The organism is Thermoanaerobaculia bacterium (assembly GCA_018057705.1).
GTDB lineage: Bacteria > Acidobacteriota > Thermoanaerobaculia > Multivoradales > JAGPDF01 > JAGPDF01.
Window position 1 is genome coordinate 1 of record JAGPDF010000009.1, and the last position, 57,671, is coordinate 57,671.

Consider the following 57,671-nt stretch of genomic DNA (forward strand, 5'->3'; position numbering starts at 1 on the left):
TGCCGATCTTCGCCATGATGCCGAGTGCCAGCCGCCGGTGGAGATTCCACTGCTGCATCGCCGCCGCGACCGCCATGCCGCCGGCGAAGAGGAAGATGTAGGGGTCGAAATAGGGCGAGAGCGCGGCACCGAAGCCGGCCACACGGCCACCGCCGAAGACACCGAGCAGCGGGAAGAGGACGATCGGCAGGCAGGCGGTCCAGTAGATCGGAATCGCCTCGGTCAGCCACCAGACCGCCATCAGCGCCGCGACCGCCGCCGCCATCGCCGGCCGCGATCCGGCCCCCGCCTGATGGTGCAGCGGCGAGTCGAGGAGGGCGAGCAGGCCAGCGATGGCGAGGCCGATGGCGATCGGCAGCGGCTTGAAACGCGCGGGTGCTTCGTCCCCGGAGATCACGGCGCGCGCAGCCTATCGCGGCGCCGGCCGCCGGGTGGCGCCCTACATCGAGGCGTCCTGCACGATCCGCCAGCCGGCAGGCAGGCGATGGAAGACCAGCAATGTGAGGCCGGAGACGTCGGGTTTGTCGGGATAGGCGAGCGTCCAGCGGGCGACGACCGAGGCGGTGCTCTCACCGCCGGGGCGCAGTTCGAGGATTTCGAGCGAGAGCCTCCCCATCGCCGCGCGGTCGGGGTAGCGCTGGCGGTAGCGCTCGACGAGCGCCGCCCGCCCCTGCGTCATCCCCGACGGCGCGACGAACGTCGCGTCGTCGGCGTAGATGGAGGCGAACGCGGGAACATCGCCGCGCGACCAGTCCGCTGCCTGCGCGGCGAGGAGGCCCGCGATCTCGGCACGCAGATCGGTCGCGGACGACAGCTGCGAAGCGGCTGGCACGTCTGGCGGGACCGCGGCCAGAAGCTCTGCCGATGGAGCCAGGACGAGCATCGCGCCGACGGCAAGTGCTGGAAGCGACGAAAGCACGACGTTGGCTTCGATTGCGCGAGAGCGCCTCATCCTCGAACCCCCCTTTGCTGAAAGTTCCTGCTTCAAGAACCCATCGGCCAGCTTCGTAGGATGCGGTAAGCGAAGCGCACCGCATCGGTCGCGTGGCGGCGGAGGCCTTCGGAACGCGATCGATGCGTTTCGCTGCGCTCAACAGATCCTACGTTTTCCGGATCCCCGGCTAGAGGAAATGCAGCGTCTCGTCCACCCGTGGCGCCTTGCGGCGCGCGGCAGCGGCGCGCTTGGCGCGGAAGAAGTCGCTGAAGTCGTCGGCGTCGCCGCCGCCGCCACCGAACTCGCCGCCCTCGCCTTCCGGGCCGTCACCGCCCATTTGCGCCTCGAGCTCGTCCATATCGGCGCCCTCGGCGAGGCGCGCCATCATCTCTTCCATCTTCGGCCCAGCCTCGAGACCGGTCGCCTCCTGGAAGCGCGCGAGGAAGCGGGCCAGCTGCTTCGGATCCTGCTGCGCGTTGTCGTCCATCCCCTCCATCTCGGCGGCGAGCGAGTCCATGACGCCGGCCATACGCTCCTCGTCCAGCCCGGCGAGCGGATCGTCGGCATCCCCCTCGGCGTCGGAGCCTGGGCCCCCCGCGCCGCCCGACTTGGCCGCGGACAGCGCCGCGAAACGCGACGGCTTCCTTTCGAGATCCGCTTTCCCACACTGCGGACAGGCCGGCCGCAAGGCAGTATCGATCCGCGACGAGAAGAAGCTGAAGACGGTATGACAGTCAGGGCAGTAGAACTCGTAGATGGGCATACGCGACTGTTTTTAGCACAGCCGCAGGCAACCCGGCGGGGTGGGGGGAGTGACCAGATCGGCGCCTACACTGCCAGCATGGCGAATTCCGCAAACGTCGCAGGCCTGCGCAAACTGCTGCCGGGCGAGCTTTCAGTTGGGCGCGCCGCTAGGAAAGTGTCCCTTCTTGCGGCAGAGTGACGGTCTGTTCGGTGAGGGGGCTCCCATGCGTATCCGTCAGATTCTCGTCGCGACCCTGCTTCTCGGCGCGCCATCGGCCGTCCTTCCGGCTCTGGACGGAGATCTCGATCCGACCTTCTGGAGCGGTGGCGCGGTCCTCCTCGATGGCGCGGTCTACTTCGAGGTGACGGCGCTGCTCTCGGCGCCGGACGGCCGGTTGGTGGTCACGGGCAGCCACCGGGACACGTTCGACGGCGCCAGGGAGTGGTTCTGGCAGCGTGTCGACGACGACTCCGCCGACGCCGTCTGCTACTTTCCCTTCCCCGGCGCAACCACCGCGACGAACTCTGCCGCGACGTTCGATGGTGCCGGTCGGCTGCTCCTCGCCGGAGACGCGGTCTACAGCGGCAGCAGCCGGCTCGCCGCGGCTCGTTTCGCCTATCCGGCCTGCCTCCTCGACGACGCCTTCGACGGCGACGGCTACTGGACGCTCGACATCGCCGGCGGGCAGGAGCGGCTCCGGGCGGTCGCCACCTCCGATCTCGGCGAGGTGGCTTTCGGCGGAATCTACGATCCGACCGCCGGCTCGAGAGACCTGCTCGTCGTCCTGACGAGCTCCTCTGGCGCCCTCGATCCGACCTTCTCGGGTAACGGCTGGCTCACCTTCGATCCCTCCGCCGCCGGGCTCTTTGACGAGGTCGTGGGCATCGCCTTCGACAGCGCCGGCCGCGTCGTGGTCGGCGGAACGACACTCTTCGGCGATGCCGACGGCGGCGATGATTGGATGGTCACCCGCTTCACTCCAGAGGGCGACCCGGACGGGAGTTTCGACGTCGACGGGGTCGCGCGCGTAGCGTTCGATCTCGAAAGTCCGTCCGCTCAGCGCGACATTCTGCGCGCGATGGCGATCGATCCGAACGGTGGTGAGATCGTCCTCGCTGGTGCGGCTGAGTCCGACAGCGTCTATGACTCGGCGCTCGCGCGCCTGCTGCCGAGCGGCGCGCCCGACGTGAGCTTCTCGGGAGACGGCAAGCTCAACACCTCCTTAAGCGGCGCGCGCTCCGAGCTGAAGGCGGTGGCCGTCGACGGGCTCGGGCGGATCTACGCCTCCGGCTTTCGCACGCCGCCCACCCTCAACGCGGACTTCGTGGCGCTGCGTACCACGGCTGTGGGAGCCCTGGATGCGTCGTTCTCGACCGACGGCTGGACGACACTCGGTTTCGACGCCAGCCCACCGAACGTCCTCGACTACAGCACGGCGGCAGCGCTCGACGACGGCCGATGGGCGGTCGCCGGAGATGTCCAGGTCGGCACAGGCGCGGCCTACCGTCCAGGGCTCGCACGGTTCGAGGTCGCGCTCATCTTTGCCGATGGCGTGGAGAGTGGCAGTGCCGGCCAGTGGACCGCAGTTGTCGGCACGCCGTAGCTCGCAACCGCCGGGGCCGCATCTGCGGTTCGGCCGCGAGGCGCTCCTCAGCCCTTCTTCCGGTCCTTTGCGCGTCGGGTAGGTCAGCTGTCGGGCAACCCGCAAGGGTGGGGGGGAGAGTCCGCACCGGGCCCTACACTCTCGGCATGGCGAACTCTTCGAACGTGTCAGGTCTCCGCAAGCTTCTGCAGGGCGAGCTCGAGGGGGTGGTGCTCTACCGGGCGCTCGCCGGACTCGAGAGTCGGCCCGAGTTGAAAGAGGTCTACGGCCGGATGGCCGAGAGCGAGGAGCGGCATGCGGCGCGGTGGCGCAAGCAGCTCCTGGAGGCGGGGGACCGGCGGGGCGATCCGGGCATCGGTTGGCGCACACGGATGATGATCGCGCTGGCCAAGCGTTTCGGCGCCGACTTCATCCTGCCGACGATCGCCGAGCGCGAGAAGATCGACAGCGCCGGCTATGCCGCCGGTGCGCCGGGAATCGCCGCGGCACCGACGCTCGCCGGCGACGAACGCTCGCACGCCAGGCTCCTGGCGGTGATCGCGGCCAAGGGGGCCGGCGGCATGGAGGGCGGGGCCCTCGCGCAGCTCGAGGGGCGCCATCGGGCGGCGGGCGGCAACGCCCTGCGCGCCGCGGTGCTCGGCGCCAACGACGGGCTGGTGTCGAATCTCTCGCTGGTCATGGGTGTGGCCGGCGCCGAGCTCGCCGGCAGCTCGATCCTGGTCACCGGTCTCGCTGGGCTTCTCGCCGGCGCGGGCTCGATGGCGCTCGGCGAGTGGCTGTCGGTACAGAGCGCGCGCGAGCTCTTTCAGCATCAGATCGAGATCGAGAAGGCCGAGCTCGAGGCCGACCCGGAGGAGGAGCGCCGCGAGCTCGAGCTGATCTATCGCGCCAAGGGCCTCGACCCGCAGGCGGCGCAGCAGATCGCCGCCCAGTTGATCGCCGACCCGGCGCGGGCCGTCAACACGCTGGCGATGGAGGAGCTCGGCGTCGACCCCAAGGAGCTCGGCGGGTCGGCCTGGGTGGCGGCGATCACCTCGTTCATCCTCTTCGCCATCGGCGCCGTGATACCGGTCATCCCCTACGGCCTCCTCGAAGGGCAGGCCGCGCTGTGGACGAGTGTCGTGGCGAGCGCGTTCGGCCTGTTCGGCATCGGCGCCCTGATCACCCTGATGACCGGCCGGAGCGTCTGGTTCTCGGGGCTGCGGCAGCTCCTCTTCGGCCTCGTCGCCGCGGCGCTCACCTACGGCGTCGGCCACCTCATCGGGGTTTCGCTGGCGGGCTGAGGCGGGCCCGTTGCTGCTCCCGGACCGCCTCGAGCTGGCGGCGGCGTGCAGTCGCTCGGGCGACTGGCGGGATTTGCCGGACGATTCCGTGGAGATCGGTGAAGGCCGATCCACGAACCGGCTCCGGAGGCTCCGATGCGAAACCTGTCCCGCGCCTTGCTGCTCGCCGTCACCACCCTCGGACTCGCCGCCCCGGGGCTCGCCGTCGACCTCTTCGTCACCCGGTACGACGACCCCGTGCCCGGCGGATGCGACAACCTCGGGCCGCACGCGACCTGGGATTGCTCGCTGCGCGAGGCGGTGATCGCTTCGGTCGCGCTCGAAACCGACGACCGGATCTTCCTCTCGGCCGGCACTTACGAGCTCACCCGCGCCGGCGCGGACGAAGACGCCGGGCTGACCGGCGATCTCGACATCGAAGGCAACCTCGAGATTCTCGGCCCCGGCGCGCCGATGACCGTGATCGACGCCAACGGCCTCGACCGCATCTTTGACGTCGACGACGGTTCGCCTCCGGGAATCGATCAGGTGCTCATCTCCGGCGTCACGCTCACCGGCGGCGCCGCTCCGACTGCGGGAGGTCACGCCGTGTCCGTCGGCGGGGCCGACCTCACGATCGAACGGTGCGAGATCCACGGCAACGACGGGACCAACAATCACACGGTCCGCGCCTCGCTGTTCGCCTCGCTGACGGTTCGGGAGTCGACGATCCGTGACAATGCCGGAGGCGGAGTCTTGATCTCGCAGGCGTCGGGGGTCCTGATCAACACGACGATCTCGAACAACGTCAATACCGAGTTGACGGTCTCCGGAGACGCCACGGTGCTCTGCCAGCACTGCACCGTTCGCGACGACGAGGCGGGCGACGAGATCAACCTCGTGGCCGGTACCTCGATCCTGCAGCTCGCGAGCAGCGTCGTGATCGGCGACTGCGTCGTGGCGGCTGGCAACCAGATCGACTCGCTCGGCGGCAACCTCGAGTCCTCTGGCGCGACCTGCGACCTCGGCTCGGGCGACCTCGAGAACGTGGCCTCCCACGGCCTCGGCGCGCTCGGCTGGAACGGCGGACCGACGACCACCCACGTGCCCGGCGTGACGAGCCCGGCGCTCGGCCTCGCCACTTCGCTCTTCTGCGCGCCGAGCGATCAGCGCGGCGCCACGCGCGACGCCGAGAGCTGCGACGCCGGTTCGGTCGAGCGCTCGATCGTCCGGCCGCCGATCCCGCTCTTCGCCGACGGCTTTCTGCAGGCCGACAACGAAGCCTGGAGCGCGACGTTGCCGTAGGAGCTGGCGCGATTTCTACAATCCGGGAAACCGCCCGACCCGATATCCAGGTCCGTCCGGCCGAGGATGGGCGACTCATCGCCGGAGGAGCGGACTCTTCCTTCTCCGGCGACTTTCGCGCGGAGCGCCGCCTCGCGCGGCGGGTGCGGCGCGCCCCTCGCGGACTGTCGAATCGGTTCCCCGAGGCCGGATTGGAGATCGCCGGCGCCGGATCAGGAGTCTCCGGAGCGTTCCGAGCCACCTGTGCAGCGAATCCGCCGAGGCGCCAGGCAGAGTGCTGCCAGCAAGTTGCGAGGCGATTCTCGGCAGGTTCCAGGCGAGCGCTCCGGCACGCCACTCTTGGTAGCCTCACCCGATGCGTACTTTCGTGCTGTTGGCGCTTGCCCTCGCCGCTCCGGTCGCCACTGCCGCCGCCTCCGACACCGGTGGGCCGCTGTCGGCGGATCAGGCGGCCTACGACGTCCTGGCCTACGATCTCGACCTGGCGATCGACCCCGAGGCGGAGCGCCTAGACGGCATCGTGACCCTCGAAGCACGTACCGTGGGCGCGCTGCGTCGTCTGGAGCTGGACCTGGACGACGGCCTGCAGGTGAGGTCGGTCACACTGGGCCTCGACGAGAGTCCCCCGCAGTCGGCGGCCTTTCGCCACGGCGGCGGCAAGCTCTGGGTCGAGATGCCCGAGCCGGTCGCGGGCGACCGGAGGTTGCGGGTCGCCGTTCACTACGGCGGCCGGCCCCGCGTCGCGGCGAATGCGCCGTGGGAGGGCGGCTTCACCTGGAAACGGACCGCCACCGGCCAGCCCTGGTTCGGTGTGTCGTGCCAGACCGATGGCGCCGACGTGTGGTGGCCCTGCAAGGACCACCCCTCCGACGAGCCCGAGGACGGCGTTCGCCTCCATCTGCGCGTGCCGGAGGGTCTGACGGTGGTCGCCAGCGGGCGTCTGCTGGGCATCGACGATCACGACGACGGGACCCGCACGTGGCACTGGGCCACCACGGGTGCGATCAACCTCTACGACGTCACCGTCAACGCCGCGCCCTTCGTGGAGCTCACGGCACCCTTCACCAGCGTCGCCGGAACCGAGCTGCCCATCACCCGCTGGGCGCTCGCGGATACGCCCGAAGAGCGTCTGCTGCTCGCCCAGGTGATCGACTTCGTCACTTTCCTCGAAGGCGAGCTCGGGCCCTACCCCTTTCGCGCCGACAAGCTGCACCTGGTGGCCACGCCCTATCTGGCGATGGAGCACCAGACCGCCGTCGCCTACGCTCCCGCCGACCCGGCCCATCGGGAGAGCCGCCATGGCTATCACTGGATCGCCCTCCACGAGCTCGCCCATGAGTGGTGGGGCAACCTGGTCTCGGCGTCCGACTGGCGCGACTTCTGGCTGCACGAGGGCTTCGACGGCTTCATGGAGGTGCTCTACGCCGAGCGTCGCTTCGGGGAGGAGGCCGCGCGCCGGGTTCTCGAGCGCTTTCGGCCCGCGATCCGCAACCAGCGGCCGGTCGCCCCGAGAGCCGAGAGCTCGCTGCGCCAGGTCTATCGCGCTCTCGAGCCGACGCTGCCCGCCGCCGCGAGCCAGAACCCCAGGCCGACGGACATCGATGCCTACACGAAAGGGGCCTGGGTACTGCACAGCCTGCGTTGGCTGGTGGGGGACGAGGTCTTCTTCCCCCTGCTGCGCCGCTGGGCCTACCCGACGGCGGAGATGGAGACGATCACCGACGGCCGCCAGTGCCGGCTGGTCTCCACCGGGGATTTTCTGCGCCATGCCAGCGAGGCGGCTGGCCGCGATCTGGCCTGGTTCTTCGAGGTCTACCTCCGCCAGCCGGACCTGCCGCGGCTGCGCTCGAGCCGGCAGGGCGACGAGCTGACCTTGTGGTGGGAAACCGCGGGCGATCTCCCTTTCCCCATGCCGGTCGAGATCCTCGGCGCCGGGGGCGAGCTCCTGCGCCTCGGTATGGAGGAGGGTCGCGTCACGCTCCCCTGGCCCGCCGGCCGGGCCGCGCCGGTCGTCGATCCGCGCGGACGCGTGTTGCGTGCCGCGGACTGACAGCGTCGGGGCAGGCGGCGAAAGACAATCTCCTGTCCGATGAGCGGCGCGGAGCCTACTGCAGCGTGTTCTTGTAGACCTTGCCGTCCTTCATGATCACGCTGAAGTTCTTCGCCGGATCGCCGATCAGGTCGAGATTTGCGAGCGGGTCCCCGTCGACGAGCAGCAGGTCGGCGTAGGCGCCCTCCTCGACCACGCCGAGCTTGCCCGGGTAGGGGTTGCGCGGTCCGGAAAGCGCGAGCAACTGCGCGTTGTCGTGCGTGACGAGCTTGAGAACCTCCGCGGGCGTCATCCACTGCTTCAGCTTGAGGATGTCTGCAGCCTGCTTCGCGTTCTGTCGCGGATCGAAGAGAAAATCCGTGCCCCAGGCCAGCTTGACACCATACTTCCTCGCCCACTCGAAGGCGCTGTCGGTGCCCTCGATCACCTGGGCCTTCTTCCTGCGCGTCGACTCCGGAGCCGTTTGCGGAGCCGGCTCGAGCGCCTGCAGGCTGAGCCAGATGCCGTTCTCGGCCAGCAGCTTCATGGTCTCCTCGTCGAGCAGCTGGCCGTGCTCGATGCACTGGACGCCGGCTTCGACCGCGCGGCGAACGGCCTTCGCGGTGTACGCATGCACGGTGACGTAGGTATTCCAGTCAGCGGCGGCCTCGACGGCGGCCTTCATCTCGTCGAGCGTGTACTGCGTGACGTCGAGCGGATCGTAAGCCGAAGCCGCACCGCCGCCGGCCATCACCTTGATCTGGCTCGCCGCGGCGCGCAGGTTCTCACGCGTTGCGGTCAGCACTTCGTCGCGGCCGTCGGCGATGAAATTCGCACCGAGCAGCTCGCCCTTCGAGACGTCGCCGAAGAACCGCCGCGAACGCTCCTGAGGCAGGCGCGAGTCGCCGTGCCCGGAGGTCTGCGAAATCATCGCGCCGCTCGGATAGATGCGCGGGCCGGGCAGTTCGCCCTTGTCCATCTTCGGCAGCGCCCGGAGCATCGGGCCGCCCAGATCGCGTACGGCGGTGAAGCCGCGCATCAGCATGTCGCCTGCCTCCGCCGTGGCGCGTGCCTGCAGCACGTCAGCCGTCGTCGCGTCGCTCAGGAGGTCGGTCTGGCTGGTGGTGCTGAGGGCGATGTGCACGTGGTTGTCGATCAGGCCCGGCATCAGCGTGCGGCCGCCGCCTTGGATCCTGGTCACCGTCGTGCCCGCCGGGGCCGCGATCGGCTTGGCGGAGATGGACCGAATCCGGTTGCCGACGACCAGCACGTTCGACGGTGCCGACAGGCTGGCGGAGGTGCCGTCGAAGATCCTGACGTTCTCGATGGAAACGCCCGTCTCCTGCGCTGCGGTCGCGGAAAAGGCAGCGCCGAGCATCAGTGCAGCAGCGGAGGCAAGTCGAAGGCCCTGCGAGCGATTCGGCACGGAGGATCCCCCAGTTGGAAGGTGAGCTCGACGGCACCAGCAGCGAGAAGCTGAGCGGAATGCTCCCCTCCGGAGGCCCGGCGTCGTCGGCGAAAGTGTACCGCGGGTTCTGCGACCAGCGCAGCGGCCGGTCGTGGCGTCCGCTCGAGTGGTGTGAGAATCTTCGCTGTCCGAGTCACTTCAGAAGAGTCACCGTTTGGACTAATCTCCCAGAGATTGGAGCGCCGCGAGCCGGTACCAGGCGTCACGCGGCAAGGGCGCTCGGCTTTCATCAGCGTTTCACCCGGAGGAGAAACCTATGTCGCCGAACAGCTTCTACCCCACTTTCTTCGCAGTCGTCATCGCGGCGACCCTCGGGTTGGCGAGTCCGAGGCCGACCGAAGCCTGCACGCGAGCGCTCTACGTCGCCAAGGACGGCACGGTCATCGTCGGCCGCTCCATGGACTGGGGCGAGGACATGCACTCCAACATGTGGGTGCTGCCGCGCGGCATGAAGCGCGATGGAAGAGGCGGCAAGAACACGATCTCCTGGGAGTCGAAGTACGGCAGCCTGATCGTTTCGGCCTACGACATCGGCACCTCGGAAGGGATGAACGAGAAGGGGCTGGTGGTCAACGAGCTCGCCCTCGTCGAATCGAACTACGGCAAGCCAACGGAAGGCGCCAAGGTGATTTCGCTGAGCACCTGGCCGCAGTACGTCCTCGACAACTTCGCCACCGTGGCCGAGGCCGTCGCCGACCTGCGGCAAGAGAACTTCCGCGTCCAGACCGTGGTGCTCAGCACCGGCCGGCCGGCCAACATGCACCTGGTGATCTCGGACGCCTCCGGCGACTCGGCCGTGTTCGAGTACGTCGATGGCAAGCTCGTCATCCATCACGGCAAACAGTACCGGGTGGTGACCAACTCGCCCACCTACGACAAGCAGCTGGCGATCATGGAGTACTGGAAGGACGCCGGCGGCATTTCGAAGTCCCTGCCGGGAACCTCGCGCGCCGCCGACCGCTTCGTGCGCACGTCTTTCCTGCTGGACATTCTCCCGGGTGAGGTCTCTCCGACCTACATCAGCGGTACGCCACAGCAGAGCTTCCAGTTCCAGGCCCCGATGGCGGTGCTGTCGTTGATGCGCAGCGTCGGCACCCCGCTGGGTTTCGCCAATGAAGAGCAGCCCTGGGTCTCGTCGACCATCTGGCGGACCGTGAGTGACAGCACCCACCGCGTGGTGATCTTCGACTCGGCCCTGACGCCGGCGACGTTCTGGGTGAGGCTCGAGGATCTGAACCTCACGCCAGGCGCCCCGGTGAAGAAGCTGCAGCTCGCGGGTGGCAACACCTATAGCGGAAACGCCGCGAGCCAGTTCGTCGACGCCAAGCTGTTCACCTTTCAGGACCTGACCGATGTCCCGCCGGCGAAGTGAGGTGACCGACCCTAGTCGCCCCAGGCCCCCGCGCTGCCGCGCTCGAAGCCGTCGGTGAAGATCGACGCGTTCGCGGTCCGCACCCGAGCGAAGTCGAAGTCGAGGGAGTCCGTCGCTGCCTGAGGGCGAGCCGTTGGCGTCGATCGTTCCGGCAGCGGCCCGCCGCCCGTCACTCTGGAACGGCACCCGGTCCAGGATGGGGGCCTCTCTCCGCGCGCCTTCTACAATCCGGGCCTCGCCGCAGGCAACTCTTTCTCGAACGCGTCAGCAGGCATCGCATGCAGACAGTGGTCGCACATGGCATCAGGGTTGCTCTGCTCCCCTTCTTCGTGCGGCTCGTCGGTCCCTTCTCGCCGAAGCCCCCAGGAGACGAGCCATGCGAAGTCGAGCCTCTATCGGGCGGCACCCCGTGCATCCCGCGCTCGTTCCTGTGCCGATAGGCGCCTTCTTCGTCGCTCTCGTGGCGGACATCGCCTACCTCGCCACGTCGCGCCCGTTCTGGCCCAGGATGGCAGGAGTGGCGCTGGCGATCGGAGTTGCCGGGGCGCTGATCGCCGCTCTCCCCGGCCTCGTCGACTTCTCGGGTCTGGCGCAGGGCTCGCGCGTGCGTGCCATTGCGATTGCGCACACGCTGCTGAACGTCGCCGTCGTCGGCCTGCAGTCCCTGAGTCTCTATCTGCGAAGTCGTTCCGAAGCGTCGACCTTCGAACCGGGCACAGCGGCTCTCGCCCTCTCCGGTCTCGCCTTGGCGCTTCTGGGTGCCTCTGGATGGCTCGGCGGCAAGATGGTGTTCCAGCTCGGTGCCGGCGTAACCGCTCCGCCGGAGTCGACGCGGTAGGGCTCGTGAAGGGGGTCGGCGCCTCGATGCGCTCTCGCGCTGCGCTAGCATCAGGGACTTGCGAGGGGAGATTCCATGCGACTTCGGCCGGCGCTCGTTCTGTTCTGCTTCATGACCTCCGCACTTCTGGCAGTCGCTGAGGCGCAGGCCGACGAAGCGGCGCGCCTTCGCGCGCTGCTCGAACGCGAGTGGACGGTGCGGCTCGCGGAGAGCCCGCTGCTCGCCACCTATGTCGGTGTGCACACGAGCGACGACCAGTTGGGACGCACGACGGAGGAGGATCTCGCCCGGCGTGAGCGCGAGACGCGGGCTTTCCTCGACGCGCTGGCGAAAGTCGACCGCGCGGCGCTCCCTCCGGCCGATCAGGTGAGCTACGACCTCTTCGGCACGGAGCTCCGGGATCGCCTCGACTCGCGCCGGTTCGGTGAAGAGCAGCTCATGCTGAACGCCGACTCGGGCTTCCACACCGAGCTCGCACAGCTCCCGGACATGGTACCGCTCGCGACCGTGCGCGACTACGAGAACTACCTCGCGCGTCTGCGCCAGTTTCCGCGCGTCTTCGACGAGGGGGTAGCCCTCATGCGCCGCGGTCTCGCGCGCGGCATGACGCCGCCGCGGGTGGCGATCGCCGGGGTCGATGCCACGGCGGCCGCGCACGCCGTCGCGACCCCGGAAGAGAGCGTGCTCTACGCGCCGTTCGCCGACTTCCCGGCGACCTTCGCGGCGGGCGAGCGCGAGCGCCTGCGCGCGGCGGGCCGCAGCGCCGTCGAAGAGGCGGTGCTGCCCTCGTACCGGCGCTTCCGCGACTTCCTGCGCGACGAGTATCTGCCGCAGAGCCGGACGACCCTCGCCGCCGCCGACCTGCCCGACGGCCGCGAGTACTACCGCTATCTCATCCGCCACTTCACGACCCTCGACATGACGCCGGAGGCGATCCACGAGCTGGGTCTCGCGCAGGTGGCGCGCATCCGCGGCGAGATGAACGGGGTGATGAAGAAGACCGGCTTCACCGGCGACTTCGCCTCTTTCCTGCAGTTCCTGCGCAGCGATCCGCGTTTCTACGCGCAGAGCCCGGAAGAGCTCCTCAAGGAGGCGTCGTACATCGCCAAGCAGATGGACGGCAAGCTCCCGGGCCTCTTCCACCGCCTGCCGCGCCAGCCCTACGGCGTCGCGCCGGTGCCGGCGGCGATGGCGCCGAAGTACACCAGTGGCCGCTACGTCTCGGCGCCGGTCGGCGGGACTCAGCCGGGCTGGTACTGGGTCAACACCTACGCCCTCGACAAGCGGCCGCTCTACAACCTCGAGGCGCTGACCTTCCACGAAGCGGTCCCGGGGCATCATCTCCAGGGCGCGCTCTCGCAGGAGCTCGAGGGACTGCCGCAGTTCCGGCGTTTCCTCTACGTCGATGCCTTCGGCGAAGGCTGGGGCCTCTACAGCGAATGGCTGGGAATCGAGGCCGGCTTCTACACCGATCCGTACCGTGACTTCGGCCGGCTCGGCTACGAGGCCTGGCGGGCGTCGCGACTGGTGGTGGACACGGGGCTCCACGCCTTCGGCTGGAGCCGCGAACGCGCCATCGAGTACCTCGCCGCCAACACCACGCTGCCGTTGCACGAAGTCACCACCGAGATCGACCGCTACATTTCGTGGCCGGGACAGGCGCTGTGCTACTACCTCGGCTTCATGAAGATCCGCGAGCTGCGCGCGCGCGCCGAAGGGGCGCTCGGCGCGGCGTTCGACGTGCGCGACTTCCACGACGCGGTGCTCGCCAACGGCGCGCTCTCGCTGCCGGCGCTCGAACGGCAGATCGACGACTTCATCGCGGCGCGGCGCGAACCGGCGGGGTCGCCGGCCGCGCCGGCCGCGCCGGCCGGTACCGGCTCGCGCTGACTCCGATGCCGTTGCGGGTGCATTACGAGCTCGCCCTTTCCACGGCAGGGCCGGGGATCGAAGCGAGGGCGCGCGAGATGGCGGCGGGGATCGCCCGTGAACAGACGGTCGAGATTCCGGAAGGCGTCGCGGCGGCGGCGGTCGAAGCGCGGACGATCGGGGTCGTCGTTGCGGTCGAGGCGGCCGGGCCGCGGCGGGCGCGCGTGGCGATCGACTACCCCTGGCGGGAGCTGGTCTCGGACCTGCCGCAGCTCCTCAATCTGCTCTACGGCAACATCTCGTTGCAGCGCGGCATCCGGATCGCTGGCGTCGACTGGCCGGCGGAGCTCCTGCGGCAGTTTCCGGGACCGGCTTTCGGAGTCGCCGGGCTGCGCGCGCTCACCGGCGTTGCCGGGCGGCCGCTCCTCGCCGGGGCGCTGAAACCGGTCGGGCTCGGCGTGCGCGAGCTGGCGCGTCTGGCGGGCGACTGTGCCCGCGGCGGGCTCGACCTCGTCAAGGACGATCATTCGCTCGCCGACCAGCCGAGCGCGCCGTTCCGCGAGCGCGTGCTGACCGTGGCCGAGCACGTCGCCCGCGCCAACCGGCAGAGCGGCCGGAGCTGCCTCTACGTACCGAATCTCACCGGCCCGGTCGATCGACTCGCCGAGCGGCTCGACGACCTGCGCGACGCCGGCGTGCGCGCCGCGATGGTCGCGCCGATGCTCCTCGGTCTCGACGCGGTGCGGGCGCTCGCCGCGGCCGCAGGGGGGGCGGGTGTGGCGCTGGTCGGCCATCCGGCACTCGCTGGGAGCCTCTGCGCTCCGCGCCAGGGATTCGCCCCGGAGATCCTGTTCGGCGACCTCTTCCGGATCGCCGGCTGTGACGCCGTCATCTATCCGAATACCGGCGGACGGTTTCCGTTCACGCTACGGGACTGTCGGGCGATCCAGAGGCAGCTGCTGGCGCCGCTCGGCGGCTTGCGACCGGCGTTGGCCATGGTGGCCGGCGGAATCGACGCCGCGAGGCTGGCGCGCTGGCTGCCCGAGTACGCCACCGATACGATCTTCCTCGTGGGTGGGAGTCTTCTCGGCCGGCCGGACGTCGCCGCGGCGGCCGCGGAGCTGGCCGAGCTCGTGGCGGGGAGAGCGAGCTCCGGGGGAGGAAGAGGATGACGGCTTCGAAGGTTCTCCCAGCGCGCGACTTCCGCTGGCCGGTGGCGCTCAAGCCTTACAAGGACGGCGGCGACCTCTACCGCGACGTCACCCGGCAAACCCTGCTCGGCGAAGGCGAGGGCGAAGAGGCGCTCTCTTTCGTGACGCGCTACTTCGAGGTCGCGGCGGGCGGCTACTCGACCCTCGAGCAGCACCGGCATCCGCACGCCGTGGTCGTCCTCTGCGGCCGGGGGACCGTGCAGCTGGGTGCCAGCCGCTTCGCCATCGAGCCTTCCGACTGCGTCTATGTGGCCCCCGGCGAGGTGCACCAGTTCCGCGCCGACCGGGGCGAGAGGCTCGGCTTCCTCTGCGTCGTCGACCGCGATCGCGACCGGCCGGTGCCGGTTCCGCCGCGGTAGTGCGCTCCGGGCGGAGCGCAAGGTCCGCCCGTCCGGGCGGGGGCGAGGCGGGCGCCGGTTGGATAGGCTCCCGCTCCATGAAGCGCTCCCGGGTCGTTCTTCTCTGGCTGGCTGCCATCGTGATCACCGTCGGCTCCGCTGCCTGGCAGCGCCGTACCGGGCCGAGCTACCCGGCGCGCGGCACGGCCATGCTCGGCGGCGAGGCGATCCCCTATCGTCTCCTGCGCACGCAGGTCACCGGCGAGGCCCTGCCGGTCCGGATCCGCGCCTCGGCCGGCGTCACCGGCGAGGTCGCCTGGCACCGCTACCCTTCGGACGAGCCGCTGCGCCGGATCGCCCTCGCCCGGCAGGGCGAAGAGCTCGTCGCGGCCCTCCCGGCCCAACCGCCGGCGGGCAAGCTCGAGTACTTCGTCCACCTGACCAACGGCGAGGCGAGCGTCGAGCTGCCGCTCGCCAAGGCTGCCCCCAGGCAAGGGGCCGTGGCGCGCTTCAAGGGGGCGGTGCCGGCGCACGTTCTCGTGCCGCACATCGCGACGATGTTCTTCGGCATGCTGTTCGCGAACGCCGCCGCGCTCTCGGCGCTCGCGCGGCGCGACCAGGCCCGGCGCCAGGCCTGGGTGGCGTTCCTGCTGCTCCTGGTCGGCGGACTCCTCCTCGGGCCGGCGGTGCAGAAGTACGCCTTCGGCGCCTGGTGGACCGGCTGGCCGTTCGGCCACGACCTGACCGACAACAAGACGGCGATCGCCGTTATCGCCTGGGGCCTGGCGCTCGTCGCTTCCCGCGGCCTCCCGGGCGGACGCCTCGGACGGTTGGCGATCGTCTTCGCCGCCCTGGTGACGCTCGCCGTCTTCCTGGTGCCGCACAGCATGTTCGGATCCGAGCTCAAGGTGCAGTGAGCCGGGCGCGCGGGCGTTTCCGCGACTACTGGAAAACGGTCGGGCGCGAGGCCAGGGGGCGGGGGGAGCTCCTGCTCTCTCCGGTTCTCGACGGGCCGCTCTGGCCCCGTCCGGTGCAGGTCTATCTGCCGCCGGGCTATGGCGACGGGCGCGAGCGCTTCCCGGTGATCTATCTCCAGGACGGTCAGAACCTCTTCGATCCGGCGACCGCCTTCGCCGCCACCTGGCGGGCGGAGCGCGCGCTCGACCGGCTCGCCGGCCGGGGACGTCCGGTCATTGCCGTCGGAGTTCCCAACTCCGGGCTGCGGCGCATCCACGAGTACGCCCCCTTTCTCGACCGGCGCTACGGTGGCGGCGGGGGAGGGGACTACCTCGAGTGGCTGGCCGGCACCGTCCAGCCGCTGATCGAGAAGCAGTTCCGCGTCGCGCGCGGCCGCGAAACGACCGCCATCGCCGGCGCCTCGATGGGCGGGCTGATCAGTCTCTACGCCTTCGGCCGCCTGCCCGAGCGCTTCGGCCTCGTCGGCGGCATGAGCCCCTCCCTCTTCTTCGGTGACGAAGCGCTCACGCGCTGGCTCGGCGAGCGGCCGCTCGCCGGCGGCCGGGTCTACCTCGACATCGGGACGCTCGAGGGGCGGCGCAACCGCCGCCGCCGGACGCCACCGAAGTCGCCCTCCGGCGCGATGCGGCGCCTGCGCAGGCTCCGCCTGGCCTTCGAGAAGGCCGGCTACCGTCGCGGGGAGGATCTCGAGTGGATCGAGGAGCCCGGCGGGCGCCACGACGAAGCCGCCTGGGCGCGTCGCCTGCCGGGGATGCTCGACTTTCTGTTCCCGGCCTAGCGGACGAGCAGGCGCTCGAGCTCCGCGATCGCGCGCGGGTCGTCCGACTGCCCCAGCCAGAAGATCGCCTGGCGTTTCACCTCGCGGTCGCCGCTTTCGCGCAGTAGTGCGAGGAGCTGCGGCGTCGCATCGGCGACCTGCGAGAGGGCGAAGACCGACTGCTCGCGCACTTCGTCCGAGGGGTCGCGGGCGATCGCCTCGCGGATCCAGCGCGCGGCGCGCGGATCGCCGGTCTGCGCCAGCCAGAACTGGGCCTGGGCGCGCACCTCGTCATCGTCCGACTCGCGGCCGAGGTGGACGAGAGCGAGCGGCGCCGCCGGGTCGGCGTGGAACCCCAGGCCGGCGAGGGCGCCTTCGCTCAGGCTTTCGCCGCGCTCCGTATCCCGTCGCGTTTCGGCGAGGCGAGCGAAGAAGGCGACGCTCGCTGCCGGAACGACGCCATCGAGCCAGACGATGCGCTGGGTGCCCGCCTGCACCGGACAGCCCTCGGATGCGAACCGGAGCCGCTGGACGCTGCCGTTGCGCACGGCGGCGTAGAGCTCGACCCGGGCGACGGCGATCGGCGGTGCGTCGTCGCGCGAACCCCAGCTCGCATCGTCGTCCTCCAGAGTCATCCCCCAGCCGCCTCGGCCCTCTCGACCGTGACCGAAGCCGCAGATCGTCTGCTCGCCCCGGGCCGGCACCGTCCAGGCGAGCCAGACCGTTTCCGGGCCCTTGGCGAGCTTCCGAACCTCGGCTTCCGGGTCGGTCGCCGGCCGGTGTTGGACCTCGCCGCCGACGAGCTTCGCCGAGGCCGCTCCGCAGAGGAATGACGAGAGCGCGACGGCCGTCATCGCCTGCCTGGCGCGCCGGGCGTTCACGGCTTCTCCGTCAGCAGGCGCTCGATCTCGTCCATCGCCGCGGCGTCGTCCATCATCGAGAGGTGCTGGATGATCTGCTTCTTGAGCTCGGGATCGGTCTCCTGGCGCAGCAGGCCGATCATCGCCTTGGCATCGCCGGCCATCATCAGGCCGACGATGATCTTGCCGCGCAGCTCGCGGTCCTGGCTCGTTCCGTAGAGCGCCACCAACTCGGCGTCGGCGCCGATCGCGCCGAGGAGCTCGAAGGCCTTGCCGCGCAGCTCGCGGTCGGTCTCGCTGCGGGCCGCCTCCAGGAGCTGCTTCTTGTCGCCGGCGATCATCATCCCCTCGAGGATCTTGCCCTTCACCTCGCGCGAGCTCTCGCTCTTGTAGAGGTCGGCAAGGGCCGCGGTCGAGTCGAGGGCGCCGAGGAGCTGGATCGCCTTGCCGCGCAGCTCCGGATCGCGCTCGGTGCGTGCGACCTCGAGGATCGCCTTCTCGTCGTCGGCGATCATGAACGCCTCGAGTACCGCGCCCCGGGTCTCCTTCGATGCGGACGTGCGATAGATCTCGGAGAGTGCCCGGAGGTCTTCGGGGTCGCCGGCAATGCCCAGGGAGCGCACCGCCTCGACCTGGAGCTCGGCGGGCTTGCCGCTTTTCGCCGTCTCGACCAGGAGGGTCCGGGCGCGCGGCTCGTCGCTCTGCGAGAGGACGAAGAGGGCGCGCTGCTTGACCTGCAGCGAGCGGTCGCCGGCCAGGATCTTCTCGAGAATCGGCAAGGCGCGCGCCGAGTCCATCTGCATGAGCCCGTCGAGGGCATAGAGCTGCAGATCCTCCTCCGGAGAGCTCCCGGACCTTCCGGAGCCGGCGACGACCGGTCCCGTTCCCTGCGGCCCGGTGGTCCGTGGGCCGGCGAGGACCGGTCCGGAGCCGCGCGGCGCGCTGCCGGTGAGGGAAATCTCGAGAGCGTCGGCGTCGTCGAGCCAGACGCTCTTCGGGTGGGTGGTGCGCAGGTTTTTCAGGGTCGCGAGCGCCTCGGCCTTGCGGCCCAGCTTCTCTTCGGCATAGGCCTTCCAGTAGAGCGCGGCGTCGGCGTCGGCGCCTTTGGCGTCGGCGACCGCGGCGAAGCGCTGTGCGGCCTCCTCCCAGCGCGCCTGGTCCAGGGCGCTCTGGGCATCGCGGTAGGCGGGGCTCCGGCCCTCGCCGTCGGCGGCGAAGAGGGCGGCGGGGGAGAACCGGGCGGAGGCCGGCGCCGGCGGAGCGAAGAACGCGGCGGCGACCGCGAGGGCGGCGATTCCTGCCAAGGGTGAACGAGGCATCGGGTATCTCATGGACAAGCTCCTCATGAAACGGTTCGGGTGTCGGTCCTGCTTCCAGCACGAGGGGCGCCGGCGTCGCGCTGCAGACGCTCGCCGGTCACCCGGAGTTTGAACAGCAGATCGGTGTGCTCGATGCGCCGCTGCGCGGCGGCCAGGTCTTCGGGAGCGGCCGCCGCGCTGTTGGCGAGCTCGAGGAGCAGCGGCTCGAGCTCGTCGAGCAGGGCGACGATGCGGCGCTGGCCGGAACGCTGCGCGGCGCTGCGGTAAAGCCGATTGGAGGAGACCAGCGCTCCCGCCCAGGCACTCTCTTCCGCGAGCGCCGTGGCGTCGGTCGGCGCGGCGTTGGTGACCCGGGTCAGCAGGCGCTCGGAGCCCGCGAGGTGACTCTCGACCGAGGCGAGGAGCAGGCGCTCGCGCGCCTCCGTCGAGAGCCCCGAGGGCGCTGGCACGAGGCTCTCGAGGTCCGGGCGAGGAGCGTCCCATCGGCCGGCGAAGTAGCCGAGCGCGAGCGCGGCCACCACCACGAGAGAGGCGGCCGCGAGCGTCCACCGCGGACCCCAGCCGGCCTCTCCGGTGGCCGGCGCCAGGAGAGCTCTCCACCAGGGGCGCGGCGCGACGAGACGCGGCCGGAGCTCCCGCCAGACCCGCGCACCGAGATCGGCAGGCGGCTCGGGCGGTGCGGTCGTGGCGGTGGCGAGGTCGCGCGCCAGCTCGGCATAGCGGCGGCGCAAGTCGGCGCTCTCCGCGAGCGCCTTCTCGACCGACCGCGGGTCGGCGGACTCACCGTAGTAGTGCAGGATCAACTCGTCCTCGCCGACTTCTGCCGCGGCTTCGGACGGCATGTCAGGCCGGTTCTTCATGGAGCGCCTCCTGATTTCCCGGGGCGACGGAGGGTGCCAAGGGAGCGAGCGCGGCGCGGAGCTTGCGCACCGCCCGGAAGATCGACTGTTTGGTGGCGTTGTCGCGTTTGCCGAGGGTCGAGCTGATCTCGGCGATCGAGCGCCCTTCGTAGTGGCGCAGGACGAAGGCCGCGCGCTCCGCCGGGGAGAGCTCGGCCAGGGCGTTCTCGGTGCGCCGGCGGATCTCGGCGTCGAGCGCCTGGCGCTCGGGTCCGGCGTCGCCGGTCGGAAACTCCACCAGGGCCTGCGCACCCTCGTCCGGAAGATCGACCCGGGCCGCCCGCTCGCGGCGGGTGCGCCGGGTCTGGTCGATGGCGGCGTTCACCGCGATGCGGTGCAGCCAGGTGCCGAAGCCGGCGCGCTGGTCGAAGCGGGCGAGGAAGCGGAAGGCGCGCAGAAAGGTCTCCTGCACGGCGTCCTCGGCCGCCGCAGCGTTGCCGGTGACGCGATAGGCCAGACCGTAGACCGCCCGGCTATGGGCCGCGACCAGACCCTCGAAGGCGTCGGTGTCGCCGGCGAGCACGCGGCGGACGAGGTCGGTATCCCGGGGGTCCATTCTGGGAGATTAGACGGTGAAGGGGCTCTCCGGTTAGGCTGTTCTTTCGCCTCCGCGGGCCGACGCGAAGGACCGGGCCCGGACCTACCCGTTTTTCCCAGAGATTTGAATTGATCCTGCCCCAAGGGGTGGTACTGTGTATGAGCTAGATCATAGACATTACCGACTGGAGCACTTCTCTGGACTCGGAAGCGTGGGGGAAGATGTCATCCAACCTTGCAGGAACTGTCCCTCCGGAGCCGTTCGTCGGTGTCGTCGGCCTCGAAGAGCTCCGTATTCCGGTCTCGCCTCACCCCAGCGCAAGCAGCAACAAGGGAGCCGTCTGATGAGCGTTCCCCCTCCCCGTTCCGATCGCCGAACCCGTGGCACCCTGGCCCTCCTGCTCGGCGCGACCCTCTGGGCGGCGCTCGGCGGCGCCGTGCCGCTCGCCGCGCAGCCGGTCCTGGAGATCTTCTCGATCACGCACGCGCCGGCTTCGGTTGTGGCCGGTTCGGCCACCAACGTCGTCTACACCCTCGACCTGCGCAACACCGCTGCCGGGGCCAGCGACGACGAGACCGCGGCCGTCCTCGACCTTCCCCTGGGTACCTCCTTTCTCTATCAGTCCGAAGCCCTTCCCGGGACGACCTGCTCGGTCGTCGCAGGACCGATCCTGCGCTGTCAGCTGGGCGCCCTGGGCAACGGCGAGAGTCGTAACGGCACTCTGACCCTGCGGGTCGCAGCGAGTGTCGCTGCCGGGACGCTCGGCGCCAACTTCAGCTTCTACGGCACCGTCGACACCACGCCCGATCCCGAAACGGAAGACGTCACGGTCACGACCTCCGCCGACCTCGATGTCACGGTCACGATGACGGCGCCGGTGCCGAACAAGGTCGTTCCCGGAAACTCGGTGACCTACGCGATCGCGCTCACCAACAACGGCCCGTCGGACGCGGCTGCGGTGTCGCTCGCGTTCCCGGCCCCCGCCGGTTTCAACACCCCGGTCTACGGCGGCGACTGTGCTGCGACCCCCTGCAACCTGGGAACGATCGCTGCCCTCGCGAGCCGCAACGTCACGGTCACCTTCCCGGTTCCGGACGACTATCACCTGGTCACGATCACGTCTCCGGTCGTCTACACCGCCACGGCGAGCTCCACGACGACCGACCCCGTTCCGGGCAACGACTCCGACTCGGCATCGACGGCCGTCGAGCCGCAGGTCGATCTCTCCGTCGTGCTCTCCAGCACCGCCACCAGCGTGACTCCGGGAATGCCCGCCACCTACTCGATCGAGGTGACGAAGGCCGGGCCGTCGCGCCTCGAGAGCGTGCACATCGACGACAACCAGACGCTGCGCCTCCTGGGCGCCTACTTCACACCCTCCGAGGGCATCTTCAGCGCCACCTCGCTCTCGCCCAACTGGACCGGGCTCGATTTCACCGATAGCTCCACCGTGACGCTCACCTTCAGCGGCTGGGTGAGCCCCGCCCAGCCGGGGGCGACGCTGCTCGCCACGATCGACGTTGCGCCGCCGGCCGGCGTCGTCGACACGAGTGGGGCGAACGATTCCGACTCCGAGTCGGACGCGATCGCGCGCCTGTCCGATCTTTCGATCGTGAAGACCAACAACCTGAGCGGGTTGATCCCCGGACAGGCGGTGCCCTATACGATCACGGTGGCGAACCGCGGTCCGAGCGACATCGCGGCGGCGACGGTGACCGACAACTTCGACGCGGTCCGCGTCTCCACAGTGGGCTGGACCTGCTCCGTGGCGCGTGCGCTCACCGACCTGGGTCAGCTCGCGGACGGCAGCGGCGGTGTCAACGGCCTCGATGGCGCCTCGGCCGTGGCCGTGTCGGGCGACGGCAAGCACGTCTATGCGACGGCTTCGGCCGACAACTCCGTCTCCCTGTTCCAGCGCGACGCGACCACCGGCCTGCTGACCTTCGGCACCTCCTACACCGACGGCGGGACGGCGAGCGCGATCCAGGGCGCCTCGGCGATCGCCATCTCTCCCGGCGGCGGGCAGGTCTACGTCGCCGGTTTCGGCGAGAACGCCATCGAGGTCTTCACGCGCACCCCGGCGAGCGGCCTGCTCGTCTCGCTGGACATCGAGCGCTCGAGCGATCCGAATCTCTCCGCGATGACCGGGCCGCGCGGTATCGCCGTCGCTCCGGACGGCCGCCACGTCTATGTCGCGGCGGCGACCGGCAGCGCGGTCGTGGTCTTCACGCGCAATACGACGACCGGAGCTCTCGCCTGGCACTCGACCGTGACCAACTCCAGCCCCGGGGTGAGCGGCATGGGCGGCGCGCGCGCGGTGGCCGTTTCTCCCGACGGCCGCCACGTCGTCGTGGCCGGCGAAACCTCCGACGGCATCGCGGTTTTCGCGCGCAACCTCGCGACCGGAGCCCTCACCTTCGTGGAGGCGAAGCTCGATGGCGCCAACGAAGGGCTGAACGGCGCTTCGGCGCTCGCCTTCTCGCCCGCCGGAGATGCGCTCTACGTCGCCGGCTTCGAGGACGACGCGGTGGTGGTGTTCAGCCGCGACCTCACGGCGGGGCAGCTCGCGCCGCAGCTCTCCTGGTCCGAACGCGAGACCGACGGCGCGGGCCTGCCGCTGGCCGACGGCCTCGACGGGGCGCGCGGGGTGGAGGTCAGCCCCGACGGCTCGCTGGTCTTCGTGGCGGGTGCGAACGACGGCAAGATCGCGATCTTCAGCCGCAATACCGGCGGTGCGCAGGTCCACAAGCTCGACTTCCTCGACATCGCTGGGCTCACCTCGGCGGTCGACCTGGCGATCTCGCCGGCCGGAGAGCAGGTCTACGGAGTCGGAGACGTCGCCGACCTGCTGGGGATGTTCTCGGAGACGCGCGGCGCCTCCTGTCCGGTACCCGGAGGCTCGGTGCTCGCCTTCTCGCAGTCGGCGGTGATTCCGGCCCAGAGCTATGTCGCCTACACCGCCGCGGCGGTCCTCGAGAACGACGCCAGCGGCACGCTGGTCAACACGGCGACGGTCGCCGCGCCGGCCGGCGTCGACACCAACAACGCCAACAACAGCTCCACCGACAGCGATCCGGTCGGCAGCGAGGCCGACATCACCGTGACCAAGACGGCCAGTCCGTCCTCGGCCGTCCCCGGCGAGTCGGTGGTCTACACCGTCACGGTGAGCAACGCCGGCCCGGCCAACGTGAGCAACGCCTCGGTAACCGACCTCGCGCTCGCCAGTGCCGACTACTCGTCGGTGAGCTGGAGCTGCGTCGGCCAGGGCGGAGCGGTCTGCGGCTCGCCTGCCGGAGGCTCCGGCAACATCAATGCCGCCAACCTGAATCTGCCGGCCGGCGGCACGGTCACCTACACCATCAACGTGACCATCGCGACCAACGCCGTCGGGACCGCCTGCGCCCTGGCGACCGGCAACTGCGCCAAGAACAGCGCGACGGCGACGATCCCGGTGACCTTCATCGACCCGACGCCGGCCGACCAGACCGCTTCGGTCGAGGTTCCGATTTCGCCCAAGGCCGATCTCTCGATCTCGAAGACGGTACTGACGCCGCTCGGTGCGATCGCCGCAGGCGCGCCGCTCGATTTTCAGATCGTGGTCCGCAACTGCGGTCCGAGCAACGTCACCGGCGCCTTCGTGCAGGACATCCTGTCCATCGACTACACGGGAGCGACCTGGAGCTGCGTCGCTTCGAACGGCAGCTGTCCGGTGCCGGCGAACGGCTCGGGGAACCTGACCGCGGCGAACGCGACAGTCAGCCTGAACGGCGGCAACCCGGCGACCTGCGCCGGTGCGGGCCAGGCGACCTTCACCATCTCCGGCGCCGTGGTCGCCTCGCCCTCCACCGGCGTGCTTTCGAACGTCGCCAAAGTCATCGTGCCCAGCGGGGTTTTCGATCCGAGTCTGGGCAACAACACCTCCAGCGTCCAGGTGGTGCTCGAGGCCGAGACCGACATCGCGATCATCAAGACCGACGGCACCACGGCGGCGGTCCCGGGAGAAGCGATCACCTACAGCATCACGGTGTTCAACACCGGCCCGGATGACGCTCAGGCACTGGTCGTCGAGGACATCTTCCCGGCGGCGCTGCGCAACGTCTCCTGGACCTGCAACTCCGAGGCTCCGGCCCTGGGCACCCTGACCTACCTCGAGGATCAGCGGCAGAACAGCACGACCGAACTGGGCCTGCTCACCGGCCTCGACGGTACGCGCGACCTGGCCGTCGCACCCGGCGGGAGCTTCGTCTACGCCACCGGTGCCGTGGAGGGCGCGCTCACCACTTTCAGCCGCGACGCCGCGGACGGCGGTCTCGCTTACCTGGGGCGGCTGCTCGACAACGGCACCCAGGGCTTCCTCACCATCGATGGCCTCGGCGGCGCCCGCGGCCTGGTGGTCAGTCCGGACGGCTTGAACATCTACGTCGCGGGAGAGAGCGAAGACAAGATCGCCGTCTTCACCCGCAACCTCGCGACCGGGCAGCCGACCTTCATCGAGGCGGTGACCGAAGGCGACGTTCAGTCCTCGGGGACGGTCGACGGTCTCGACGGTGCGCAGGATGTGGCGCTTTCGCCGGATGGCCAGCACCTGTATGTCGTGAGCCCGGTCGACGACTCGGTGACGGTCCTGCAGCGCAATGCGTCGCTTTCGGGCACGCTCTCCTTTCGGGAAGTGGAGAAGGACGGCGCCGGCGGAGTCGACGGTATCGATGGCGCGAGCGGCGTTCGCGTCAGCCCGGATGGCAAGCACGTCTACGTGACCGGCCGCGACGACAACGGCATCGCGGTCTTCCGTCGTGAGACCGACAGCGGTTCGCTCGATTTCGGCAAGCTGACCTTCCTGCAGTCACTCCTCGACGGAGGCCTCGGCGGCACCTTCCTCGCAGGGGCCTCCGGTGTCGAGATTTCGCCCGATGGCGCTTTCGTCTACGTCGCGGCGGCGACGGACGACGCGGTCTCGGTCTTCGGCCGCAACACTACGGAGAGCTCGCCCGACTTCGGCAAGCTCACCTTCCTCTCCGAGCGTCACGAGGGCGAAGCGTCGGGTCTGGGCGGCGCCGCGACCGGTCTCGATGGGGCCCGGCAGACGCTGGTGAGCCCCGACGGACAGCATCTCTACGTGGCGAGCGCGGTGAGCGACGCAACCGTCGTCTTCCAGCGCAATCCCGCCACCGGCAGTCTCAAGTTCATCGGCGTGCACCGTGACGAGGCGATCTCCGCGTGCGTGCAGCCGACGACTTGCATCGTCCACAGCCTCGACGGTGCCGGCGCGCTGGCGGTCGATCCGTCCGGCGCCAACCTCTACGTGGCCGCGTCGGAGGACGACGCCCTGACCGTCTACCTGCGGGCCGGCGCGCCGCCATCCTTCGCCTTCACCGGCGGCCAGCCGGCGAGCAATCCGCCGGCGCCGGTGATCAACGGTGTCGGCGGGGTCAGCGGCCTCAAGGCGGTCACCGATGTCGGCGTGGCCGGGCCTCATCTCTACGCCGTCAGCTTCGGCGACGAAGTCGAACGCGGCTCGATCGTCGCCTTCTCGCGCGACGCCGCGAACGGCGAGCTCACGCTGGTCAACCGGCTGCAGGACGGCAGCGGCGGCGTGGACGGACTCGACGGCGCCGCGGCGCTGGCGGTCTACGACGACAACGTCTACGTCGTCAGCCAGGGCCTCAACGCGGGCGACAACACCTTGGGTGTTTACCAGCGCAACACGACGACCGGCGCGGTCTCCTTCCTCGAGCTGCACCGTCAGGGCCTGCTCGGGGTGAGCGGTCTGTTCGGAGCGAGCGACGTCGCGGTGAGCTCCGACGGCAGCCACGTCTATGTCGTCGGACGGACGCCCGGCTCGCTGGCGGTCTTCACCCGTGACGCCGGCAACGACGGGCGTCTCGTCTTCAAGGAGAGCAAGATCACCGGTGCCGGCGGTATCGTCGGCCTGCAGGGCGCCCAGGGGCTGGCGCTCTCGTCGGACGACCGGCACATCTATGTCGCCGCTTCGATCGACGACGCGGTCGCCGTCTTCTCGCGCAACACCAACGGCGGCGACGCCGCGAACTTCGGCCGCGTCACCCAGCTCCAGTTGCTCGCCGGCATTCCGGGCCTCGACCGGGCCATGCATGTCGCTGCCAGCGACGATCTCAGCGATACCAACGGCAGCCGCAACATCTACGTCACGGGACATACCGGCGACGCCCTGGTCGTCTTCGACCGCAACGTCGAGCTGGCGAGCGACGACTTCGGCAAGCTCACCCTGGTGCAGAGCTTCAAGGATGGGGTCGGAGGGGTCGAAGGTCTGAACGGCGCGCGCGCGGTCGCCGTGAGCCCGGACGGCAAGAACGTCTACGTCGCCGCCGAGGATGCCGACGCCGTCGCGGTCTTCGCGCGCGAGGCGACCGGTGGGACGCTGGTCTTCGTCGAGGCGGCGTTCGACGGCGAGAACGGCGTCGACGGCATCGACCAGGCTTACGGCATCGCGATCTCGACCAACAGTCTCGAGACCTACATCGCCGGCTTCGGCGACGACGCGATCGCGCTCTTCCGCCGCGCCTCCGGTTCGCGTTGCACCGGCGCCGGCGTCGGGAACCTCTTCGACTCCGGTGTCGAGATTGCCGCCGGCGGCCAGGTGGTCTACACGGTGCACGCGACGATCGATCCGGGAGCCACCGGAACACTCGTCAACGAGGCCTACGTCACCGTGCCTTCGGCGATCCAGGAACCGGGCCCGGAATCTTCCGGCCTGCACCCGCCCGGAGTCTGCACCGACAACACCGCCCTGCCGGTGATCATCGGCAACAACGGCTGCCGGGACATCGACCTCCTCGCTCCGAGCACCGATCTCGCGATCGCGAAGACCGACGGCGACGACGTGGCGGTGCCCGGGACGGAGATCACCTACACCATCACGGTGCGCAACCACGGTCCGAGCAACGTCGTGGGCGCCGCCGTGCAGGACGACCTGACGAACATCTTCCCGGATGGCGCTACCTGGACTTGCGTCGCGGCGCCCTCGGGCACCCTGACCTTCCTGGACGACTATGTCGAAGGCGAAACGCTGCCCGGACCGCAGACCGTCAGCGGACTCCTCGGAGCGAAATCGACGGCGGTGAGCCCGGACGGCGAGCATGTCTACGCCACCGGTCTCGGCGGCGACTCGCTCGCGGCGTTCCATCTCGACGGCGCTGCCGGCACGCTGGCCTTCGTGGAGTCGTACTTCGACGGCGTCGGAGGAATCGACGGCCTGAACGGCGCGACCGACGTTCTGGTCTCGCCGGACGGCAAGAATGTCTACGTCGCGGGTCAGGTGGACGACGCCGTCGTCGTCTTCACCCGGCAGGACAACCCGCTGCCGCCGGCGACCTTCGGCAAGCTCACCCTCCTCGAGATGCAGCAGTCCCCCGGCGTCGCCGGGCTGGACGAGCCGGTGGCCTTGGCGATGGATGCGGCCGGCGACACGCTCTACGTCGCCGCCGCCAACAGCAACGCGATCACTGTCTTCGATCGCAATCCGGCGACCGGCGCCCTGACCTTCGTCGAAACGCTGGTAGACGGCGTCGGCAGCGTCGAGGGCCTCGCCGGCGCCAGCTCGGTCGCGGTCAGCTTCGACGGCGAATGGGTCTACGCCACGGGTGAGAACGACGATGCCATCGTGGTCTTCGACCGCGACCCGGGTACGGGCGCGCTCGACTTCGCACAGACCAAGGTCGACGGCATCGGCGGGGTCGACGGTCTCTCCGTCGCGCGCAGCGTCGTGGTCTCGCCGGACGACCTGAACATCTACGTCGCGGGTTCGGGCGACAACGCGATCGCGGTCTTCACCCGCGACTTGACGCTCGGCGCTCTCGATCCCGCGGTCGGCACGCTGACTTTCAGGGAGGTCGTGCGCGACGGCGTCGGCGGAGTGGACGGACTCGCCGGCGTCTCCGCTCTCGCCGTGAGCGACGACAGCGGACTCGGTTTCCACGTCTATGCCGCAGGCTCGGGCGAGAACGCGCTCGGAGTCTTCCGCCGCGACGCTTCCAGTTCCGGGCGCCTGACCTTCGTCGACGCCGAGCGCGACGGTTTCGGCCCGGTGAACGGGCTCGCCGGCTCCTCGGATGTCGCCATTTCGCCCGACGGCGCGATCGTGATCGCGGCCGGTCCGGTGGACGATGCCCTGGCGCTCTTCCGCCGACCGACCGATTCCTCCTGCTCGAGCGGCTCGGACTTCGACGGTCCGGCGATCGTGCTCGACGACGTGGTCAACATCGCGGCCGACAGCCAGGTCCTCTACCGCGTGACCGGCCAGGTCGACTCCGAGCTCTGCCAGTCCTACCCCTGCACCGCGGTCGACCTGGTGAACACCGCCACGGTGAGTGCGCCGACCGATTCGAACGCCGCCGACAACTCGGACACCGACACCGACGACCTCTCGCCGCGGGCCGATCTCGAGATCACCAAGACCGACCACATCTCGGTGCTGCAGGGGCTCGCCGGCGCTTCCGCCCTGGCCGCCAGCCCGGATGGCACGGCGGTCTACGCCACGGGCCTCCTCGGGGACGGCGTCGCCGCCTTCACCCGCACGCCGGCGACCGGCGCCCTGACTTTCGTCGAATCCGAGCGCGACGGAGCGGGCGGCGTCGACGGCCTGAACGGCGCAGCGGCCGTGGTGGTCTCCGGAGACGGCGCCCAGGTCTACGTCGCGGGCTCGACCGACAACGCGCTCGTCGCGTTCTCTCGCGACGCCGCGACCAACAAGCTCACCCTGCTCGAGCTCGAGCGCAACGGCTTCGGTGGCGTCACCGGACTGCTCGGCCCCGATGGCCTGGCGCTGTCCTCCGACGGCAAGCACCTCTATGCTGCCGCCGCCGGCTCGAGCTCGGTGGCGATCTTCGGACGCGACGCCAACGCCGCGAGCGCGACCTTCGGCAAGCTCGACTTCCTGGGTGAGGTCCGCGACGGCGTAGATGGGGCCGACGGTCTCAACCTGGCACGTGGCCTGGCGCTCTCGCCCGACGGCGCCCATCTCTACGTCGTCGGCGAGGCCGACAACGCCGTGGCGATCTTCGCGCGCAACGACGCCTCCGGTGCCCTCTCCTTCGTCGAGTTCCACCGCGACGGCGTGGCCGGAGTTTCCGGTCTCGCCGGTGCTCGCGCCGTGGCGGTCTCGCCGGACGGCGGCCAGGTCTACGTCGCCGGCGGCACCGCCAACGCGGTGGCGCATTTCACTCGCCAGGCCGGCAACGCCAGCCCGGATTTCGGCAAGCTCACCTTCGTCTCGGCCTACGCCGACGGCATCGGCGGGGTCGACGGTCTGCAGGGGGCGGCCGCGGTTCTGGTCTCGCCCGATCCGTTCGGCTCCGATCCGGGAGGACAGCACGTCTACGTCGCCGGCAGCGGCGAGGATGCCGTCGCCGTCTTCTCCCGCGACGGGATCACCGGCGCCCTGACCTGGAGCAGCGCGGTCCGGCAGGGACAGTCCGGAGTCGAAGGCCTCGCCAAGCCTGTGGCTCTCCTCGCCAGTCCGGACGCTGCGCACCTCTATGCCGCCGGTTCCGAAGACGGCGCTGTCGTGACGTTCGAGCGCGACTGGGACGGCAGCAGCGGCACCGGAGCACTCGCCTTCGTCGAGGGCGACGCCGACGGCGATGGCACCGTCGCCCCGGGCGAGACCATCAGCTACGACATCGTGGTGACCAATCACGGTCCGAGCGGCGTCCGCGGCGCCCTGGTCACCGACGTCTTCCCGGGCGAGCTCGAAAACGTCGAATGGGAGTGCTTCAGCCTGGCGCTCGGCGCGGTCTGCCTCAACGGCTCGGACGGCGTCGGAGACCTGGTCAACAAGGAAGTCCGGCTGCCGGCCGGGAGCCAGCTCCTGATCACCGCCACCGGCACGATCAAGCCGGGGGTGACCGGCACGATCGTGAACACCGCGACCATCGCGGCGCCCAGCGGTTTCATCGAGCTCGCGCCGACGAACAACAGCGCGACCGACGGCGATACCGAGCTCGAGCGCCGGGCGGACCTCCGGATCGAGAAGATCGCCTGCAGCGATCCTCTCGACTGCGTCGCGACCGAGGTTTCCGAGCTCGTGCCGGGAACGACGATTCACTATCAGATCCGGGTGGACAACGACGGGCTCTCCGACGTCGAGGGCGCCACGGTGAGCGACGTGCTCTCCGAGCTGCTCTCCGACGCGGTCTGGAGCTGCGTCGCGGCGCCGGTGCCGGGGCTGCTTTCGCCCCTGCCGCCGGCCGCCGCAGTGCACGACGGCGACGACATCGACGACATCTCGCGTTCCTGTGCCCTGCTGCCACTGGCGCTGGTCGACGGCCTGGACGGCGCCCGCGCCCTGACGGTTTCGCCCGACGGGCTCAACATCTACGTCGCCTCCGCAACGGACAACGCCGTGGCGATCTTCCGCCGCGACCTGCGCAACGGCACGGTGCAGTTCACCGGCCTGGTTATCGACGGTGAAGCGGTGCGCGATGCCGGTTGCGTGGTGACCGGCGCGGTGGACGGACTGCTTTCCGCCTCGGATGTCGAAGTGAGTCCCGATGGGCTGCATGCCTACGTCACGGGCGAGCTCGACGACGCCGTGGCCGTGTTCGAGCGCCAGGCGGTCACCGGCAACCTGGCGTTCGTCCACTTCCTGCGCGACAGCGTCGGCGGAGTGAACGGCCTGGGCAACGTCCGTGGAGCGGCCCTGTCGCCCGATGGCAAGCACCTGTACACCGCGGCTGCGAGCGACAACGGCGTCGGCATCTTCGCGCGCGACGCCCTGACCGGTGAGCTGAGTTATCTCGGCATCCGGGTCGACGGCGCATCGCAGGCGCCGCTCACCCTCGATGGGCTCGGGGGCGCCTCGGCGGTGGCCGTGAGCCCGGATGGGGCGCATGTCTACGTCGCCGGCACGACCGACGACGGCGTGGCCGTCTTCACCCGCGACGCGGGCTCGGGTCTGCTGACCTTCGTCGAAGCGCAGAAGGACGGCTTCGGCGGCGTGGACGGCCTCGCCGGCGCCAGCGCCCTCGCCCTCTCGGAGGACGGCCTGCACCTCTATGCCACCGGCGCGGACGACAACGCCGTCGCGGTCTTCGGCCGCGACGCTGCGACCGGCGCCCTCACCTTCGTCGAGGCGATCGTCGACGGTTTCGGTGGAGCAGAAGGTCTCGCGGGGGCCTCCGGCGTTGCGGTCAGCCCAGGCGGCGAACATGTCTATGTCGCCGGTCCCGCCGACTCTGCCGTCGCGGTGCTGGCCCGCAATCGCGGCACTGGTGAGCTCTCCGCCCTGCCCAGGGCCGAGGACGGCGCCGGCGGCGTCGACGGTCTGGCCGGCGTTCGCGCCGTCGTCGTCTCTCCGGACGGGGATCAGGTCTACGGTGCCGGCGCCGGCGAGGATGCGTTGGCGCTGCTCCGGCGCGGCGACGGCTCCCGCTGCACGGCGAGCGGCTTCGGCTCGATCGTCGACACGGTCGACATCACAGCCGGCGGCTCGGTGGTCTACACGCTCTCGGCCGGGCTCTCTCCGGCAGCCACCGGAGAGCTCCTGAACACGGCGCGGATCACCGAACCCGGGAACGTGATCGATGCCCAGCAGGCCAACAACGTCGTCGTCCACGGCGCCACGCTGACGCCGGAGGTCGATCTGACGCTGACCAAGGACGACGGCCAGACCGAGGCGATCCCCGGGCTGCCGGTGACCTACACCATCGTCCTCGCGAACGCCGGCCCGAGCGACCTCGCGGACGGCGTGCTCGAGGACCTCTTCCCGGCGATCTTCGAAGAGCCGGCGTGGAGCTGCGTCGCGACCTCGGCGGTCGCTTTCCGCGAGGCGGAAGTAAACGGCACCGGCGGCGTGACCGGGATGGACGCGCCCCGGGGCGTCGTCATCGCCCCGGATCCGGACGGCGCTTTCGGACCGGCGACCGGCGGCGATTTCGTCTACATCGCTTCTCGTGCCAGCAACGCCCTGGACCTCTTCGCCCGCGATGCCGGCGATCAGGGCAAGCTCGCCTTCGTCGCGAGCTATGTCGACGGTGCCGGCGGCCTCGACGGGTTCGGCGGCGCGGGCGGTGTCGCGATCTCACCCGACGGCCTGCACCTCTATGCCACCGGCGCGACCGACGATGCCGTCGCCGTCTTCTCGCGCGACACCGCGACGGGCCTCCTCACGGCCGTCGAAGTGCAGCGCGAATCCGACGAGGCGGTAGACGGCCTCGACGGTGCTGCAGCGGTGGCGGTTTCGCCGGATGGCGGGCATGTCTACGTGGTCAGCCTCGATGACGACGCCTTGGTGGTCTTTGCGCGCGACGCCGAGACCGGCGGCCTGACCTGGCTCGCGCGCCTGAAGGACGGCTTCGGAGAGATCGATCTCGGCACCATCGACGGTCCCGTCGCGGTTTCGGTCACCCCCGATGGCGCCCATGTCCTGGTGGCCGGGTCGCTGTCGGACACCCTGGCGGTCTTCGCCCGCGACGCCGTGACCGGCGCCCTGACGTTGCAGCAGGTCATGCGGGACAACGTCGCCGGCGTGGACGGTCTCGACCTCGTCCAGGCGCTCTCGGTCTCGCCGGGCGGCCAGTTCGTCTATGCCGCGGGCCTCGCTGACGACGCCATCGCGATCTTCGACCGCGACAGCGAAACCGGAGAGCTCGCCTTCTCGAGTCAGGTGAAGAACGGCGTGGCCGGGCTCACCGGGCTCGACGGCGTGCGCGGGCTGGCGATGACGCCGGACGGGCTCTTCCTCTTCGCGACGAGCTACAACGACGACGCCGTCGCCATCTTCCGGCGCGACGGCTCGAGCGGCCTCCTCTTCCAGCTTCAGGTGGCGCGCGACGGTGTCGGCGGCTTCGCCGGCCTCGACGGCGCGCGCGCCATCGCCGTCTCTCCGGATGGCGCCAACCTCTACGCCCTGGGCGAACTGGGAGACGCCGTCGCGGTGCTCGAACGGGTCGGGCAGGCTAGCTGTGGCGCCGGCGGCGCGGCGGACATCGTGGATACGGTGGACATCGCGGTCGGCGGAGCGCTCACCTATACCGTCCTCGGCACCGTCGACTCGGCGGCGACCGGGCAGTTGATCAACACCGTAACGATCGCCATGCCGGCCGGGTCGACCAACGTCGGCGACGCGAGCGCCACCGACATCGACACGCTCACGCCGGTCGCCAATCTGGCGGTGACCAAGACCGACGGCGTCACCGAGGCCGTGCCGGGGACCGCCACGGTGTACCTGATCACAGTGACCAACAGCGGACCCTCCGACGCCCCGGCGACCGAGGTCACGGACACCCTTCCGGCCGAGATCCTGTCGGCGACCTGGGCCTGCGAGGGAAATCTGGGCGGCAGCTGCGCCGCCTCGGGGTCCGGCGGCCTGGCCGCCGAGCTCGCCTCGCTGCCCGCCGGCGCCGAGGTCGTCTTCGCCCTCGCCGCGCTCATCGACCCGTCCGCGACCGGTCTTCTGGTCAACACGGCGAGCCTCCAGCCGGGCGCCGGGGTCACCGACCCGCTGCCGGGAGACGACAGCTCGACCGACACCGATCTCCTGGTGCCGGCGGCCGACCTCTCCCTGGTGAAGACCGTCGACGACCCGCTGGTCGAGATCGGCGATCCGATGCAGTTCACCCTGGCGGTGACCAACAACGGGCCGAGCACCGCCACCGGGCTCACCGTGATCGACCTCCTGCCGGGCGGCATGGTGGTCACGGGTGCGAGCGGCGCGGGCTGGCTCTGCACCCCGGCGGCCTCGTCGGTTTCCTGCACGCTCGCAGCCCTCGCTCCGGGAGCGACCTCTTCGATCCTGCTCGACGCCAACGCGCCGGCGACCGCCGGCAACTACGTCAACGGCGCGAATGTCCAGGCAGCGACCGCCGACGCCAACGCCGCCAACAACACCGGCACGGTCACGTTCGCGATCGTTGTCCTCGAACCCCCGACGGTGGCCTTCGTCGACACTGACGCCGGCACCGGCGACGCAGTGCTCGACGAGATGGAGACCGCGCTGGTCGAGATCGCCGAGATCACCGTCGGCTTCAGCGAAGAGCTGTTCGATCCGGCCGGCGACAGCGACCCGAACGACCCGAGCAATCCGGCGAGTTACCAGCTCGTCGCGGCCGGCCAGGACGGTCTGTTCGCCACTTCCGTCTGCGGAGCGGTGACGGGCGACGACGAGACAGTGGTGATCGACAGCGCGGCGTATGACGGTGGAGTCTCGGAGGCGACGCTCGGCCTCCAGGGCGGTGCGCCGCTCGCGGACGGGCTCTTCCGGCTCTTCGTCTGCGGCGCGGTCGAGGATCTCGACGGCAATCCGCTCGACGGCAACGGCGACGGCGCCCCGGGTGACGACTTCATCCGCCACTTCCGGGTGCGGATCGCCAACCCGATCGATCGGCCGCACTTCGACTTCGCGACCGATCTCGACGCCTGGACCCTGACCACGGGCGGGGCGCTGGACATTGTCCACGATCCGCTGGATGCCGACGGCTTCCCGCTGTCGGGCTCGGCCCGCCTGCAGAACCTGTCGGGTGCGACGACGCTCCGGCTCCTGCAGTGCATGCCGCTGCCTCCGGAGGACCTCTATGTCCTCTCCGGCGAGGCCCGGATCGCCGCTTCGTCCGGGTCCGAGGTGCGGGTCACTGCCCAGGCCGAGTACATCGTCGGTACCTGCGTCTCGCCGACGACGATCTTCAGCACCTTCCCGACCGCTCCGGTCGAGGGTGACACCGCCGGTCTCTGGCGCCGCTTCGCGCGGCCGCTCGGAACGCCTCCGGTGGGTGCCTCTTCGATCCGGGTCAGCTTCCTTGCTGTGAGCGTGCCGGGCGACGCCTACGACGTGCGGTTGGACAATCTGATGCTGATGCCGACGATCTTCGCGGACGGCTTCGAAACCAGCGACACGAGCCGGTGGAGCGCGGCCGTCCCATGAGACTAGCGAACCTGAGTGGATTTGCCGGAGAGCCGACGATGACCCTGACCGCCCGACGATTGCAGGCGTTGACGATGCTGCTGCTGGGAGTCGCTTGCGTGACACAGGCTCGCGCCGCCGTGACCGACGTCACGCAGACTTTCGTTCTCCAGCCGGGATGGAACTCGGTCTTCCTCGAGGTGCGGCCGGAGCCGAACGACACCGAGTCGGTCTTCGGCGGGCTACCGCTCGCCAGCGCCTGGACCTGGAATCCGGCCGGTCCCAAGGTCGAATTCATCGACGATCCGACGGAACAGATGGTGCCGAGCCAACAGTGGCTGGGATACTTCCCGCGACCGCGGCCGGAGTCGATCCTGACCAATCTCTTCGCTGTGCAGGCCAATCGCGCCTATCTCTTGAAGATCGACGGCAACGTGCCGGTGACCTGGACGGTGACCGGCACGCCGGAGGTCCAGAGCTACCGCTGGGCACCCGACAGCTTCAATCTGGTCGGCTTTCCGGTCGATCCGCAGCAGCAGCCAACCTTCGGCCAGTTTCTCGCGCCGTCGCCGGCGCACACCGGGCAGCCGATCTACCGCCTGGTCGCCGGGCAGTGGCAGGAGGTGACCAACCCTTTCAGTACCGCGATTCGCTCGGGCGAGGCCTACTGGGTTTACTCGAAGGGGCCGTCGGACTACAGCGGCCCCATCGCCATCGACCTCGAATCGGGCAAGACCGTCGATTTCGGTGGGGGGCGGGACAAATCGCGCCTGCGGCTGCGAAACCTCACCACGGCTCCGGTTTCGATCTCGCTTCGTCAGGTTCCGGGGTCGGCTCCCATCCCGCTGGCGATCTCCCTGTTCGATGAGGATTCGGGAGAGTTTGCCTGGCCGACGCTGCCCTCGAACTACGGACAGCCCGTTTTGCCGGAGGGGGAATGGCTGCTCGATCTCGCGCCCCGGCGAGCGGGCTTTACCGCGCCGGAGGTGGGCACGGTGATCGAGATCCGGGACGGCTTCGGCTTCCGGCGCCTGCTCGCGGTGACGGCCCGATCGACTTTCGCTCCGCCGGCGTTTCAAGCCCTTCGCGCGCAGGCCGGTGGCAACACCGCGCTGGCCATGACCGGCCCTGTGATCCATCCGTTCGCCGGTCTCTGGGTGGGAAGAGTGGCGGTGGTGCTCGTCAGCCAGGCGCAGACCGGCTCGGAGATTCCGACTCCGACCGGCGCGCCGTTCACCTACCGCCTGATGATTCACGTCGACTCGAACGGTACCGCGCGCCTCCTGAAGGAGGTCATTCAGCTCTGGAAAGATGGGACTCGTATACCCGATCCTGAGAACCCAGGACTCTTCCTGATCGACGAGCCGGGACATTTCGTGCTGCTGACGGACGACAGTCTCATCCAGAACTACAGCGGCGCAGTCCTCCGCGACGGTGAGCCGGTAGGCTATCGCGTGAGCACGACCGCCTACGACTTCGAGCCGCAATCGCTGGTCATGTCGGGTTCCTTCTCGCCCACGGGCACCCTGGAGGCGTCGATCACTCTCGACGCCGAGGCGCCGACCAATCCGTTCCGGCACAAGTACCACCCGGACCACAACAACCGCAACGAGCTCTACACGCTGTTTCTCGAGGAGGCCTATCCGGTGTCGCGGGAGATGACCTTCACCTTTTCCCCCACCGACCCCGGCGGCGGTTCCGACGCGAGCTACGGATCGAACCTGCTCGGCGGCAGCTACCGGGAACGCCTCGGTGGCCTGCATCGCAACGACATCGTCGTGGAGGGGCTGTTCCTCCTCAGTCGCATCTCGGCCTCTCCGGACCTGAACCAGTGAAGGGTCATCGAGAAAAGTCGGTCAAAATTTCGTGGATTGGCATCTGGAGGCTGGGCTCATGACTGTTGCGAACCGTTCCCGCGCACTCGTCGCAAGGCTCGCTTGCGCTCTCGCGATGGCCGCATCGGCTCCTGAAGTCTTCGCGCTCTGGCCCGCCAGCGGCGGCGGCCCCTTGAACGACTCGGCTTTCGCGACCGTGACCGACCAGAGCGGCAACATCTACGTCGCCGGCGAGTTCCGCGGTGTCGCCAATTTCGGGGGGACGGACTACTCGGCGGAGGGGCTGTCGGACCTCTTCGTGGCCAAGTACTCTCCGGACGGAGCGTTGATCTACGTGCGCACCGCCGGTGGCCCCTCGGTCGACCGCGCCACGGCGCTCGCCGTGGACGCCGCCCAGAACGTCTACCTGACCGGCTACTTCACGACCTCGGCGGGGTTCAAGAACCTGCCGTCGAGCGGCGTCGCCACGGTCAACCTCCCGGACCCCGGCAATGACGAGGATTTCGATCGGCACGAGTGGTTCATCGCGCGCCTGGCGCCCAACGGGGATTGGTCCTGGGCGCGCCAGATCGGTGGCCCAGGACAGGACGAGGGCTACGGCATCGCGATCGCGCCGGGCGTCGAGGATCCGAACAATCCGATCGCCGACGGCGTGATCGCCGTCGGTCGCACGAGCTGTGCGCACCTCTTCGAAAGCGACGGCGACATCTCTCCCATCGGCTCGCTCTCCTGCGGCAGATCCTCCGGTGTCGCGGTGCGGCTCGACACGGCGGGCAACTGGGTCTGGGCCCTCGAGGCCGGACAGGCCAACGCCAGCGAATGGCTGACCGGCGTCGCGATCGACGCCAACGGCCTGGTCTACGTCTCGGGTCTCTACCAGGAGACGACGAGCATCGCCACCGGGCCGCCGACCGCCCTGCCGTTCACCGGCGTCGCCGCCGGCGGGACGCTCGAGTTCTGGCAGAAGCGCGACTTCGAGAGCGCCGGCACCTGCTGGGACTCCGGCGTGCTCGAGTACAGCAGCGATGCGGTGAACTGGTACGACATCCTCTCCGGCGAGGGCGACAACGATCCGTCCACGTCGACGGGCAATCCGGCGCGGTTCACGGCCAACGGCTACAACGGCGCCACTGTGCCCAGCGGCAATCCACTCAGCGGCCGTCAGGCCTGGTGCCACCCGAACGGCGGCTATCTCAAGACGACCGTCAATCTCGCCGACTTCTCCAGCCAGAGCGTGCGTTTCCGCTGGCGCTTCGGTTCCGACGCCAGCGTCGGACACATCGGCTGGAAGATCGATGACGTGAAGATTCTCGACGGCGGCTCGAACGTTCTGTTTGCGGACGACATCGAGTCCGGTCCCGGCAAGTGGTCGGTCTCTTCGCCGACGCCTACCTCATCCCCCTGGGCGACGTCCACGGGCGATCCTCACGCGGGCTCGACTTCCTGGTTCCTGCCCGACCCGCCGCTGGTTTCCGACCATCGCCTGCAGATGCTGAATGCGGTGGCGTTGCCGGAGGGCAAACCCTCCTACTTCGTCGCCAAGATCGGTGGCACCGAGGTCAATTCCCCGTTCTGGCAGTGGGCGACTCCGATGGGGCAGGGGATCTCGATCGGCGGCATCGCTGTCAACGACGCCGGCAAGCTCTTCGTCGCCGGAACGTCGGAGAACGCTCCGTCGACTTTCGGGGGCCAATCGCTCGCCACCAACGGCGCCTTTCTCGCGCGCCTGCAGGACAACGGCGGCAGCTTCACCTGGGACTGGGTGCGTGGCGCGACGGGAGGACAGGGCAGGGCGGTGGCGGTGGCCGCGGACGGCGATGCCTTCCTGTTCGGTCAGTACGCGTCGAACACCACGACATTCGACCCGGTTCAGACCCTTGCGGAAGACGACACCTCGACCACCGGTCCGGTGACCCTCCCGACGTTCGGCGGAGCCCGGGATCTCTTCGTGGCGCGGATCGCCTCCGCCGGCTCGAAGTGGCGTTGGGTGCAGACCGCCCATCCGGCAGGAGGCACCGAGACGGCCAGCGGCATCGCCGCGGGGACCAACGATCAGCTCTACGTCGTGGGCGACTTCGACGACGAGACGACCTTCGGCGAGGTGATCCTCGCGCCGCAGGGCGGCAGTGATGTCTTCATCGCCAACCTCGGGGCCCGGACCGGTGAGTGGTTCGAGGTCGACTTCCAGAACTGGATCGTCGGCCAGGAGGTTTTGCCGCCCGCCGGTGTCGGTTGTCTGACCGATCCGGTGGCAGCGATCCCCGACATCGTCATCGCCGGCGGCGGGCAGGCGCTGCAGAACTACTTCTACTGGAGTCCACCCGGAAGCCATCCTGGAGACGGCAACGGACATCTCTATGCCGTGCAGCCGGTCGACGCGGAGATCAAGTGGAAGGTAACCTGCACGCTCACCGATTCGGCAAGGATCATCCAGACCGGGCGGAGCTCGTGGCCGCGCCACTCGGGTAGCGGTGAGCTGTTCTACTGTGGCGACGCCGTGGTGCCGCCTGCCGTGGCCCCGGGCTCCTGCATCCAGGCCCATATCGCGGGGGCTCCGGTCGAGATCGAACCGGCGGGCAGCGGCATCGCCTACGCGGCCCAGGTGACGCTCTCCCTTCCCGAGCGCAGCACCGATGCCACGGTGACGGTCGGCGGCGAGTTCCAGTCGCGCTTCACGGCGACCGTGCCGGGATACAGCGTGATTCTGTACACCGGCTTCCCGCCGTCGCGGGATCTCCAGTCCCACCCGCCGATCATCCAGATCATCCGATCGCTGCCGTACGACACCGGAATCTCCGTCAACGGATCGCCGGTCTTCACCGACGCCGTGTCCTGCAGGATCGGGGAGGAGATCTTCGAGCCGACGCATGCGGACCATGGCGGCAAGAACGGCTTCGTCGTCTTCGATCGCGCCTACTTCGACGGCGACGGGCCGGACCGTGCCTACGACCGCGCCACCCGGCTCGGCCAGATCGTGCCGGTGAACCAGGTGCCGGTCGACTCGAACGGCCTGGATCTGATGGCCGTGGCCTGGTACCAGAAGGACGCCCGGGACGTCGCCTGGCCGGCGAGGTCCAAGCGCTACGACTGCCGCTGGCCGGCGAACCCGGACAAGATCATCATCGCCAGCGAGCTGGGCTCCGAAGTCCTCGGACAGACGCCGCTCAATCCGCTGGTTTTCACCGGCATGCGGATCTACAACCAGCCGAATCGGGCGAAGTCGGGGTTCAATCCGAACGACGAGCACGCGATCTTCGCGCCGGCCAATTCGTCGAGCGGTTTCAATGCCCTGTACGCCATCCGAAGCGACTTCTCCGAGGTCGAGCGCAACAAGACCTCGAAGCCCTACAGCATCCTCAAGTACATCCGGCCCGACAACGGGAAGTGGGCCTATCGCATCTACCAGGTGGCGGCGACGGGCGCCGGCTACGAGTCGTTCCAGTATCCGGGAACGGCCGGCAACGCAGTCTTCGCGCCCTATCCGGTTCGCCTGCTCGGCAACTGCCCTCAGAACGAAGCGACAGGCACCCCGGCGTTCAAGGACTACAAGAACCAGGTCTGGGCGAAGTCTGCCGGCACCATGATCGGCGAGTACTGGTATCCCCTGCAGCCGGTCTTCTACTACGACCGCGACGCCAACGGGGCCGCCGACACACAGACGCCCGACTGCGTCTCCTGGCTCGGCGGGATTGCCGACGATCCGGTGGATGTGACCTACAACATCGTCTGGCCGACGAACGCTCCGGTCCTGCTGGTGGGCGAGACGCTCCTGGGCTCGAAGCGCGGACTGCCCGAGATCGCCGCGCAGGCGGCGGTCGAGATCGTGTTCGACGAGAAGCAGCAGCGGACGCTGGACAACCTCGAGTACGACCCGACCAAGTCACTCGTCCGCCTCATCGATCCGCTCGAGCAGCGCTTCGTCTATCTGAATGCCATTCCGGACAGCGTAGCGACGGATATCGATCCGGCCACCGGCAAGCTCATTCCGTACGCAAACTCCGAAGGCACGATCCAGCTGCCGGCGACGATCGTGGACCGGATCTCCTACGACCCGCTCAACCGAAAGCTCATCTTCGAGGGCATCCTCGACGAGAGCGGCGCGGGCGATCCGTTCCTGCTCCTGAACGTCCTGACCGAGACCGAGCGCCAGCGCCTGAAGCAGATCGACGGCGGCGACGGGACGGAACAGGCCGATTACGACAACGGCTGCGACGCGCTGAGCGTCAACTGCACCTGGGATCAGGCGATCGAGAGCCTCTATCGGCTCTCCCGCAATCCGAAGCGTCTCGACTTCGATCTCGACGAGGAGCGGTGCCACCTCGAGCTCGAAATCGACCCGACGACGTCCCTGCCGGTCTTCCGGCTCGTCTGTGCCTTCGAGCGCGACGGCGAGCCCGACAACGGTCTCCTGCTGGGGCTTCAGGACGAGGACGACGATGGCGTTCCCGAGCCGCTCCAGGTCGTCGGCTTCACTCCGGCGCTCACCGCCGGGTTCGCGCAGGGTACCGGCTACGTGACGCTGGCGTTCAACAACGACATCACGCTCAGTCCGCTGCCGGTGAGTCTGAACGTCATCCGCGTCGAGTGTCTGCAGATTCCGCCCGACATCGAGAGCACCTATCAGGGTCAGATCAACGTGCTGCCGCCGGCCAACCTCTTTGCCGAGTCGCTGACCCTGCGCCACAGCGGCGACTTCGCCGGCAACGTCGACGGCATCGAGTTCGAATGGTTCATCCATCCCGACGAGGGGGGGTTGCCGCCGTCGCCGCTGCCGGACCCCGACAACGGGCAACTCCACGGCTGGCTGCAGTTCACCAGCATTCCGAACCCGGTGGGGGCGATCGACATCACAATCGAGGGCGCCAACATCCAGACTCTCTCGGACAACTGGATCGTGGCCCGCTACCGCTATGTCGAGCCGCCGATGGATGCCGGCCCCGACCTCATCGACGGCACGAGCGACGACGCCGCGCTCTGCGGCGGCACCTGGAGCGTTTTCGCCGGCCAGCCCGGCGGGACGGCTCTCGATCCGCGCGCCCAGCTCGCCGAGGGCTGGATCAAGCGGGTCGTGCGCGCACTGAATCCGTTCGAGGCGCGGGTGCAGGACTTCCACGCCGCGGAGACCAACACCTACTCGAGCATGCTCTATCAGTTGGGCGAGCGCTACGAGGGGGACATCGCCTTCAATCCGGACGCCGGAAACCTCAACAGCATCGGGCTGATCGAGGCCTATACGACGGTGCTGAACCGCGGCAAGAACCTGTCGATCGACGGCACGCCGCCGATCGACTACGCGCCCGCGAACCAAGCGCTGCTCCTCGTCGCGGCGCGGATCGCCGACTTCTACACTCTGCTCGGCAACGAGGCCTACGCCGACGCCCAGGATCCGATGATCGGGTTCGGCACCGGCAGCGGCATCTACGGCACGCTGGCACCGACGATCTTCGCCTTCCAGAACCAGCTCGATTCGTTGCTCGCGGAAGAGCTCGCCCTGCTGCGCGGACGAGACAATACGAACACGAACACCTCGGCACGGCCGGTCTACAACCGGCTCTACTGGAACTTCACCTCGGGCGACGGCGAGTTCGCCTACGCCCTGGCCTACAACATCACCGACCAGGATCTCGACGGCAACTTGAACGAGTTCGACGCGCGGATTCTCTACCCTCAGGGCCATGGCGACGCCTGGGGGCACTATCTGACGGCGATGACCACTTACTACGGCCTGCTGCGCCATCCGTTCTACACCTGGCTACCGCGGCCGGAGGCGGTGAGCGTCGCCGGAGTTCCGATCCAGGTCGACTTCCTCGACGAGCGCAAGTTCGCCCGGGCGGCGGCGATGAAGGCGCGTGCCGGCGCCGAGATCGTCAACCTCACCTATCGCTCGAGCTACGTCGAAGATCCGGCGGGGCAGTGGCAGGGCTACAAGGACACCGATCCCGATCGTGCCTGGGGCCTCTCCGAATGGTCCAAGCGCGCCGGGCAGGGGGCCTACTTCGACTGGGTGGTCGGCAATGCGATCCTGCCCGCCGAGGATCCGGATCCGGCACATGTCGGCATCCAGAAGGTGGATCGCAAGACGGTCAAGGAGCTGGCCGAGATTCTCACCCAGGCGCAGAGCATTCAGTTGAAGGTGGACGAGGCCGATCGCGGGTTGAATCCTCTCGGGCTCGCCAAGGGCGTGGTGCCGTTCGACATCGATCCGACCTTCCTCGACGTCGGATCGAACGTCCAGGGCCAGACCCACTTCGAGCAGGTATTCAAACGGGCCGAGAAGGCGTTCGGCAATGCCGTCTCGACCTTCAATCATGCCAACCTCCTCACCGAGCTCATCCGGCGCACACAGGACTCGTCGGACTCGATCTACTCGAACAACTACGATCAGGAGATCGACTACAAGAACCGGTTGATCGAGATCTACGGTTACCCGTACGACGCCGACATCGGACCGGGGGGCACCTATCCGACGAACTACGACGGGCCCGACATTTATCACTACATGTACGTGGACCAGTCGGACCTGACCGGCTCTCCGGGCGCCGAGGCGCAGGTCTTCACCGTGGCCTTCCCGTCCCTCCCGGCGGGCATCGGCTTCTTCGACTTCGACCCCAGCGACGAGGACGAAGAGGCGGAATGCACCTTCGCCGTGGACTCGGACGACTGTTCGCTCGCTTCCGAGCCCGCGACGACGATGAATGTGTCGTTCAGCTACGCCGTGCCGAATCGGTCGAACGCGACAGCTGGCGCCCCGGACGTCGCCGACTCCTTCTTCCTGGTCAAGCCCCCCGATTGGGGAAGCTCGCAGCGGCGCGCTCCGGGGAACCTCCAGGGCAAGCTATCGGACCTGCTGCTGGCGATGAACAGCTACCAGCAGGCGATCGGCGAGTACGACAATCTGATCGCCGACATCCAGGACGCGATCGACCTGCTCGAGACGCAGTACGACGTCAAGGCCGAGGAGATCAACATCAAGAACGGCGCCCGCGGCGAGCTGCAGGCCCTCACGGCCCTCGTCGAGACCTTCAAGTCGGCGAATATCGTGCTGCGCCGGATCGCGGACACCACCGAGAAGGCGTTCAAGACCAGCTCGAAGTGCATTCCGGACAGCTTCGTCGCCGGCTTGGCGGCCGGCGGCGATATCTTCTCCGGCGCAGACTGCGCCATCGCCGGAGTGGGTGGCGTCGTCGCCATCGGGCTCAACATCGGCGCCGACGCGCTCGAGATCGTGCAGAACGCGATGGATGCTGCCAAGGAGGACGTCGAGCAGCAGGCGTCGATCGAGGTCGATATCCTGGGCGCCAACTTCGAGATCCTCCAGGCCTCGAAGGAGCTCGAGAAGCTGATCCGCGACGAGCCGTTGAAGCGACTCGCGGCCTTCGCCGTACGCGAGCAGGTCGATGCCGCGCGTGGCAACTACCAGATCGAGCTCGCGAACGGCCAACGCACGATCTCCGAGATGATTCAGTTCCGCAAGAACTCGGCGGCCGACATCCAGAGCTACCGCTACCGCGACATGGCGTTCCGCATCTTCCGCAACGACGCATTGCAGAAGTACCGGGCGCAGTTCGATCTCGCGGCGCGCTATGCGTACCTCGCGGCGACCGCCTACGACTACGAGACCAACCTGCTCGGCGCGGACAACGCTTCGGGCCGGGAGTTCCTCACCCAGATCGTCCGTGAACGGAGCCTCGGTCAGATCATCGACGGAGTACCGGTGCCCGGTTCGCGCGGCCTCGCCGGGCCGATGGGGCAGATGGCGCAGAACTTCGACGTGCTGAAGAGCCAGTTGGGCTTCAACAACCCGCAGATCGAGACCAACCGGTTCTCGCTCCGACGGGAGGCCTTCCGCCTGCTCGAAGATTCGGACGAAGAGTGGGCCGACAAGCTCGAGAACGAGTTCCGGGTCGACGATCTCTGGCAGATCCCGGAGTTCCGGCGCTTCTGCAAGCCGTTCGCGCCGGAGAGCGCCGGACCGCAGCCGGGCTTGGTCATTCCGTTCGAGACCACGGTCACCTTCGGTCTCAACTTCTTCGGCTGGCCGCTGGGTCCGGGGGACAGCGCCTACGACCCGTCGCACTTCAGCACCCGGATCCGGCAGGTCGGCAGCTGGTTCACCAACTACAGCGGGCTGCCGCTCTCGAATACGCCGCGGGTCTACGTGGTGCCGGTCGGCGCCGACGTCCTGCGGTCGCCGAGCGACGATCTCTTCGCCACCCGCGAGTGGCGGGTCGTCGATCAGGTGATTCCGGTGCCGTTCCCGCTGGGCGCGAACGACCTCGACAATCCGACCTGGATTCCTTCCAACGACACGCTCTCCGACAGCTTCGCGAAGATCCGCCGGGTAGGGGCCTTCCGTGCGTACCACACGGACGGCATTGCTCCGGTGAATCCCGCCGAGCTCTCGACCGACAGCAGGCTCATCGGCCGGTCGGTCTGGAACAGCCAGTGGCTGATGATCATTCCGGGCGGCACGCTGCTCAACGATCCGGAGACCGGCCTCGACACCTTCATCCACGGCCAACTCGTTCCCGGCGGTACCGGCGAGCGGGACGGCAACGGCGTGAAGGACATTCAGCTCTTCTTCTCTACCTATGCGTACACGGGAAACTGAGGACGCCATGCGAACCGTCAACCGCTCACGTGCAGGCCGTCTCCTCCTGCTCCCCCTGACAGCGTCCCTGCTGCTGTCGGGAACGGCGTCCGCCAGGCTCCCGGAGCCGAACCATGTCTTCTACGGCACGGCGCTGCGCAACGGCGTCGCCCTTACGGAGGGCGCCGTGGCGGTCAGGCTCGAAGCGAGCCCCGTCGACCTGGCGTCGTACGTCCTGGGCTCGGACCCGAAGGTCGGGGACCGCTACGTCCTGCGCGTGCCGATCGACGCGGTCGACCCGCGCGAACCGGGCATGGCCCGGCCCGGCGACGCCGTGCAGTTCTTCGTCGACGGGGTGCCGGCAGGATCGGCGACCGTGGGCGAGCGCGGCGAGGTGCAGATGCTCGACGTCGATCCGGCCGAGGGTGGACTTCCGACCCTGTCGATCGGCGACATCTCCCTCTACGAGGGCAACGCCGGGACGACCGCCTTCAACTTCACGGTGACCCTGTCGGCGGCGATCGGCGCCGACGTGACCTTCAACTGGGGTACCGCGGTGGGCACCGCGACCTCGGGAATCGACTACGTCGGCGTCCCGGCGACGACGGTCGGGACCGTACAGGCCGGCAATACCACCGCCGTACTCACGGTCACCGTCAACGGCGAGACCTTCCAGGAGGACAACGAGACCTTCCTCGTCAACCTGTCGAACGTCAGCGCCAATGCGACGATCTTCGATGGCCAGGCGGTCGGTACCATCCTCGACGACGACCGGCCGCCGGCGATCTCGATCGCCGACGTCCAGGTGCTCGAGGGCGACGCCGGGAACGTCGCGGCCGTCTTTCAGCTCACCACGACCCGGCCGATCGCGCAGGCGGTGACAGTCAACTTCGCGACCGCGAACAACACCGCGACGACGGCCAACAACGACTACCAGAGCGCGGTCGGGGTCGCGACCTTCCTGCCCAACACGACCGCCACGACGGTCACGGTGCAGGTGGTCGGCGACAACGTCAACGAGGAGGACGAGAGCTTCTTCGTCAATCTCTCCGGTGCGAGCGTCAACGCGACGATCGCCGACAGCCAGGCGGGCGGCACGATCTACGACGACGACGGTTTCCTGACCTTCATCGAAGCCGAGAGCCTCGCCCTGATCGAAGCGCTCTACGGCGTCTCCGGTCTCGCGGTGAGCCCCGACGGCGCGCATCTCTACGCCACCGGCCAGTTCGACGACGCGATCTCGGTCTTTTCGCGCAACTCGACGAACGGCGCGCTGACCTTCGTCGAGGTGCTGCGCGACGGCGACGTCCAGGGTGCGGCGACCATCGACGGTCTCGACGGCGCGGAGTCGGTCGCGGTCTCCCCGGACGGAGCGCACGTCTACACCGCGGGCTTCAACGACGGCGCGGTCGCGGTCTTCGCCCGCACGCCGGCGACCGGCCAGCTGACCTATGTCGAGACCCACAAGGACCTCTCCCTCGGCGGCACGGCCTCCGGCCTGCTCGGCGCGTCGTCGATCGCGATGAGCGCCGACGGCGGATCGCTCTACGTCGCGAGCTTCACCAGCGACGCCGTGGCGCACTTCCAGCGCGACACGGTGGTGGCGAGCCCGACCTACGGCGCCCTCACCTTCCAGACCGCCGTCATCGACAACGCGCCGGGCGTGAACGGCCTCGACGGCGCCACGTCCGTCCGGCTGTCTCCGAACGGCGATCACCTCTATGTCGCGAGCTCGGTGGAGAAGGCCATCGCGGTCTTCAGCCGCGACGGCGGCACCGGCGCCTTGACCTGGGTGGAGGCCAAGTTCGACGGCCAGGGAGGCGCCAACGGTCTGGACGGTGTCAACGGACTCGCGCTCTCGGTGGACGGCCAGAACCTCTACGCCACCGGCGCCGCCGAGGATGCCTTGGCGGTCTTCGGGCGCGACGACTCGACGGGGGCTCTCACCTTCCGCAACATGCTCGTCGACGGCGTGGACGGCATCGACGGCCTCGATGGCGTGTCGAGCGTGCAGGTCTCCTTCGACGGCCGTTATGTCTTCGCCGGCGGTTATCTCGACGATTCCCTGGACGTCTTCGGCCGCGACGCGGCGACCGGCGACCTCACCCTCCTCGAACGGCACCGCAACGGCTTCAGCGGCGAGACGGGTCTCGCGCGGGTGATCGAGCTCGCGGTCAGCGCCGACGACCAGCACATCTACGGCGCCGGTCAGAACGACGACGCGATCGCGGTCTTCATGCGCGACGCCATCGCGCCGCTCGGACCGAGCTCGCTCGGCAGCCCGAGCCACACCGTGAGCCTGTTCTCGAACGATCCGACGGTGGATATCGCGTGGTCGGGAGCGGTGGACAACCCGGGCGGCAGCGGCCTCGCCGGGTACTCGATCGTTTTCGACAACCTGGCGCTGACCAATCCGGACGGCACGATCGAGGTGCCGCAGACCGCGGCATCGGCCTACGGCGCGACCAGCCCGCCGTTGCCGGACGGAACCTCCTTCTGGTTCCATCTGCGCGCCTGCGACCTCGCCGGGAACTGCTCGCTGACCCAGCATCTCGGGCCGTTCTTCATCGACTCGACGGCACCCGGGAATCCGGCCGCGGTCCTCTCCACGAGCCATGCGCTGGATCCGGTTCTGAACACCGACCGGACGATCGACATGTCCTGGTCGGCGGCGAGCGATAACCTGAGCCTGGTGGACGGCTACTCGTTCTTCTTCGACAACAGCGCCTCCGGAACCTGTGACCCGGTGAAGGACGTGGAAGAGACGACGCTCTCGACGACCAGCGCGACGTTCGACGACGGCACCTGGTACTTCCATCTCTGCACCCGGGACAACGCCGGCAACTGGAGCGTTGCGGCGCATGCCGGCCCCTACATCATCGAAGCGGCGCCGCCGCGGGTGGTCGCGGTCGAGACCGTGGCCGACACCGCCGATGGCCTGCTCTCCGCCGGCGAGACGCTGGTGACGCCGATCACCCAGATCGTCGTCACCTTCAGCGAGCCGGTGGCGGACCCGTTGGGCGACAGCGATCCGGACGACGTCACCAATCCGGCGAACTTCCAGCTCATCCGGCCCGGCGTCGACGGCACCTTCCAGACCACGAGCTGCGTGGCGGTGGGCGGCGACGACGTGAAGAGCCAGCCGGGCTCGGTGGTCTATCTCGAGGCCAGCCGCACGGCGATCGCGAACTACGACAGCAACGTCTCGCTGCCGGCGTCGCCCTACCGGCTCCTCGTCTGCGGTTCGACCTCGATCGTCGACGACAACGCCGGCAACGCGCTCGACGGCGACAGCAACGGGACCGGAGGCGACGACCTGGTCCTGCCGTTCGAAGTTTTGTCGTCGGATCTCCTGCGCAATCCGAACTTCGACAGCTCGATCAATCTCTGGAGCACCCTGCCGGCGACCCCCGGGGTCGTCCGGTTCGATGCCGAGGACAGCGACGCCTGGGCGGTTTCGGGCTCGGTGCTGATGGAGTTCGTGGCCGGCACTCCGGTCTACGGCGTCTCGCAGTGCGTCCCGGTCGTGGACACCTCCGACTACGTGTTCGGCGGGCTCGTCCTCACCGTCAGCCCCTCGGCCGTCGATCCGGAGACGTTCGGCCAGGTGCAGTACTTCGGCTCGACGAACTGCACCACGACGGTTCTCGGCAGCGAGGTTTTCGGCGGGATCGTGGCCGGTGACACCGCCGGTCTCTGGACGGAGCTGCCGGAGTCGATCCACACGCCGCCGGCCGGCGCCCGGTCGGCCTACGTCTCGTTCCTCGCCGACGCCGGCGCGGCGCCCTCCTTCGCCACCAGCTTCGACACGCTCTACTTCCGGGTCGAGGTCGGTTCGCTGTTCGCGGACGGTTTCGAGTCGGGCGATTCGACCCTGTGGTCGGCGACGGTTCCGTAAGGGGGAACAGGGGAGGAGTGGAGGAGCTCCGGGCCGGAAAGGCCGGAGCTCCCCGCACGGTGGCCTTCGGGTTTCTCGATCTCGGCGAGGGCGGCGCGCAGCGCCTGACCCTCGCGACCTGCGGTGCTTTGCGCCGCGATCTTTTTCGGCCGGTGATCCTCTGCGCCCGCGGTGACGGTTCGCTGGTCGATGCCGCGCTCGCTCTCGGACTGCCGCTGCGGGCGCTCGGCAGGCTCCGGCGCCCGTTCGACTTTTCGGCGCTGGCGCTGCTCGCCGAGGAGTTGCGGTCGCTCCGGACCGACATCCTGCACGTGCCGCTCTACAGCCGGGCAAGCCCCTATCTTCGCCTCGCCGCCCGTCTCGCCGGGGTTCCCCTGGTGGTCGCCCACGACTGGTCGGTACCCCGTCCGCTCTCCCGGGTGCGGCGCGGAGTGGACCGGCTCCTGCGGCGGAAGACCCGCTTCATCGCCGCTTCGCGGGCGCAAGAGCGCGAGCTGCTGCGAACGGGCGTGCCTGCGGCGGCGATCGCCGTGGTGCATGCCGGGATCGAGGTCGAGCGTTTCGAAGCCGGCGACCGGCGCGCCGTGCGCTCCGCCCTGGGGCTCGAGGCGGAGTGCCCGGTGGCGCTCGTGCCGGCGCGTCTCGCGGCGGCCAAAGGGCATGACGACCTGATCTCGGCACTGCCCGGCGTCCTTTCGCGCGAACCCCGACTGATCGTGCTCTTCGCGGGCGACGGGCCGCTCGCCGGCGCGCTCGCCGACCGGCTCCGGAGCGAAGGGCTGGCAGGCAGCGTGCGTCTCCTCGGACACTCGGAGGCGATGCCCGATCTCTACGCCGCGGCCGACTTCGTCGTCCTGCCGTCGCGCGTCGAGGGGTTGCCCTCGGTCTTGCTCGAGGCCTATGCGGCCCGCCGGGCCGTCGTGGCGACAGCAGCCGGCGGCGTGCCGGAAGCGCTCACCGACGGCTGCGAAGGCCGTCTCGTGCCGGTGGGGGAGATCGCCGCGCTCTCCGCCGCGGTCGCCGGGCTCGCCGCCGATCCCGAGCGGCGGGCGGCGATGGCGGAGCGCGGCCGCGCGCGAGTCGAACGCGACTTCCGGCTGGCCGGCGCGACGCGGCGCCTCGAAGCGGCCTACGAGCTCTGGTTGTCCTCCGCCCCTCGGCAGCTCGACCGCGCGTGCTGAGCCGCAAGATCCTGCACGTCCGCAGCAGCCGCAGCCTGGCCGGTCCCGAGCGCCATCTGCTCGAGCTTTTGCCGGGCCTCGGCGCCCACGGCTTCGCGACCGAGGTGGCGCTGCTCTATCGCCGCCAGCCCGGCGACCCGGAAGAGCATCCGCTGCTCGCACGGCTGGCGGAAGCGGGGATTGCGGGATCCCAGATCCCCGATCCCGGGCGGATGGGTCTCGCGGCGCGGCGCGCGCTCGGCGCGCGATTGCGGCGCGGCGATCTGGCGGCGCTGCACGGACACGATCCGAAATCGGACTGGGTGATCGGCGGCGCGGTGCGCGCCTCCGGCCGGGATCTCCCCGGCGGCCCGATCCGCCGCCTGGCGACGCTCCACCTCTACACGCGCGCGACGCTGGCGCTGCGCCTCCATCGCCGAATCGACCTGCGGCTCCTGCGGAGCTTCGACGGAGTCATCGCGGTGACGGCGGGGCTCGCGGCCGAGCTCGAGCAGAGCGTCGAGCGGCGGGCTGTCGCCGGCGGCAGGCGCCGGGTCGCCCGGCGCGTGATCCCCAACGGCATCGACGCCGCGGACCTTCGTGCCCGCTCCGCAGCCGATCTGCCCGCGGTGCGCGCCGCGCTCGCCGCGAGGAGCGACCAGCAGGGCGAAGGCCGCGCACCGCTGCTCATCGCGGGCGGGCGCCTCACCCGCCAGAAGGGTCTCGATCTCCTGCTGGAGGCGCTGCCGGCGGCCGTCGCCCGGCACCCGGGCCTCGTCCTGTGGATCGCGGGGGAGGGGCCGGAGCGGCCGGCGCTCGCCGCCCAGGCCGCCCGGCTGGGCCTGGCGAGCCGGGTGCGTTTCCTCGGCGAGCGCGGCGATCTCGCCGCCCTTTTCTCCGCCGCCGACGCCTTCGTGTTGCCGTCGCGCAGCGAAGGCTCGCCGTACGTTCTGCTCGAGGCCATGGCTCTGGGGCTGCCGGTCGTCGCCGCCGCGGTCGGCGGCGTCACCACGATGCTCGCCGACGGTGACCGCGGCCTTCTGGTGCGCGCCGGCGAACCGCGAGAGCTTGCCGGCGCCCTCCTGCGGCTGCTGGAGAACCCGGACGACGCGCGACGCCAGGCGGAGGCCGCGCGCCAGGCGATCGCCGGCCCGCTCTCGGCCGCCTGCATGGTGGAGGCGACCGCCGCTTTTTACGCCGAGGTCCTGGGTTGAGGAGCCGCGGTTGCGCGTCGTAATGATCGATCCGGGGGCCTTCACGCCGTTCTACGACGACGCCCTCTGTCGCGGGCTCGCCGCCGAGGGCTGCGATGTCGAGCTGGTCACGGCGCCGTTCGCCTACCACCCCTGGCCGGCAGCGAGAGGGTATTCGCGCCGCGAGGTGTTCGCCGGTGGCGCCGGCGGCGCCGGCGCGGGGCGCGCGGGACTGCGCCTCTACCGGCGCCTGCGGCGGGCGATCACCTACCCGCTGGCCTGGCGAAGACTCGCCGCCGAGCTCGCCCGGCGCCCGCCGGAGGTCGTTCATCTGCAGTGGTCGCTCCTGCCGGCGGTGGAGCGCCGCGCCCTGCAGCAGCTGCGCGCCGCCGGTGTGCGGGTGGTGCAGACGGTGCACAACGCCCGGCCGCACGGCGGTGAGCCGAAGCCGCTTCCGGCCGGAGGCCGGTTGCGCAGCGAGGCCGATGCGCTGGTCCTGCTGTCGGAGGCGGGGCGCGCGGAGCTCGTCGCGGACCGGCCGGAGCTCGCATCGCGGATGCGGCTCCTCCGGGTGATCCCGCCGGGTATCGGAGAGGGGGATGTCGGCGATGAGGGCGGTACCGGCAGGATGGGCGGGATGGGCAGGATGGGCGGGGGGGAGGGCCTCGACCGTGCCGCCGCCCGCCGCCGGTTGGGGCTCGAGGTGGATTCACCCCTGGCGCTCTTCCTCGGCCTCATCCGGCCCTACAAGGGGGTCGACCTCCTGCTGGAGGCCTTCGCCACCACCCTCCGTGACCTGCCTGCGGCCCGGCTCGTCGTCGCCGGCCTGCCGCGCCCTTCGTTTCGTCCCTACGCGCGCCAGATCGACCGTCTCGGGCTGGGCGAGCGCGTGCGGACCGATTTGCGCTACCTTCCGCAGTCGGTGATGCACGACTATCTCGCAGCGGCCGATCTCGTGGTCTTGCCCTATCGCGACGCTTCGCAGAGCGCCGTGCTCGGCGCGGCGCTCGCCGCCGGCCGGCCGGTCGTCGCCAGCGCGACCGGCGGACTCCCGGAGATGCTCACCGAAGGCGCCACGGAGATGCTCGTTCCGGCGGGCGATGTCGTGGCGCTCGCGGGCGCCATGACGCGCCTGCTCACCGACCGCGAGCGCGCCGGGGAGCTCGGCCGCCGCGCCGGCAACTCGGCGCGACGGCGTTTTTCCTGGTCGCGGTCGGCGGCCGCCACCGCGGCGCTCTATCGCGAGCTCTCGCGGCCGGCCTCCGGCCACTCCGGAACGGAACCGGCATGACGACCGCGCCGGGGGAGGCGAGCGGGAGTCCGGAGCCGCCCTTCGTGACCGTCGTCATTCCCGTGCGCAACGAGGCGAGGTCGATCGCCGAATGCCTCCGTGCCGTGGGGGCGCAGGACTATCCGCCAGAGCGCTTCGAGGTCTTCGTCGTCGACGGTGGCTCGCACGACGGCTCGCGCGAGATCGTGGAACGCACGGCCGGCGCCGACGCGCGCTTCCGCCGTCTCGACAATCCCGGAGGGCTGGTGCCGGCGGCGCTGAACCGCGGCCTCCGCGCCGCGCGCGGCGACATCTTCCTGCGCATCGACGCCCACACGATCGTGGCCCCCGACTACGTGCGGCGCTGCGTCGAACGGCTGCTCGCCTCCGGCGCCGAGAATGTGGGTGGGCCGATGTCTCCCCAGGGGAGAACTCTGCTCGGCGAGGGCATCGCCGCGGCGATGCACTGTCGCTTCGGCGTCGGCCCGGCCCGCTTTCGCTATGCCCGCGAGGTCGAGGAGGTCGACACGGTCTACCTCGGCGCCTTTCCCCGGCGGCTGTTCGACCGCATCGGGGAGTTCAACGAGGCGATGGTGCGCAACCAGGACTACGAAATGAACTACCGGATCCGCCGCGCCGGCGGACGGATTCTGGTCGACCCGGCGATCCGCTCGACCTACCTCGTGCGGCCGGACCTGCCGTCGCTCTGGCGCCAGTTCGGCAGTTACGGCTACTGGAAGGCGCAGATGCTGCGTCGTCATCCGCGGTCGCTGCGTCCGCGCCAACTGGCGGCGCCGGCGCTCGTCGCCGCGCTGGGGATCGGGGGGCTCGCGAGTCTCGCGAGCCTGTTCTCGACGTTCTTGCCGGCCTCCGGACGCTGGCTCTTCGTGGCCGTCGCCGCGCTCTATCTCGCGGCGAGTCTCGGCGTCTCCTGCGCCGTCGCGGCGCGCCGCGGCCTGCGGGCGGCGCTCGCGCTGCCTGCCGTCTTCGCGACGATGCATCTTGCCTGGGGCGGAGGATTCTGGATCGGGGCGCTCTTTCCGCCACGGGCATCGGAGCCCACTGCGCCGTCAGGGGCTCCGGCGCCGTCGGAGCCAGCGGCGAAGCCGCCACTCCCTGCGATACCCGGGTCGGGGCGAGGTTCGACGTGAGTCCGTTCGCCCGGCCGTCCGGGCTCGACCGCGCCGTCGAGCTTCTGGCCTGTGCCGCCCTGGCGGTGGCGTTGCTCTTCCAGAATCCCTACGGCGAGCTCGGACCCGAGGCCGACCGCTTCCTGATGCTGCAGATCCTGGCGCTCCTCGCTCTCGTCCTCGCAGCGGTTGCGCCTCTCGCGCGGGCCGGCGCTGTTGCGCGATCCCTGCGCGACCTCGCGGCCTCTCCCCTGGCGCGCTGGGGGCTCGCGCTGGGCGGCACGGCGGTCGTCGCCACGGTGGCCGCGGTCGACCCGCTGCGCAGCCTCTTCGGAGCCCCGCCGCGGCTCTTCGGGCTCGCGAGCGAGCTCGCGCTGCTCGCTCTCTTCGGCGTGCTGGCGCCGCGTCTGCGGGCGGCCGAAGCGCGGGGGCGATGGGAGACCGCAGGGCTCGCCGCGACCGGCGCGATGGTCGCCTACGCCCTGGTGCAGTGGGCCGGTCTCGATCCGTTGCGCTGGCAGGTCGATTGGCAGGGACGGCCGACTGCCGCCCAGGGCAACCCGCTCTTTCTCGCGCAGGCGCTGGTCTTTCTGATCCCGGTCGCCGCCGGGCGGGCGGTCACCCGGTGGCGCGCGGGGCAGAGCGTCGCCGCCCTGGCGGCGTCGGGGCTGGCGCTCGCTGCCGTCGCGGTGGCGCTGCGGACGGCGGCACGCGGTCCGCTGCTCGGCCTCGCCGTCGCGGCCATCGTCTTCGCCGCCCTGGCCGGGCTTTCGAGCTCTCGCGGTGCCGCGCGCCGGGCCGGCGCGGCGCTCGCCGGGTTGCTGGTCGCTGCCGTTGTCGCCGGCTCCTGGTTCGCCTGGCAGGGGGCCGAGCGGCTGACCGGAACGGCCGGCCAGCGCCTGCTGCTCTGGGGCTCGGTGGTCCGGCTCTTCGAGGCCAGCCCGTCGCCGCGGCTCGTCGTCGGCTTCGGTCCCGAGTCGCTGGCGATCGTGCTGCCGCCCCACCTTCCCCCGGAGCTCCCGGAGCGCGTCTGGCGCCCCGACCTCTACCATGACCGGGCCCACAACGCGGTGCTCGACGCCCTCGCCACGGGCGGAATCCTGCGCCTCGCCGCGGGCCTGGGGCTGGCGTTCGTCGCCGGCCTTACCGTCTTGCGGCTCGCCGGGGTGCGCCGCGGCAACCTGGCCCAGCACAGCGATCGCCCTGGAGCCGCCGGGGTCGGCGAGCGGTGGCGATTCGTCGCCTTGGCCGCCGCCCTCGGCGGCCAGGCGGTGGCGGCGCAGTTCGGAGTCGCGACGGCGGCGACCGCGACCCTGTTCTGGCTGAGCCTCGCGTTGCTCGCCGGCGCGGCGGCGTCGTCCGCGGAGCCGGACCTCTCTCCCGCGGAGGGCGGTGCGAAGCCCGCCGCCGTCGGCAAGCGCGCCGCCGAAGAGCTGCGGCGCGGCGCGCGCCGCGCGGTCCGGTGGCGTTGGACGGTCGCCGCCGGGATGCTGGCCCTGGTCGCCTTCGGCGCCTGGGTGCCGGCGCAGCGGGAGGGGGATGCGATGGGGGGGCGCGTCCTGCTGCTCCTGCTGCTCGCTGCGGGGGGCATCGGTCTCGCCTTCGCGAGCGCCGGGTCCACTCCGGGAGACGCTCCGGAGCGGCAGCGGTCCCGCGCGGTGCCGGTCTCGGTCGTGGCCTCGGTGCGGGCGGCGTCGGGGCCGGCGAAGGCCGGGGCGGCGACGGTGGTGATGGGGGCGCTCGCCAGCCTGGCTCTGGTGCAGCTGCCGCAGATGGCGAGCGGCGTCGCTCTCAAGCAGGGTCGCACCGCCCTCGAGGCGGGGCGCCCCGACCTCGCCGTTGCGATCCTGGCACGCGCCGAGCGGCTCTTTCCCGCCTTCGAGGATCCCTCGATCGCGCTGGCGCGCGCCGAGCAGCGGCTTGCCGAACGCGCTGCCACGACGGGCGACGCTGTCGGACGCGAGGCCGGCTTCGGCCGCGCCGCCGCGACCCTGGCCGAGGCCCGGCGGCGGCATCCCGGCTTGTCGCAACTGGCGCTCGAAGAGGCCCATCTGGCCGCGCGTCGCGCCGACGGCGCGGCGTCTGGGCAGGAGCAGGCGGCGCTCTTCGAGAGCGCCGTCGCCTCCTATCGCGAGGTCCTGGCGAGCGATCCGCAGAGCTCGACCGTCCACCGCGGGCTCGGAGCGGCTCTCCTCGCTCTCGGGCGACTGGAGGAGGCGGGGCGCGAGCTCGAGACGAGCGTGCGGCTCGCCCCACGGTCGCTCGAGTCCTGGCTTCTCCTCGGGCGCCTGCGTCTTTCCGCCGGTGACGAGCGTGCTGCGCGCGAGGCCTTCCAGGCGGCGCGGGAGCTCGACGCGGTGCGGTCACGCCGGCTGCTCGAGGGCCTGGTGCGGGCGCGCCCCGCGGACCCTTCGGCGCTGCGCGATCTGGCGCTGTTCGAGATCGTCGAAGGCCGGCGCAAGGCGGCGATCGCCGCAATCGAGCGCGCCATGGCGCTCACCCTGCCGCAGGACCTGCCGCCGCTCGTGCGCCTGACCGGCCTCGCTGCGGCGTTGCCGTAGGCTCGGGAGCCGACGGGGTGGAGCGTCTGCGCATCGGCCTGCTGTCGTACGAGTATCCGCCCGAGACCGGACTGGGGGGGATCGGCACCTACACCTGGACCCAGGCGCAGGCGCTGGCGCGGGCGGGGCACGAGGTGCATGTGCTCGCCGGCAGCGCGGCTCCGGGACCGAAGGCTAGCGCGGCGCGCCGCGAGCGCGACGGCGACGTCACCGTCTGGCGCGACGCCGCTCCGGCGTCGGCACGCCGCCTCGGTGCGGTTCTCGGGCGGCTGGGCTGGTGGTGGAGCCGCAACCGGCTCGAGAACGGGCTGCGGATGCGCCGACTGCTCGGCCGGGTCGCGGCCCGCGAGAAGCTCGATCTGGTCGAGGTCCCCGAATGCGGCGGCGAGGGGCTCTTCCTCCCGCGCCGGTGGGAGACTCGCAAGGTCGTGCGATTCCACTCGCCTGCCGAGCTCATCATGCCGTTCTACGACACGCGGCCCGGCGATCGCCGGCTCTGCGCATGGCTCGAGCGTCGTGGCTATCGACGGGCCGCGGCGGCGACTTCGTGCTCGGCCTTTCTGGCGCGAGAGGTCGCCCACCGACTCGGATATCGGCAGCCGATCGTCACCGTGCCCAACGGCATCGACCTCACGCAGGCCGACGGCGCCTCGACGTTCGACCTGCGCGCGGCGATCGGAGCGACAGGAGCGACCGGAGCGGGGGCCGCGGAGCCCGTCGTCCTCTTCGCCGGCAGGTTCGAGCCGCGCAAGGGCTCGGCGCTGCTCGGCGAGCTGGTGCCCGAGCTCCTCGCCCGAAGATCGCTGCACTTCGTCGTCCTCGGCGAGGATCTCTTCG

29 protein-coding genes (1 of these 29 running past the window's edge) are annotated in these 57,671 nt (G+C 69.9%); 21 read left to right on the top strand and 8 right to left on the bottom strand.

The features are described from left to right. From KBI44_04410 to KBI44_04420, 3 genes are all read right to left on the bottom strand, one after another. Positions 1–265 (bottom strand): anion permease (locus KBI44_04410; GenBank protein ID MBP9143707.1); only part of this gene is annotated, 265 nt, incomplete at its 3' end. Positions 266–439: 174 nt separating this feature from the next. Next, positions 440–952 carry a nuclear transport factor 2 family protein gene (locus KBI44_04415; protein ID MBP9143708.1) on the bottom strand — a complete coding sequence of 171 codons (513 nt, stop codon included), beginning with the start codon at positions 950–952 and terminating at the stop codon, positions 440–442. 169 nt (positions 953–1,121) lie between these two features. Next, entirely contained in the window at positions 1,122–1,697 is a 576-nt protein-coding gene (locus tag KBI44_04420; GenBank protein MBP9143709.1) for a zinc ribbon domain-containing protein, read from the bottom strand. A gap of 205 nt (positions 1,698–1,902) precedes the next feature. Between KBI44_04420 and KBI44_04425 the strand changes: the two genes are divergently transcribed. From KBI44_04425 to KBI44_04440, 4 genes are all read left to right on the top strand, one after another. Further along, positions 1,903–3,282: a hypothetical protein gene (locus KBI44_04425; protein ID MBP9143710.1), complete on the top strand. Its 1,380-nt coding sequence runs from the start codon at positions 1,903–1,905 to the stop codon at positions 3,280–3,282. Between the two features lie 146 nt (positions 3,283–3,428). Further along, complete coding sequence (locus KBI44_04430; GenBank protein ID MBP9143711.1) at positions 3,429–4,565, top strand: VIT1/CCC1 transporter family protein; 1,137 nt, start codon at positions 3,429–3,431, stop codon at positions 4,563–4,565. A 135-nt stretch (positions 4,566–4,700) separates the two neighbouring features. Next, entirely contained in the window at positions 4,701–5,849 is a 1,149-nt protein-coding gene (locus tag KBI44_04435; protein MBP9143712.1) for a right-handed parallel beta-helix repeat-containing protein, read from the top strand. A gap of 355 nt (positions 5,850–6,204) precedes the next feature. Then, positions 6,205–7,899 (top strand): M1 family metallopeptidase, encoded by a 1,695-nt coding sequence (locus KBI44_04440; protein ID MBP9143713.1) that lies wholly within the window; start codon positions 6,205–6,207, stop codon positions 7,897–7,899. Positions 7,900–7,954: 55 nt separating this feature from the next. Here the strand turns inward: KBI44_04440 and KBI44_04445 are convergent, their stop codons facing one another. Next, complete coding sequence (locus KBI44_04445) at positions 7,955–9,256, bottom strand: amidohydrolase family protein (GenBank protein ID MBP9143714.1); 1,302 nt, start codon at positions 9,254–9,256, stop codon at positions 7,955–7,957. A 346-nt stretch (positions 9,257–9,602) separates the two neighbouring features. Here KBI44_04445 and KBI44_04450 point away from each other — a divergent pair, with 346 nt between their 5' ends. The 7 genes from KBI44_04450 (at position 9,603) to KBI44_04480 (ending at position 16,730) form a co-directional block, all read left to right on the top strand. Then, positions 9,603–10,718, top strand: coding sequence for a linear amide C-N hydrolase (locus KBI44_04450; protein MBP9143715.1), 1,116 nt, complete (start codon positions 9,603–9,605; stop codon positions 10,716–10,718). 376 nt (positions 10,719–11,094) lie between these two features. After that, complete coding sequence (locus KBI44_04455; GenBank protein ID MBP9143716.1) at positions 11,095–11,556, top strand: DUF2231 domain-containing protein; 462 nt, start codon at positions 11,095–11,097, stop codon at positions 11,554–11,556. Between the two features lie 75 nt (positions 11,557–11,631). Further along, positions 11,632–13,446: a DUF885 domain-containing protein gene (locus KBI44_04460; protein MBP9143717.1), complete on the top strand. Its 1,815-nt coding sequence runs from the start codon at positions 11,632–11,634 to the stop codon at positions 13,444–13,446. A 5-nt stretch (positions 13,447–13,451) separates the two neighbouring features. Further along, positions 13,452–14,597, top strand: a complete 1,146-nt coding sequence (locus KBI44_04465; protein MBP9143718.1) for a ribulose 1,5-bisphosphate carboxylase — start codon at positions 13,452–13,454, stop codon at positions 14,595–14,597. Next, complete coding sequence (locus KBI44_04470; GenBank protein ID MBP9143719.1) at positions 14,594–14,995, top strand: cupin domain-containing protein; 402 nt, start codon at positions 14,594–14,596, stop codon at positions 14,993–14,995. Before KBI44_04465 ends, KBI44_04470 begins: the two co-directional genes overlap by 4 nt. 77 nt (positions 14,996–15,072) lie before the next feature. Beyond that, positions 15,073–15,891: a hypothetical protein gene (locus KBI44_04475; protein MBP9143720.1), complete on the top strand. Its 819-nt coding sequence runs from the start codon at positions 15,073–15,075 to the stop codon at positions 15,889–15,891. After that, complete coding sequence (locus KBI44_04480) at positions 15,888–16,730, top strand: alpha/beta hydrolase (protein ID MBP9143721.1); 843 nt, start codon at positions 15,888–15,890, stop codon at positions 16,728–16,730. The genes KBI44_04475 and KBI44_04480 overlap by 4 nt, the downstream gene beginning before the upstream one ends. Here KBI44_04480 and KBI44_04485 read toward each other — a convergent pair. The 4 genes from KBI44_04485 to KBI44_04500 are packed head-to-tail and all read right to left on the bottom strand — an operon-like array spanning position 16,727 to position 20,343. Beyond that, a complete protein-coding gene (locus KBI44_04485; protein MBP9143722.1) occupies positions 16,727–17,590 on the bottom strand; it encodes a HEAT repeat domain-containing protein in 864 nt (287 codons plus the stop codon). The two genes, KBI44_04480 and KBI44_04485, sit on opposite strands and share 4 nt — an antisense overlap. Beyond that, positions 17,587–18,888 (bottom strand): HEAT repeat domain-containing protein, encoded by a 1,302-nt coding sequence (locus KBI44_04490; GenBank protein ID MBP9143723.1) that lies wholly within the window; start codon positions 18,886–18,888, stop codon positions 17,587–17,589. The genes KBI44_04485 and KBI44_04490 overlap by 4 nt, the downstream gene beginning before the upstream one ends. Positions 18,889–18,911: 23 nt before the next feature. Further along, positions 18,912–19,748, bottom strand: coding sequence for a hypothetical protein (locus tag KBI44_04495; GenBank protein ID MBP9143724.1), 837 nt, complete (start codon positions 19,746–19,748; stop codon positions 18,912–18,914). Then, positions 19,732–20,343 (bottom strand): sigma-70 family RNA polymerase sigma factor, encoded by a 612-nt coding sequence (locus KBI44_04500; protein ID MBP9143725.1) that lies wholly within the window; start codon positions 20,341–20,343, stop codon positions 19,732–19,734. The genes KBI44_04495 and KBI44_04500 overlap by 17 nt, the downstream gene beginning before the upstream one ends. 325 nt (positions 20,344–20,668) lie before the next feature. Here KBI44_04500 and KBI44_04505 point away from each other — a divergent pair, with 325 nt between their 5' ends. The 10 genes in view from KBI44_04505 to KBI44_04550 are tightly spaced (at most 59 nt apart) and all read left to right on the top strand, a layout consistent with a single transcriptional unit that may run on beyond the window. After that, the gene (locus KBI44_04505) at positions 20,669–35,218 is read left to right on the top strand and encodes a beta-propeller fold lactonase family protein (GenBank protein MBP9143726.1); all 14,550 of its coding nucleotides are present in this window, start codon (positions 20,669–20,671) and stop codon (positions 35,216–35,218) included. Positions 35,219–35,256: 38 nt separating this feature from the next. Further along, positions 35,257–37,032: a hypothetical protein gene (locus KBI44_04510; GenBank protein ID MBP9143727.1), complete on the top strand. Its 1,776-nt coding sequence runs from the start codon at positions 35,257–35,259 to the stop codon at positions 37,030–37,032. A gap of 58 nt (positions 37,033–37,090) precedes the next feature. Then, positions 37,091–45,643 carry a hypothetical protein gene (locus tag KBI44_04515; GenBank protein ID MBP9143728.1) on the top strand — a complete coding sequence of 2,851 codons (8,553 nt, stop codon included), beginning with the start codon at positions 37,091–37,093 and terminating at the stop codon, positions 45,641–45,643. Between the two features lie 7 nt (positions 45,644–45,650). Then, positions 45,651–49,520, top strand: a complete 3,870-nt coding sequence (locus KBI44_04520) for a beta-propeller fold lactonase family protein (GenBank protein ID MBP9143729.1) — start codon at positions 45,651–45,653, stop codon at positions 49,518–49,520. A 59-nt stretch (positions 49,521–49,579) separates the two neighbouring features. After that, the gene (locus KBI44_04525) at positions 49,580–50,701 is read left to right on the top strand and encodes a glycosyltransferase (GenBank protein ID MBP9143730.1); all 1,122 of its coding nucleotides are present in this window, start codon (positions 49,580–49,582) and stop codon (positions 50,699–50,701) included. Then, on the top strand, positions 50,695–51,894 hold the full coding sequence (locus KBI44_04530) for a glycosyltransferase (protein MBP9143731.1): 1,200 nt from the start codon (positions 50,695–50,697) through the stop codon (positions 51,892–51,894). Before KBI44_04525 ends, KBI44_04530 begins: the two co-directional genes overlap by 7 nt. A 10-nt stretch (positions 51,895–51,904) precedes the next feature. Beyond that, positions 51,905–53,164 (top strand): glycosyltransferase family 4 protein, encoded by a 1,260-nt coding sequence (locus KBI44_04535; protein ID MBP9143732.1) that lies wholly within the window; start codon positions 51,905–51,907, stop codon positions 53,162–53,164. Further along, a complete protein-coding gene (locus KBI44_04540) occupies positions 53,161–54,294 on the top strand; it encodes a glycosyltransferase family 2 protein (protein ID MBP9143733.1) in 1,134 nt (377 codons plus the stop codon). The genes KBI44_04535 and KBI44_04540 overlap by 4 nt, the downstream gene beginning before the upstream one ends. Then, the gene (locus tag KBI44_04545; GenBank protein MBP9143734.1) at positions 54,291–56,834 is read left to right on the top strand and encodes an O-antigen ligase family protein; all 2,544 of its coding nucleotides are present in this window, start codon (positions 54,291–54,293) and stop codon (positions 56,832–56,834) included. The genes KBI44_04540 and KBI44_04545 overlap by 4 nt, the downstream gene beginning before the upstream one ends. A 17-nt stretch (positions 56,835–56,851) precedes the next feature. Further along, positions 56,852–57,671, top strand: the 5' portion of a protein-coding gene (locus KBI44_04550; protein MBP9143735.1) for a glycosyltransferase family 4 protein. 440 nt of this gene lie beyond the right edge of the window; the window shows 820 of its 1,260 coding nt (coding positions 1–820); the start codon lies at positions 56,852–56,854; the stop codon falls past the right edge of the window.

Coding starts and splice junctions, on each gene's coding strand:
- KBI44_04415 (MBP9143708.1), bottom strand. CDS start 952: ATGAGGCGCTCTCGCGCAATCGAAGCCAACGTCGTGCTTTCGTCGCTT.
- KBI44_04420 (MBP9143709.1), bottom strand. CDS start 1,697: ATGCCCATCTACGAGTTCTACTGCCCTGACTGTCATACCGTCTTCAGC.
- KBI44_04425 (MBP9143710.1), top strand. CDS start 1,903: ATGCGTATCCGTCAGATTCTCGTCGCGACCCTGCTTCTCGGCGCGCCA.
- KBI44_04430 (MBP9143711.1), top strand. CDS start 3,429: ATGGCGAACTCTTCGAACGTGTCAGGTCTCCGCAAGCTTCTGCAGGGC.
- KBI44_04435 (MBP9143712.1), top strand. CDS start 4,701: ATGCGAAACCTGTCCCGCGCCTTGCTGCTCGCCGTCACCACCCTCGGA.
- KBI44_04440 (MBP9143713.1), top strand. CDS start 6,205: ATGCGTACTTTCGTGCTGTTGGCGCTTGCCCTCGCCGCTCCGGTCGCC.
- KBI44_04445 (MBP9143714.1), bottom strand. CDS start 9,256: ATGCTCGGCGCTGCCTTTTCCGCGACCGCAGCGCAGGAGACGGGCGTT.
- KBI44_04450 (MBP9143715.1), top strand. CDS start 9,603: ATGTCGCCGAACAGCTTCTACCCCACTTTCTTCGCAGTCGTCATCGCG.
- KBI44_04455 (MBP9143716.1), top strand. CDS start 11,095: ATGCGAAGTCGAGCCTCTATCGGGCGGCACCCCGTGCATCCCGCGCTC.
- KBI44_04460 (MBP9143717.1), top strand. CDS start 11,632: ATGCGACTTCGGCCGGCGCTCGTTCTGTTCTGCTTCATGACCTCCGCA.
- KBI44_04465 (MBP9143718.1), top strand. CDS start 13,452: ATGCCGTTGCGGGTGCATTACGAGCTCGCCCTTTCCACGGCAGGGCCG.
- KBI44_04470 (MBP9143719.1), top strand. CDS start 14,594: ATGACGGCTTCGAAGGTTCTCCCAGCGCGCGACTTCCGCTGGCCGGTG.
- KBI44_04475 (MBP9143720.1), top strand. CDS start 15,073: ATGAAGCGCTCCCGGGTCGTTCTTCTCTGGCTGGCTGCCATCGTGATC.
- KBI44_04490 (MBP9143723.1), bottom strand. CDS start 18,888: ATGCCTCGTTCACCCTTGGCAGGAATCGCCGCCCTCGCGGTCGCCGCC.
- KBI44_04495 (MBP9143724.1), bottom strand. CDS start 19,748: ATGAAGAACCGGCCTGACATGCCGTCCGAAGCCGCGGCAGAAGTCGGC.
- KBI44_04500 (MBP9143725.1), bottom strand. CDS start 20,343: ATGGACCCCCGGGATACCGACCTCGTCCGCCGCGTGCTCGCCGGCGAC.
- KBI44_04505 (MBP9143726.1), top strand. CDS start 20,669: ATGAGCGTTCCCCCTCCCCGTTCCGATCGCCGAACCCGTGGCACCCTG.
- KBI44_04510 (MBP9143727.1), top strand. CDS start 35,257: ATGACCCTGACCGCCCGACGATTGCAGGCGTTGACGATGCTGCTGCTG.
- KBI44_04515 (MBP9143728.1), top strand. CDS start 37,091: ATGACTGTTGCGAACCGTTCCCGCGCACTCGTCGCAAGGCTCGCTTGC.
- KBI44_04520 (MBP9143729.1), top strand. CDS start 45,651: ATGCGAACCGTCAACCGCTCACGTGCAGGCCGTCTCCTCCTGCTCCCC.
- KBI44_04540 (MBP9143733.1), top strand. CDS start 53,161: ATGACGACCGCGCCGGGGGAGGCGAGCGGGAGTCCGGAGCCGCCCTTC.